This is a genomic window from Acidovorax sp. GW821-FHT10A04 (assembly GCF_059415825.1).
This window is the reverse complement of record NZ_JBWKNZ010000007.1, coordinates 222,639-279,528: the sequence shown is the minus strand read 5'-3', so window position 1 is coordinate 279,528 and position 56,890 is coordinate 222,639. Positions and strand designations below refer to the sequence as shown.

Genomic DNA, 56,890 nt, shown 5'->3' with positions numbered 1-56,890 from the left:
CCTGATCGGAATATCTGAACTCTGACCGCATGCGACCGCTCGACCTGCAAACGCTGAAACTCTTCGTGGCCGTCTGCGAGCACCGCAACATTGCGCGTGCGGCCGAGCAGGAGTCCATCGTCGGCTCGGCCGTGAGCAAGCGGCTGGCGCAACTCGAAGACACGGTGGGCACGCCGCTCTTGGTGCGCAAGCGCCACGGCATGGCGCCCACGCCGGCGGGCGAAACCCTGCTCGAGCATGCGCGCGCCATGCTCGCCAGCGTGGGCCGGATCGAGCGCGACATGGCCGCCTTTGCCACCGGCATCAAGGGCCATGTGCGCGTGCTGGCCACGGCCTCGGTGATGGCCGAATCGCTGGCCGAGGACGTGGCGGCCTTTCTGCAAAACCCGGCGCACCGCGACATCCAGATCAGCATGGAGGAGCGAGTGAGCCCCGACGTGGTGCGCGGCATCCGCGAGGGCAGCGCCTCCATCGGCATCTGCTGGGACGCGGCCGACCTCACGGGCCTGGCCACCTGCAGCTACCGGCATGACCACCTGGCCATCGTGGCCCATGCCAGCCACCCGGTGGCGCAGCAGGCGAGCGTGCGCTTCGCCGACGTGCTGGGGCACGAATTCGTGAGCATGCCGGCGCTGAGCGCCGTGCAGCTGCTGCTGACCCGCGCCGCCGCCGTGGAGGGCAAGGCCCTGGCGCACCGGGTACAGGTCTCCAACTTCGACGCCGCGCTGCGCGTGGTGCGCGCCAACCTGGCCATCAGCGTGGTGCCGCGCGAGGTGGCCGCGCCCTTCGCCGAAACCGCGCCGGTGCGCATCGTCGACCTGTCCGATCCCTGGGCCGACCGGCGCTTTGCCCTTTGCTGGCGCGGGCCGGACGGCCTCACCCCGGCCGCCCGCCTGCTGGTGGACCACCTGGCGGCGCGTGCTTAGGGGCTTTCCGGCCGGCGCGCGACCAGGGAGTACATCAGCGGCATGCGCGCCATGCCCGGCGGCATGCCCCAGCGCCGGCCGCCCAGGTCCTGCATGCCCTCGAAGGCGCACCAGCCGTTCATGTAAGGGTATTCCTCCAGGGCCTCGATCCGCAGGCCCGCGCCCAGCAACGCCGCCACCACGCGGCCGATGCCCCAGGCGAACTCGTGGCAGGGGTGGGGGTTGGAGAAGGCCTCGGGCGCTCCCGACCCCTCCCCTTCGCGCGCCTGCTGGGTCTCGCCCACATAGTCGCCCACGCCGGCCTCGGGCACCGGCGCGTCGTTGAAGTAGTCGTAGCGGGGCCGCCATTGCGGGTCGAACACCAGGGCCGCGGGGTGGAATTCCACAAAGACGAAGCGCCCGCCCGGGCGCAGCGCCCCGGCAATGCCCCGCGCCCAGCGCGCTAGGTCCGACAGCCAGCAGATGGTGCCGTAGGAGCTGAACACGGTGTCGAAAGCCCCGCCCGGCCCTTGCGCAGCCGCCAGCCCGTCGAAGTAGTCGTACACATCCGAGCGCACGAACCCGGCGGCGATGCCGCTGGCCTCGGACAGCGCCCGTGCAAAGGCAATCGCCTCGTCCGAAATGTCCACGCCGGTCACCCGCGCGCCCAGGCGGGCGAGGCCCAGGCTGTCCTGCCCCGCATTGCACTGCAGGTGCAGCACGGCCTGGCCGTGCAGATCGCCCAGCAGCGCGGTCTCCTCAGGGAACAGCGGCGAGCCGCCGGCCCGGAAAAACGCGGCCTGGTCGCCCTTGTGGCGGTTGTGGGCACGGGTGGCTGCGTTCCAGGACAACCGGTTGGCCTCGTGCAGGTGCTTGTATTCCATGGATTCCTCGCGAGGCGACATGCCCGACGGCCGGAATGCTACCCGTTCCGCCCCGCCGTGGCAGTGCCGCAACACTTCGCAAAAAAGGCCCGTGGTTAACGGGGTTTGCTTATATCAGTGCTGCATTCAGAGCTATTAAACTTGTAGCAAAATCGTTTCCAAGCTATATTCGCAGCGTCTTGCGGGCAGTGTCCGGCGGGCCGCCACTGTTTTCCATACACACCGCGCGAGGAGAAGCTTGCATGAGCTCCAAGGAAAATTTCGCCATCAACCAGCTGTTCGAGCGGCTGGAATGCCGCTATGCGCTGCGTGTGCTCTGGGCCCTGCGTGACGGACACCCCCAGACCTTCCGCCTGCTGCAGGACAGCGTGGGCGGCATCACCCCCAACACGCTCAACACCCGCATCAAGGAGCTGCGCGAGGCCGGCCTGGTCGACCACGGCAGCGACGGCTATACCGTCACCCCCTCGGGCACCGACCTGCTCAAGCGCCTGAGCGACGTGCAGGCCTTTGCCACGCGCTGGGTGGCCAGCCGGGTCAAGAAGCCTGCCGCGTAAAATCGGGCGCACCTTTCAACCGGCAGTGACCGATTGCGCCGCAACGGCCCCCTGCTCTCCCTCCACAAGCCAACAAGGATTTTCATGGCGCTCACCACCACCGCATCCGGCCTGCAGTACGAAGACACCACCGTGGGCGACGGCGCAGAAGCCACCAAGGGCCAGAACGTATCTGTGCACTACACCGGCTGGCTCTACAACAACGGCGAACAAGGCGCCAAGTTCGACTCCAGCCGCGACCGCAACGACCCCTTCGAGTTCTCGCTGGGTGCCGGCATGGTCATCAAGGGCTGGGACGAAGGCGTGCAGGGCATGAAGATCGGCGGCCAGCGCACGCTGATCATCCCCGCAGCCCTGGGCTACGGTGCCCGCGGCGCCGGCGGCGTGATCCCGCCGAACGCCACGCTCAAGTTCGACGTGGAACTGCTCAAGGTCGGCCGCTGATTTCAGCGCCCCCTGGCAACAACGACAAAGCGGCCCACGGGCCGCTTTCTTCATGGCCGCCTGCCGCCGGCCTCAGTCAAAAAGCGCCTTGTCCAGCCGTGCGAACTTGGCATCGCCCACGGCCTCGCGGATCTTGGGGGCCAGTGCGGCCAGGTCCGAAAAGCTGCCCACCCCCTCCACCGCCAGGTTCAGGCGAAAGCCCCGAAGGCCGAGGCCGGCCGTGAGCTCCGTCGCGATGGGATAGGCGTCCTTGTAGCGCTGCTGCTCGGAGCGCCCACTGCCCTGGATGGCCTCCATCGCCACCGTGGCCTCGAACGAGGTGCTGGACGCAGCGGCGGCAGCCGCGGCTGCCACGGCCTGCCCGCTCCCCTTGGCGGCGGCTGCAGCAGCCACCGCGGCCCCGGCGCCGCTGCTCGACAGCGGCTCCAGCAGGCCCTGGGCAATCATGGCCTGCACATCGTCCTGCGTGATGCCCATGGCCGCCGTGGCCGCCAGCACCTCGCCCGTGGAGCGCTTGCCATCGAACATGATGAAGGCAGAACGCTGCCGCGAGGTCAACCCACCATGGCGGTCCTTGAGCGCTTCCTGCCCCGCCTGCGTCTTGACCAGAACCATGTATCCCCCCGTTATTGAAATGGCCCACTGTGGGCTGCATGCGGCTGCCGGGCACTCACCAGGCTCGCCGTGCAGCATGGGTTACAGGGTGTCACGTTTGGGGACGCTTGAGAAGTCGGGTTTTTCCATGTCCCTTCAGGCGGTACCGATTTGCACCGCCTCGGGCGCAGCCGGGAGGCCCTGTTACATCTCCGACCGGACGCGCGGCAGCTGCGGCGCGGGCCGCGTGACGCGGCTGACCACCAGCGCCACCAGCAAGCCCATCGGCACCCCGAACACCCCGGCCGAGATCGGCTGGATGCCGAACCACAGCCCGTCGGCCAGCAGCCAGGCCGGCAGCAGCGCCTTCACGGCCACCACGTGCGAGAGCATGTAGTACACCGCCACCCCGAGGCCCGAGAGCATGCTCGCCACGGCGCCCTGGCGCGTGGTGCCGCGCCAGAAGATCCCGAGCACCATCACCGGCACGAAGGCCGATGCCGCGAGCGAGAACGAGGCCGAGACCATGGGCAGGATCTCGGCCGGCTTGAGCGCCGCCACGAAGGCCGCCGACAGCGCCACCGCCAGCAGCGCGAACTTGGTCAGGATCACGCGCTGCTCGGGCGAAGCCTCGCGGTCCGAGCCCTGGAAATACAGATCGCGCACCAGCGCGTTGCTGATGGTCAGCAGCAGCCCGTCCGCCGTGGACAGCGCTGCCGCCAGCCCGCCCGCCGCCACCAGGCCCGAGACCACATAGGGCAGACCACCGAGCTCGGGCGTGGCCAGCATGATGAGGTCGGCCCCCAGGCGGATCTCGCCGAACTGCACGATGCCGTCGCCATTGACGTCCTCGATCGACAGCAGCGAGGCATCCACCCGCGCCCACTGCGCCATCCAGTTGGGCAGCGCCTCGAAGCTGCTGCCCACCAGGTTGTGCATGACCTCGAACTTCACCAGCACCGCGAGCGCGGGCGCACTCAGGTACAGAAGGGCAATGAAGAACAGCGACCAGCCCACCGAGGCCCGCGCCCCCGACACCGTGGGCGAGGTGTAGTAGCGCGTGAGCAGGTGCGGCAGCCCGGCCGTGCCCACCATCAGGCAGAACATCAGCGCCATGAAGTTGCGCCGGCTCAGATCGAACTCACGCTGCTCCTCGGGCGTGCCGTCGGGGTCGCCGGCAAAGGCCTGGCTGTGCTGCGGCAGGCCGCCCAGGGGCCGCGCGCGCTCGTTGTTCTCGTGCATCTCGCGCGTCCAGCGCTCGCGCGCGGCGGCCGGGTCGCGCGGCAGCGCCGCCAGGTCGCGGCTGGCCAGCACGATCAGGCCCACGTCGGCGTTCTGCGCACGCAGCGTGCGGATGCGTTCGCGGCCCTTCTCGCGTTCGCGCTCCAGGGCCGCCTCCACGTCCTTCAGGCGCTCCTCGAACTCCTGCGCGCGCAGGCGGTAGACCTGCACCACCTGCTGCTCGGCGGGCGAGTCGAGCAGTTGCGCCTCCAGGTCGGCGATCTTGGTGATCTGCGTGCCATACACCAGGGGCGCCAGCGGGCTGCCCAGTTGCTTGTAGGCCAGCCAGGACACGGGGATCAGAAAGGCCAGCAGCAGCACCACGTACTGCGCCACCTGCGTCCAGGTGATGGCGCGCATGCCGCCCAGGAACGAGCACAGCAGCACCCCGCCCAGGCCGAGCATGATGCCGATCTCGAACTGCACGCCCGTCAGGCGCGAGGCGATCAGCCCCACGCCGTAGATCTGCGCCACCACGTAAGTGAACGAGCACAGCACCGCGGCCAACGCCGCGATCACGCGCGGCCAGCGGCCGCCAAAGCGCACGTGGAAGAAATCGGGCACAGTGTACAGGCCCATGGCGCGCAGGTGCGGCGCGATCAGCATCGCCACCAGGCAAAAGCCGCCCGTCCAGCCCAGCAGGTAGGCCAGCCCGCCAGGCTGGCCGGGCGTGCCCGCAAAGCCCTGCAGGTACAGCGCGCCCGAGAGGCTGATGAACGAGGCCGCGCTCATCCAGTCGGCCGCGGCCGCCATGCCGTTGTACATGGGCGGGATGCGCCGCCCGGCCACGTAGTACTCCTCGGGATCCGAGGTGCGGCCATAGACGCCGATGCCGGCGTACACCATGACGGTGAGGAACAGGAAGATCGGCCCGATCCAGTGGCGCGACAGCCCCTGGTGCTCGGCCCAGATCATCAGGGCCAGAAAGCCGAACACCCCGGCGATGTACAGCGCCAGGATGCGGTGCAGGCGCCAGGAATAGGCCCTCTCGACGGCACTGGGTCCCATCCCCGGCCCGGCGCCGGAGGGGGATGCGCCCGCAGAGCCGCCTTCTTGCCTGCGCATGGCGTCAGGCCGCGTCCAGTGGTTGGCCGTCCTCGGCAGCCCGGGCGGCCGCGGCCTGCTCCAGCAGGCGGCGCTCCTCGTCCTGGCGCTCGAAGCGGTTCATGGCCCAGGCGTAGGCAACCACGATGGCAATGAACACCAGCACCGCGCCCTGGGCCTCGATCCAGTAGCCCAGCGGCCAGCCGCCAGCCACCAGGAACTGCAGGTCGCGCGCAAAGTAGGTGGCCACGAAGGACACCAGCACCCAGATCAGCAACAACCCGGCCTTGAGCCACAGGTGGCGCACATCGTGCAGGTCGGGCGGAAAAGGGCCTGCGAGCTCGGGCTCGGCAGGCTTGATGGGGGAGCGGGGCAGCACGGGCATCGGGTCAGCCAGGATGGCGCTGAGATGCCCGTGCGCGCAAGGCCTCAGCCTGCGGCCAGTTGCTGCCAGGTGGCCATCACGCTGTCGGGGTTCAGCGAGATGGAGGAGATGCCCTCGGCAGCCAGCCACTGCGCGAAGTCAGGGTGGTCGCTGGGGCCCTGGCCGCAGATACCGATGTACTTGCCCTGGGCCAGGCAGGCCTTGATGGCCTGGTGAATCAGCGCCAGCACGGCAGGGTCGCGCTCGTCGAAGTCGTGCGCCAGCAGTTCCAGGCCCGAGTCGCGGTCCAGGCCCAGGGTGAGCTGGGTCAGGTCGTTGGAGCCGATGGAGAAGCCGTCGAAGAACTCCAGAAAGCGCTCGGCCAGGATGGCGTTGCTCGGCACCTCGCACATCATGATGACCTTGAGGTCGTCCTTGCCGCGCTGCAGGCCGTGCTGGGCCAGCAGTTGCGTCACGCGTTCTGCCTGGCCCAGGGTGCGCACGAAGGGCACCATCACCTGCACATTGGTCAGGCCCATCTCGTTGCGCACGCGCTTCAAGGCTTCGCACTCCATGGCGAAGGCCTCGCCGAAGTCGGCGCTCAGATAGCGCGCTGCACCGCGGAAGCCCAGCATCGGGTTCTCTTCCTCGGGCTCGTAGCGGCTGCCGCCGATGAGCTTGCGGTACTCGTTGCTCTTGAAGTCCGACAGGCGCACGATCACCGGCTTGGGGTAGAACGCCGCAGCGATGGTGGCCACGCCTTCGGCGACCTTGTCCACGTAGAAGGCGCGGGGGCTGGCATGGCCGCGGGCCACCGACTCCACGGCCTTCTTCAGGTCGGCATCGATCTGCGGGTAGTCCAGGATGGCCTTGGGGTGCACGCCGATGTTGTTGTTGATGATGAACTCGAGCCGCGCCAGGCCCACGCCCTCATTGGGCAGCTGGCAGAAGTCGAAGGCCAGCTGGGGGTTGCCCACGTTCATCATGATCTTGGTCTTGATGCTTGGCATCTCGCCGCGCTGCACCTCGGTGATCTCGGTTTCCAGCAGGCCGTCGTAGATGCGGCCGGTGTCGCCTTCGGAGCAGCTCACGGTGACCAGGGTGCCGTCCTTGAGCAGCTCGGTCGCGTCACCGCAGCCCACCACGGCCGGGATGCCCAGCTCGCGCGCGATGATGGCGGCGTGGCAGGTGCGCCCGCCGCGGTTGGTGACGATGGCGCTGGCACGCTTCATCACCGGCTCCCAGTTGGGGTCGGTCATGTCGGTCACCAGCACGTCGCCGGGCTGGACCTTGTCCATCTCGGCAATGTTGTGCACCAGGCGCACGGGGCCGGTGCCGATCTTCTGGCCGATGGCGCGGCCTTCGGCCAGCACGGTGCCCTGGCCCTTGAGCTTGTAGCGCATCTCGGCCTGGCCCTTGGACTGGCTCTTCACCGTCTCGGGGCGGGCCTGCAGGATGTAGAGCAGGCCGTCGGTGCCGTCCTTGCCCCATTCGATGTCCATCGGGCGGCCATAGTGCTGCTCGATCACCAGCGCGTAATGCGCCAGCTGCTGCACGTCGGCGTCGCTCAGCGAGTAGCGGTTGCGCTGCTCGGTGGGCACGTCGGTGGTCTTGACCAGCTTTCCCGACGCGGCCTTTTCCTCGGCGCTGGAGAACACCATCTGCACCAGCTTGCTGCCCAGGTTGCGGCGGATCACGGCCTTCTTGCCGGCCTTGAGGGTGGGCTTGTGCACGTAGAACTCGTCCGGGTTCACGGCGCCCTGCACCACGGTCTCGCCCAGGCCGTAGCTGCTGGTGATGAAAACCACCTCTTCGAAGCCCGACTCGGTGTCGATGGTGAACATCACGCCCGCAGCGCCCAGGTCCGAGCGCACCATGCGCTGCACGCCGGCCGACAGGGCCACCACGTCGTGCGCGAAGCCCTTGTGCACGCGGTAGGAGATGGCGCGGTCGTTGTACAGGGAGGCGAACACCTCCTTCATCTTGTGCAGCACGTCGTCGATGCCCACCACGTTCAGGAAGGTCTCCTGCTGGCCGGCGAACGAGGCGTCGGGCAAATCCTCGGCCGTGGCGGACGAGCGCACGGCAAAGCTGGCCTGCGGGTTGCCCGCGGACAGGGTGGCGAAGGCTTCGCCGATGGCTTTTTGCAGGTCGGCCGGGAAGGGCTGGGCCTCGACCAGGGCACGGATTTCCGCACCCACGCGGGCCAGGGCGCGCACGTCCTCGGTGTCCAGGCTGGCGAGCTTGGCGCTGATCTTGTCGGCTAGGCCGTCGTGGGCCAGGAATTCGCGGAAGGCGTGTGCCGTGGTGGCAAAGCCGGTCGGGACGCGCACGCCCTCGGGCAGTTGGGAGATCATTTCGCCGAGGGAGGCGTTTTTACCGCCCACCGACTCGACATCGGTCATTCTCAGGTTTTCAAACGGTACGACCAGGGCGGTCGGGCTGAAAAGTGCAGACATGGGAAAGCTCCAGAAGTTGAAACCGGGTCGTCTGCGCGCCCGCCCCTACCAAGGGGCACCGTGGGGCGAGCGGCCATGCACAGGCTCATCAGGCTTTGTCGTTGTGGTTGTGTGCCGACGGCGTGCATGGTTGAGAAATTTGGATAATTGACACAATTGTAGGCCTGCCGCGCCGGGAACATGCAGGAACCTGCTTACGATGCCTGTAGTCCCGGCACCACGACTTCCCCACCAACGACCCTGCACCATGCACACGCGCACCGTATTCTTCGTCTCGGACGGCACCGGCATCACCGCGGAAACCTTCGGCAACGCCATCCTGGCCCAGTTCGAGATGAAACCGCGCCATGTGCGCCTGCCCTTCATCGACAGCGTGGACAAGGCGCACCAGACGGTGCGCCAGATCAACCACACGGCCGAGATCGAGGGCAAGAAGCCCATCGTCTTCACCACGCTGGTCAACATGGAGGTGCTGCGCGTCATCCAGGAAGGCTGCAAGGGCATGCTTCTGGACATGTTCGGCACCTTCGTGCACCCGCTGGAAGAGGAGCTGGGCATCAAGTCCCACCACCGCGTGGGCCGCTTCTCGGACGTGAGCCGCAGCAAGGAATACACCGACCGCATCGAGGCCATCAACTTCAGCCTGGCGCACGACGACGGCCAGAGCAACCGTGACCTGGCCGGTGCCGACGTGATCCTGGTGGGCGTGAGCCGCAGCGGCAAGACCCCCACCAGCCTCTACCTGGCCATGCAGTACGGCATGAAAGCCGCCAACTACCCGCTGATCCCCGAGGATTTCGAGCGCCGCCAACTGCCACCCGCGCTGGAGCCGCACCGCAAGAAGATCTTCGGCCTGACCATCCAGCCCGAGCGCCTGTCCGAGATCCGCAACGAGCGCCGGCCCAACTCCAAGTACGCCGACCTGGTCAACTGCCGCCACGAGGTGGCCGAAGCCGAGGCCATGATGCGCCGCGCAGGCATCCGCTGGCTGTCCACCACCACCAAGTCGATCGAGGAGATCGCCACCACCATCCTGCAGGAGATCCGGCCCGAACGGCTGGTGTATTGACAGGGGCGGCGGCAGCCGTCAACCCCAGGAATCGGTCCAGGCCTTGAACCCGGCAGCCAGGGCCGGCGGGTTCAGGCGGGCCACCCACTGGTTCAGGGCCTCGGCAGGCTCGTCGCCATCCGAGACCGCGACCTGCAGCAGCAGGGATTCACGGGCGAAGGCCGGGTCTTCACGGCGCAGGCGTTCCAGCACCTGGACCATGGTTTCGAGCAGTTGCGCGCGAAAGGCGGTGAAGGCGGCATCGCCCCCCTCGTCCGGCAGCGCCAGCACGTGCTCACGCACCAGCGTGCACAGGTCATTGAAGGCGCCGTTGGCGCCCTCGCCCTCCAGGGGCCATTCCGAGGAACTGTAGCGGTAGTAGCCGGCATCGTCCGGATGGCGCTCGGTGAGCTCGCGCACCTGCGATTCGGTGATCAGGGCCGGGCAGACGGTCATGGCGCCGTCATCGGTGTACAGGGTGAAGGCGCACACGGGGTCGTCGGGGCCACAGCGCCCGGAGATATCGGCCAGGGCGGCACGGCTGGCCTGGGCGATGCCCTCGGCCAGCGCGGCGAAATCAAAGTCGGTGGAAGCAGGCATGCCGGCATGGTAGGCCAGGCATGCGCCGCACGCAGTGCATGCCGATGCGCCGGGCGCCACTTCCGTGACGGATTGCGCACCGGCTGGCGTGGGTGTCTGCTTACTTCAGCGCAAAACGCAGGTTCGCGGGCTTCTTGCCCGGCAAGGTCACCAACGCCACCACCTTGGTGCCGGCCGCCACCTTGAACGTGCCCTTGGCTTCGAGCCGGCCCTCGCCGGCCGGCACCAGCACGGCCTCGGACTTTTCGGTGCCGTTGAGCAGCGTGAGCCTGGCGCCCACGCCCTGCGAACTGGCCGGCTTGCCGTGGTCGCGCAGGTGCAGGGTGATCACGTCGGGCCGCGCCACCAGCTCGTAGTCCATGTCGTGGGTGCCGGCCACGATGCCGCCATGCTGCGGCTTGTGGTCGTCGCCATGGCTGTGGTCGCCGGCCGCGAAGGCGGCGCCCGAAACGGCCAGCGCCAGCGCGGCCAGGAGATGCTTGCTTGTCATGGAGGTCCTTTCAAGGGTTGGGGGAACGGAGAGAAAAAAGGTCAGAACGCCTCGGCGCTCCGGTCGTCGAGCAGGCGCTCGGCATCGCGGCGGCCGAACAGCCAGAACAGGGCCGGGGTGAGGAAGGTGTCGAGCAGGGTCGAGCTGATCAGGCCCGAGAAGATCACCACCGCCACCGGGTGCAATATCTCGGTGCCGGGGCGCTCGGCCTCCAGCAGCAGCGGCGCCAGCGCGAAGGCTGTGACCAGAGCCGTCATGAGCACGGGAGAGAGCCGCTCCAGCGAGCCGCGCACGATCATCGCGGTGTCGAAGTTCTCGCCCTCCACGCGCATCAGGTTCAGGTAGTGGCTGACCTTCAGGATGCCGTTGCGCACCGAGATGCCGGCCAGCGTGATGAAACCGATCAGCGCCGCCACCGACAGCGGCTGCCCGGAGATCCACAGCCCCAGCACCGCGCCCACCAGCGCCAGCGGGATGTTGGCCATGATCAGGGCCGACAGCGTGGCCGAGCGGTAGCGCGTGTACAGCACCACGAACATCAGCACCAGCGAGACCACGGCGAGCATGCCCACCAGACGGCTGGCCTCCTCCTGCGCCTGGAACTGGCCGCCCAGGGTGATGAAGTAGCCGTCGGGCAGGCGCGTCTCGCCCACCACCTTGCGGATGTCGGCCACCACGTCGGACAGCGCCCTGCCCTGCGCATTGGCCGAGAGCACGATGCGGCGCTTGCCATCGTCGCGGCTGATCTGGTTGGGGCCGTCGCCGTCCTCGATGCTGGCCAGGCGCGACAGCGGCACGCGCCCGCGCGGCGTCTCAATCATGATCTGCGCCAGGCCTTCAAGCGAGCGCGCACTCTCCGGCAGGCGCACCACCAGCGCAAAGCGGCGGCTGCCCTCCACGATCTGCGTGAGCTTCTCGCCCTCCACCAGGCCCTGCAGCGTGGCCAGCACCTGCGCTGCGGGCACGCCGTACTGGGCGGCCGCGGCGTGGTCCACGCGCACGGTGATCTGCGGTGCCAGCACCTGCTTTTCCACCTCCAGGTCGGCCAGGCCGTCGATGCTGGCCAGGCGCGCGCGCAACGCATCGGCCTGGCCGCGCAGGGTATCGAGGTCCTCGCCGAAGAGCTTGATCGCGATCTGCGAGCGCACGCCCGAGAGCATGTGGTCGATGCGGTGCGAGATCGGCTGGCCGATGGCGATGGCAGCCGGCATCTGCGCCAGCCGGCTGCGGATGTCGGCCTGCACCTCGGCCATGCTGCGTTTCAGCTCGACCGCGGGCAGCAGGCCCACGTCGAGCTCGCTCACGTGCACGCCCTCGGCATGTTCATCGAGCTCGGCCCGGCCGCTGCGCCGGCCCACGTGCGTGACCTCCGGCACCTGGCGCACCAGCACCTCGGCCTGGCTGGCCAGGGCGGTCGACTCGGCCAGCGTCACGCCCGGGTTCAGGCGCATGCCGATGAGCAGCGTGCCCTCGTTGAAGGGCGGCAAAAAGGTGGTCGGAAAGAACGGCACCGCCGCCACCGACAGCACCACCGCCACGGCGCTCACCGCCATGGCGGCACGCGGGCGCGCCAGCACCCGGGTGAGCCCGCCGCGGTAGCGCGCCTTGAGCCAGGCCACCACGCGCGTGTCGCCATGGTCCAGGTTCTTCATGCGCGGCAGCAGGTAGAACGCCAGCACCGGCGTGACCGTGACCGACACCAGCAGCGACGCGATCGTGGAGACGATGAAGGCGATGCCCAGGGGCACGAACAGCCGTCCCTCGATGCCCGGCAGCGCGAACAGCGGCAGGAACACGAGCACGATGATAGCCGTGGCGTAGAGGATGCCCGAGCGCACTTCCATCGATGCGAGCTTGACCACCTCCAGCGGGTGCAGCCGGTGCTGGGGGTGCCGGGCGCGGTCCATCTTCAGGCGGCGCAGCACGTTCTCCACGTCCACCACCGCGTCGTCCACCAGGCCTCCGATGGCAATGGCCAGCCCCCCCAGCGTCATGGTGTTGATCGACAGGCCGAAGTACTTGAACACCAGCGCCGTGATGAAGATCGACACCGGAATGGCCGTGAGCGCGATCACCGTGGGCCTGAGCGTCCCCAGGAACACGAACAGAATCACCGCCACGAACACCGAGGCGCCCATGAGCTTGCCCTGCAGGGTGGTGACCGAGGCCTCGATGAAGCTCGCCTGGCGGAAGGTGACGCGCGGCGTTTCCATGCCCGCGGGCAGCGACTTCTTCAGTTCGCCCAGTGCCGCCTCGATACTGCGCGTGAGCGCGATGGTGTCGGCCGTGGGCTGCTTCTGGATACCGAGGATCACGGCGGGCTTGCCCTCGAAGCCCGCGTCGCCGCGCTTGAGGGCTGCGGCGAAGGTCACCTCGGCCACCTGGCGCAGCAGCACCGGCTGGCCGCTCTTCGCGGTGAGGGCCAGGTTCTGCAGGTCTTCCAGGCGCGAGGTGCGGCCCAGGTGGCGGATCAGGTACTCGCGCCCGTTGAGCTCCAGGAAGCCCCCCGAGGTATTGGCCGAGAATCCCTTGAGCGCGCCTGTGAGCTGGTCGTGCGTGATGCCCAGCTCGGCCATGCGCGCCGTCTGCGGCTGCACCTGGAACTGGCGCACCTCACCGCCGATGGGGATCACCTGCGCCACGCCGGCAATCGCCAGCAGGCGCGGGCGCAGCACCCAGTCGGCATACTCGCGCACGGCCATCGGCGTGGTGCGCTGCACGTCGATGGGGATCGCCACCTGCATGATCTCGCCCATGATGGAGCTGATGGGCCCCATGCGCGGCGTGACGCCCACGGGCAGCCCCTCCTCCATGGACGACAGGCGCTCGGACACCATCTGCCGCGCGCGGAAGATGTCCGTGCTCCAGTCGAAGGTGACGTAGATGAAGGACAGGCCCGCGCTGGAGGTGGAGCGCACGCTCTCCACGCCGGGCAGGCCGTTCATGGTCGTCTCCAGCGGGAAGGTGATGAGCTGCTCCACCTCCTCGGCGGCCATGCCGCCGGCCTCGGTCATCAGCGTGACCGTGGGCTTGTTGAGATCGGGGAACACGTCCACCGGCGTGCGCGAGAGCGTGAAGGCGCCATAGGCCATGAGCACGCCCGCCGCGATGAGCACCAGCAGCCGGTTGGCCAGGCTGCTTTCGAGTAGCCACTTGAACATTGCGGCTCCCTCAGCGGACCTGGTTGATCAGCGTGGCGCCCTGCGTGGCCACGCGGTCCCCGGCCTTGAGGCCCGAGGTCACGGCCACCGAGCTGCCGTCGAGCGGCACGAAGGTGACCACGCGCGGCACGAAGCGCTCGGGCGACTCCTTGATCCAGACGATGGTCTGGTTCGCGGGGTTGCGCAGCAGCGAAGCCACGGGCACCTGCACACCAGCGGCCTGCTCGGTGGACTGCACGAACACGCGCACCGGCTGGCCCAGGGCCAAAGTGCCGAGCACGGCTGAGTCACCGGCAAACTGCAGCGGCAACGCCTGCTCGCGCAGGCTGCGCGCCGCCCCGAGGAAGCGCAGCGGCACGCGCTGCCCGCCCACGGCCAGCGCGGCGCCGGCCACGCTGTGGGCCTGGGCCGTGTCGTAGGCCAGGGCCTCCACGCGCAGGCGCGCCGGGTCCACCACCTCGAACAGCAGCTCGCGCGCATCCACCACCTGGCCCGCCACGGCATTGGCCGAGGCGATCACACCCGAGACCGGTGCCACCAGCGCATCGCGCGTGGACAGGCCGGCACCCACTGCACCCAGGCGCTGGGTGAAGCTGTGCAGCTCGCTCTCGGCCGCCTCGATCTCCTTGCGCGGCACGGTGTCGGCCAGCTCTTTCAGGCGCGCCACGCGCCGTGCCGCCAGGTCGCGCGCCGCGCGCAGCTCGGCCTGCTGGGCCAGCTGGTTGGAGCGCTCGATGGCGCCCGCCGTGGGCACCACATAGGCCAGCACCTCGCCCTTGCGCACCGCCTGGCCCACACCGGGCAGGCCCTTGGGCCCGGCCTCCAGCCGGCCGGCCAGCGCGGCCTGCACCTTGCCGCCGGCATTCGGGTCCATGACCACGGTGCCGGCCAGTTCGAAGGCCTTGGCATGGCGGCCTTCGGCCGCCACCAGGGTGCGCACGCCGAGCTGGCGCTGCGCGGGCTTGGGCAGAAACACGCTGCCATCGGGCTGGCGCTTGGGGCCATTGCCGTCGGCGGCCGCAGGGGCATCGCCATGGTCATGGCCTTCGCCGGCCCCAGCGCCCAGCGGGGCGTACAGGCCGGCGGCCAGCAGCAAGGCCGCCAGGGTGCGCGTTGCAATGCAGTGCTTCATGCTGCACCTCCCACGCGCGCGGTGCGGCCACGCCGCAGGCCCCACACGGCGGCCAGGGCCAGCAGCACGGCGCCTACGCCACCGGCCAGCAGCGCGTTGCTCCGGCCCACGGGCTCGGTATGCGCATGGGCTGCGGCGTGTACATCGATCTCGCCAGCCAGCAGGTCGGTCTCGGAGCCGGCCACCACGGTGGCGGTGACGGGGCTCACGCCCTCTGCGAGCGGTGCCGCCAGCGCAGCCTGGAACTCGCCCTCGGCGACGCGGGTCACGGGCACGCGCGTGCCGGCAATGTCCAGCTCCAGTTGCGCCTCCTTCACGGGGCTGTTGTCGCCCGCATGGTCGAGGTAGAGCGCGAGCTGCTTGCCATCGAGCACGCCAACCAGCTCGAACAGGTCGGAGGTGGCGGCAAAGCGTGGCAGGGACGTGCCGGCCGCAGCGGCGGGCGCTGCGCCATCGTCGCCATGGGCATGGGCCCACAGGGGCGTGAGCCCCAGCACCAGGGCCAGGCCCAGGGTGGTAAAGAAAGAAGGGAATTGCATGGTGGTCACAAAAATGGGTTCGGGGGAGGCGGGGCGCTCACTGCGGCAACAGGCCCAGGGCCTGGCGCAAGGTGGAGACGGCGGCGGCAGCATCGATGCGGGCACGCGCGAGCTGCCGCTCGGCCTGCACGGCTTCGAGTTCCACGCGCAGGCGCGTGGGCCAGTCGGCCTCGCCCAGGCGGAAGGCCTTGTCGATGAAACCGCGCGTGTCACGCGCCAGTGCCGCATGGCGGGCCATGGCCTCGCGCTGGGCCTGGGTGACCTTCACACGCGCCGTGGCAGCGGCCACGTCGGCAGCCAGCCGGTCCTGCTCGACGCGGGCGCGCACTTCGGCGTCGAGTGCGTCGGCGCGTGCGGCGGCCTCCTTGGCGCGCGCACGGTCGCCGCCGCCCAGGGGCACGCGCACGCCGACGGTGAAGCTTTGCAGGTAGCGCTCGCCCGATTGCTCGCGCCCGCGCGTGGCAGCCACGGTCAGCTCGGGATTGGCACGGGTCTGCACGGCGGCCAGGTCGGCGGCGCGGCGCGCCACCTCGGCCTGGTCCTGCCAGTCGGCGACGGCCGGGTGGTCAGCGGGCAGGCCGGCCGCGGGCAAGGCTTCGGCCTCGGGCTCTGCAGCGTCGGGCAGCACCTCCTGGCCGCCCCAGGCCGCCAGGGCCGCCTGCGCGACATCGCGTGCCCCCAGGGCTTCGGCCACGGCGGCCTCGGCCTGGGCCACGGCGCCATCGGCCTGGGTCTGGTCGGCACGGGCCATGTCGCCGGCCTTGAAACGGCGCGCCACGTCGGCTGCGAGCTGCTGCGCGCTCTGCAGCCGGTCCTGCGCCAGGCCCAGCTCGGCCTGCGCACGCTGCAGCGCCCACCAGGCCTCGCGCACGCTCGCGGCCAGCTGCAGCTGGGCGGCCAGGCGGCGGCTCTCCACGGCCTTGATCTCGGCATCGCCCAGCGCGGCCTTGCGTGCGCGCTCACCAGGCAGCCACAGTGGCAGGGCCACGCCCAGCTCGACCTCGCGGCTGCCCTGGTTGCTGCCGGGGCGGTCGCTCTTGGTGGACAACTCCAGTGCCGCGGGTTCGGCCGTCCAGGACGCCGCGCCGCTGCGCGCGGCCTGCGCCGACTCGCGCCGCAGCGCGGCCGACTGCGCCTCGGGCTGGCGCTCCCAGGCCCTGTCGAACAGGGCCTTGAGCGTGAGCGGTGGCGGTGCCGGTGGTGACTGGGCCAGCGCGGCACTGCCGGCCAGCGCCCACGCCAGGGCGACCACGGCCGCCATGCACAGCCGTGGGGTGTGATTCGTTCTTCTCGTTCGTTGCATCCGATTCCTCTGCAGTGGCTACGGGCCACGGGGTTGAAATCGGCAAGGCACGACACCCGGCACGCACGCGCGCGCCGCGGCTGCCCGCCAGGGCAGCGTGGAATCGTCAGGAAGGGGCTACCCGCAGCCCGCCTCGCCGCTCAGGCGAGGACGGACCAGTTGGGGCGTTCGGGGCGGGAAAGCGGGGGGTGCACCCAGGCCGGTGCCATCTGGGGCGCTGGACGGCCCACCGAGACCACGATGGCCTGGACGCTCGCGCTCAAGGCCATGCCGCTGCCCGCGCCGTGGCAGGCATGGCAGTCCATGTCCGCCGTGCCGGAGGTGGCGAGGCCCTTGTGGTCCGGTGTTTCGCTCGCCAGGGAAGGCGCTGCATGCGCGCCATCGGCCTGGTGCTCGTGCACGTGGTGGCCGAAGTGCGATGCCTGCGGCGCTGCCTCGTGCCCGCAGTACGGCGATGCCGCGGCCCAGATGGACTGGAGCGGCATGAACAGCAGCAGAAAGACGAGCAGCAGGCGGCGCATGGTGTGCGCGCATTCTAGTGACAAGATGGCGCGGCGCAGCATGCGCCACTGCGCATATCCCCATGCGCCCAAGGGCAAGGCGCCGGCAGATGACCGAATCGTCATCTGCGCTTCATCCGGCCGCCACCAGGAACTGCGGCGTGCCATCGCTGGCGCGCACCTCGGAGCACTGCACACCCCACACGCGCGCAATGGCGGCGGCGTCCAGCGTCTCGCCTGTGGGCCCCACGTCGCAGCGCCCCGCGCCCATGAGCACCACGTCGTGCGCATAGCGCAGTGCCAGGTTCAAATCGTGCAGCACGGCCACCACGCCGATGCCCTGCTCCACCGCCCAGCGGCGCACCAGGGCCATGGCCTGGTGCTGGTGCGCCAGGTCGAGCGCGGCAGTGGGTTCATCGAGCAGCAGCCAGCGCGTGGCGCCGTCGGGCCGGGGCTCCCAGATCTGGGCCAGGGCCCGGGCCAGGTGGGCGCGTGCGCGCTCGCCGCCCGACAAGGTGTTGACGCCCCGTCCCGCCAGGTGGGCCACGCCCGTGGCCTCCATGGCCTCGTGGGCAATGCGTGCCTCGTGCCGGCTGGGCGACTGGCGGTGGGGAAAGCGCCCCATCTCCACCACCTCCTGCACCGTGAAATCGAAGGCCACCGCCGTCTCCTGCGGCAGCACGGCGCGCAGGCGCGCCAGCTCCAGCGCGGCAATGGCCGAGAGCGCCCGGCCCCCCTGGCTCACCCCCCCCGAGCGCGGCGCGCGCTGGCCCGAGAGCATGGACAGCAGCGTGGACTTGCCCGCACCATTGGGGCCGAGGATCGCGGTGAAACGCCCCGGGGCCAGGCGGGCATGCACGGTGGCCAGCAATGGCCGGCCCGGCAGGCCCACCCCCAACTGATCGCACACCAGTGGATCACCGGCGCAAAGCGGATTGGCGCTCATACCTTGCTCCGGAACTGGCGCAGCATGGCCAGGAACAAGGGCACGCCGATGAAGGCGGTGAGCACGCCCAGCGGCAACTCCGCGGGCTTGACGATGGTACGCGCCACCACGTCGGCCACCAGCACCAGCGTGGCGCCCAGCAGGGCCGAGCACGGCAGCACCACGCGGTGGTCGGGCCCGGCCACCAGGCGCACCCAGTGCGGTGCCACCAGGCCGATGAAGCCGATGATGCCCGTGGCCGCGGTCACCGCGCCCACGGCCAGTGCGGTGACCAGCACGGCCAGGCGCTTGGTGCGCTCCACCGGCACACCCAAAAGCGCAGCCTGTGCCTCGCCCAGGGCAATCGCATTGAGCGGGCGCGCCAGCGCCAGGCCCAGGCCGCAGGCCACCGCGACCACGCTGCCCACCAGGGCCACGGCGCTCCAGTGCGCCCCGCCCAGGCTGCCCAGCAGCCACATCTGGATGTTGCGCAGCTGCTCGTCGGTAGAGATGAAGTTGAGGTAGCCCAGGCCCGCCAGCGCCAGCGCATTGACGGCCACGCCCGCCAGCAGCATGAGCCCCATGCGCGTGCCGCCATCGGCCTGCGCCAACCCGTAGATCAGCGCCGTGACCACCAGTCCACCGCCAAAGGCCGTGATCACCAGCGACCAGCTGCCCAGGGTACGCGGCATGTCGGGAAGGAAGTGGCTGCCCAGCACGATGGTGAGCGCCGCGGCCAGCGCAGCCCCGCTGCTCACGCCGATCAGGCCGGGGTCGGCCAACGGGTTGCGAAACAGCCCCTGCATCAGCGCGCCGGCCAGGCCCAGGCCAGCCCCGGCGGCCACGCCCATCAAGAGGCGCGGCAACCGGATGTTGACGAACACCAGGTACTCGGGCGCCTGCTCGGGCACCGCTGCAGCGCCCACGGCCTGCAGCAGCACCTGCCACAGCTGGGCCGGTGCGATGGCGTAGGCACCCTGGGTGCTGGCCCACACAAAGGCCAGCGCCACCAGCGCCAGGCCCAGCGCCAGCGCGGTGCGCGGCGACAGGCGCCCTGGAGCGCGCCGCGGGACCGGCTGCACGGCGGTTGCCAGCCCGCTCACGCGGTGATCGCCTGCAGGCGCGCCTGGATCTCCCGCACGGTGCCAGGCAGGCGCGGCCCGAAGCCCAGCAGTTGGCTGGCCTCCATGGTCACCAGGGCCTTGCGGCGAAAGGCGGGCGTGAGCGCAAGCTCCGGCCGCTGCCAGAAGGCCGCCTCGCCGCCCAGCGCCTCGATGCCCTGGGTGCTGTTGAGCAGTACATCGGGTGCGGCACTGGCCATGGCCTCGGCCGTGAGCGGCCGGTAGCCCGCGAACTGGGTGATGGCATTGGTGCCGCCGGCAAAGCGGATCAGCGCGTCGGCCGCGGTGCCGGTGCCCGCCACCATGGGGCTGCCGCTGTGCGAGAGGATGAAGATCGCGCGCGGGCGCCGCGCAGCCGCGGCCACGCTCTTTTGCACCGCCGCCCACTGGGCATCGAGATCGGCCTGCAGGGCGGCGGCCTCGCGCTCGCGGCCCGCCACACGGCCCACGGTGGCCACCTTGCGCTGCACCTCGTCCCAGGTGTGGTCGGCCTTGACCAGTTCCACGCGCACGCCGGCGCTGCGCACCTGGTCCAGCACCACGGGCGGGCCGGCCTCGGTGGTGCCCACCACGGCATCGGGCTTGAGGGACAGTAGCCCCTCGGCCGAGAGCTGGCGCATGTAGCCGACCTTGGCGGTCTTGAGCGCGGCCTCGGGGAACAGGCTCGTCGTGTCGGTGCCTACCAGTTGTGCCTGTGCGCCCAGCAGGTAGACCACCTCGGTCAGCGCGCCGCCCAGCGAGACGATGCGCGCAGCCCCTGCGGCATGGGCCTGGCCCAAGGCAAGGGACAAGGGCAACGCCGCAGCACCGCGCAGCAGGTGGCGGCGTTCGATCAACCCGGTATCACGCGGCATGGGCCAGCTCCTGCTGTCGCGGCAAGCCAGCCGCCAGGTCGCGCCAGCCCTGCAGCTCGGCCTGGCCGGGCTTGCGCGCGCCAAAGAACATGGCCATCAGTTCGCCCGCATGGTCGAAGGCCTCGACCGAGGTCACCACGCCGTCGGCGGTGGGCTTTTCCACCAGCCACACGCTGGCCACCATGTCGGAGCGCAGGTGCAGGTTGAAGCCGGGGTCGAGCACATTGATCCACTGCGCACCGCCGGGCGTGTCCAGCGGCTTGATGTTGGCCACGGGGCCAGTGTGGATCTGGATGCAGCCGCCGCTGCCCACGAAGACCATGATGGGCAGGCCGCCCGCCGCTGCCTGCTGCAGCACGGCGGTGACGGATTCCTTCGCCAGGCGCCAGGCGAACTGCCCTTCCACCAGGCGAAAGCCCTGCTGGCGCTCCACGCCGAACTTTTTGGTCAGGCCGAAGAACTCGTGCGTGTCCTGCATCGCGGCCCAGCCTGCGCGCAGGCCGGCGGCGTCGATCTCGGCATCGGGCCGCGGCACCTCGGCCGGCGGCGCTGCGCCGAACACATAGCCCGCGCTGGGCTGCGCAAAGCGCTGCACCACGGCATCGAGGGCGGCCAGGTCGGTGGCCTCGCGCACGAAGACCTTGTGCACCGCACGCCCGTGGGCATTGTAGAACTGCAGGCTGCGCTGGGGCGGGCGTGCCGGGTCGGCGGCGGCCTCGGTCACCGCGAAGCCCGCATGCCACTGTGCGAAGAACAGGCGCAGGTCGATGCCCTCGCTCAAGGCGATGCCCACCGGCCCCGTGGCCGAGATGTTCATATAGACACCGGTCTTCTCGTGCACCACGCCCTCGTTGCGCGTGAGTGCCATCAGCGGGCCGCAGGCTTCGAGCGACTGCAGCAGCTGCAGCCACGAGCCCTGCAGCGGCACGGCCTTGAGCGGATGTTCGTGCTCGCCCGCATGCGCGGCGATGGCCGCGCCTTCGGACAGGCCCAGGGCTTCGGCGGCATCCTTGGCGCGCTTGCCGGTGGCACGCATGGCGGCGAACTGCTCGCGGATGGCGGGGGCCGTCTGCAGGCGCACGCCGTTGGGGTCGGGTTGGTGGGAAGAGGTCATGCTCATTGGACGGTTTCGGGGGCGGGGATCCACAGCGCGCGGCGCTGCTCTGCCGCAGAAAGGGCCGCATTCGCGGCATCGGCCGCCTGCCCGGCGCTCTGCTGGGCCCAGCGGCCCTGCAGGCTCCAGACCACGGTGCGGAAATGCGGCGTGAAGCCTTCGGCGTCGGCCAGCATCTGCAGGTTGGCGGTGATCTTGCGGCCCATCGCATCGCGGTGGCTGTCGCAGCAGGCCTGCACATAGCCCGTCATCAGCGCCAGGGTGCCGGCCAGCAGCGCCTCGGCGCAGGGCAGGCTGTACTCCTCGTCGCAATGGCCGCTGGAGGCGGGGCTGTCGGATGCATGGCTCATGGTCTGTCTCCTTGCGCGATGGATGGGTTCGAACGGTCGATCAGAAGTCCGCCACCAGCGACACGCGCACGGCGCGGCCGGGCTGGCTGTAGGCGTCGATGAAGTTGGCGTTGGCGGCCAGGCCGCGCACGTCGGCCCAGCGCCAGTGCTTCTTGTCGGTCAGGTTGTAGATGCCGGCGTTCAGGCGCAGGTCCTTGCGGATGCGCCACTGGCCCGACAGGTCCAGCACCGTGTACGAGGGCGTGAGGTACTGCGTGCTGCCCGTGGCCAGGGTCACGTCCTCGGCCTTCTTGGCGGCGGCGTGCGTCATGTCCAGGCGCACCATGAAAGCGCTGGTGTCGTAGCGCAGGCCAGCCGTCAGGCGCGAGGGGTCCACGGTGTTGACGGGCTTGCCGGTGGCGGTGTCGCGCCCGCGCGTCTGGCCGTAGGCGAACGGCGTGCTCAACTGGCCGCCGGCGACGTTGCCCCAGCGCACGTCGCCCTTGACCTCGAAGCCATTGAGCTTGACGCGGCCGATGTTGACCGACTGGAACACCAGCGGGTTGCCCGGCGCGCCAGTGCCGCCCACTTGGCGCAGGTCCTCGATGAAGTCCTTGTAGCGGCCGGTGAAGGCGGCGGCTTCGATGGACAGCGCATCCATGCGGCCGCGCACGCCGATCTCGAAGTTCTGGCTCTTCTCGGGCTTGAGGTTGCCGTTGGGCACCGTCTTGTAGTTGCTGACCGGGTTCTCGAAGAAGGCGTTGACCTGGCCGGCGTTGGGCGCACGGAAGCCCGCCGCGTAGTTGCCGAACACGCTCCAGGCGTCGGTGGCGCGGTACAGCAGGCCCAGCTTGGGCGAGGTGGCATTGCCCGAGAGCGAGACCGCCTGCGCGCCGAAACCGCTCTGGTCGGCCTTGATGCGGAAGGTGTCGAAGCGCACGCCGGGCGTCACGCTCCAGGGGCCGTTCACGATCTCGTCCTGCACATACAGCGCGGTGCTGGTTTCGGTGGTGTCGGGGAAGCGCTTGAGCGGGAAGGTCTCGCCCACGGGCGGCGTCACGCCGTCCTGCAGGTTGGTGACCTTGGCGGACGAATGGTCGATGCCGTAGGTGATCTTCTGCACCCAGTTGCCGCCCGTGCGCAGCACCTTGCTGCCCTGCACATTGGCCTGCCAGCTGCGCTCGTCGTAAGTCACGTCGCGCACGCGGTCGGCGGCGGTGTTGCGGTCCTCGAAGGCGTACTCGCGGGAATGTGCGTCCTGGAAGCTCAGCGTGGCCTTCACATCGTCGGCAAAGCCGGCGTTCAGGCGCCAGCTGCCCTCCCAGGTGGCGCGGCTGCGCTGCATGTCGGTGGACGAATTGGAGGACAGCGTGGACGTGGCCGCCAGCGGCGGCTTGGAGCGCGCGGTGAGCAGCTCGTAGTCGGAGGTCTTGTCCACGTGCTCCACCGTGAAGGCGTGGCGCTGGCCGCCGCCGGGGGTGAGCACCACCTTGGCCAGCAGCGCGCCGCCCTGGTCCTTCTGCGGGTTGGGCAGGGTGCGGTCGGCGTTGGCCGCATCGTTGGTGCCCATGTTGTCGAGCTCGCGCGCGCGGTTCACGCTGCCGCTGACCAGCCACTGCACCGTGTCGTTGACGCGGCCCGCCACCGTGGCGCCCAGGCGCTTGCCGTGGTCGTCGCCATCGTAGCCCGCGCTCACCTGGCCGCCCAGCGTCTTGCCGTCCTTGAGGAAGTTCTCGGGTTCCACGGTGATGAAGTTCACCAGGCCGGCCATGCCGTCCGAGCCGTACAGCGCCGAAGTGGCACCGCGCACCACCTCGATGCGCTGCAGCAGGCCCATGTCCAGGTAGTCGCGGCCGAAGGCGTTGGCGCTGAACACATAGCTGCGCGGCAGGCGGATGCCATCCACCATCATCAGCACGCGGTTGCCGTCCAGGCCGCGGATGTTGAAGCCCGCGTTCTGCTCGCGGCCGGTGGAGCCGCTGGCCAGCGAGAAGCGCGCCGGCGAGCGCGTGACGGACACGTTGGGCAGCTCGCGCACCGCATCGCGGATGTCGCGCACCTGGCCCTCTTCGAGCGCACGCGCGTTGATCACGTCGATGCTCATCGGCAGGTCGTCGGGGTTCTGCTCGCTGCGCGAACCGCTGATCACCACCTCCTTGAGCGCAGGGCCCGCGGCCACGATCTGCACGGGTGCGCCCGCGGTCTGCGCCTGGACGCCGGTGAAGGAGGCGCACGCCAAGGCGGCCAGCAAGGCCAGCGGACGGAGTGCGAAACGGGGGGATTGGTTGATTGGTTGCGCCACGGCAGGAAACCCTTTTTTCTCTGAGACGTATGTGGAAACAGAGCTGGCTTCGGACGCCGGAAGCCCCTTCGGAGACGGGCTGGCTGTGGCTGGCTATCGGGTGATTATATGAGAATAATTATCAATACACATTGACCTGTCTCCAACTGTGTCTTCACAAGCGCTGGCGCGCCTGCCGTGGCGTGATGCCGAAGCAGCGGCGAAATGCCGTCGCGAAGTTGGTCGCGCTGGCATAGCCGGCCAGTGCTGCGGCGCCGGCCACGTCGGCCTCACCGCGCTCCAGCGCCTGGCGCGCGCGCAGCAGCCGGCGCTGGCGCAGGTAGTCCACCACCGAGGTGCCGCCCACCTTGGGGAAATGCCGCTGCAGGTGCGATGCGCTCATGCCCGCAAGGCGCGCGATGGCGGCCAGGGGCATGGCGTCGGCGCCGCCGCTGTCCAGGAAGTCGCGCAGCTCGCGCAGGCGGCGGTGGCTGCGCGCGTCGAGCGCGTCCTGGGCATCCAGGGCCTTCAGTTCGCCAGCGGTCGCGCCCGGCTGGCGCGCGATCACGTCCAGCGCTTCGACCACGATGTCCAGGCAGCGGCTCTCCAGCCACAGGCGGCGCAGGCCGGGCGCCATCTCGGGCGGGCGGCCGATCTGGTCGGCCAGGGCCATGGCGCGCGCCGAGGGCCGCCATGGCGCCACGGCCAGGTGCTGGCGGCAGAAGGCGCGCACGGCGCCATTGGCCACGCCGTTGGCCTCCAGCCATTCAGGCATCAGCGTGAGCGAGACCTTGCGCTCGGCACGGCCGCTCTGCCAATGGCGTGTGAAGCGGTCGGGTTCGGCCAGTGCCACCAGGGCGGCGGCGGTGCGCCCGGCCCCCGGGCCGAGCACGAAGCTGCGCCGCCCGTACGACAGCTCGGAACTGCCCTGCACCAGCATGCACAGCTTGAGTCCGGGGTACAGCAGGTTGGAGGTGCGCAGCGTGCACAGGTCCTGCAGCTCGGTGCGGTAGAGCACCAGGCCGGGTCGCAGCTCCAGGGTCTCCATGCTGCCGCGCAGCACCTCGCGCGGTGCCGTCTGCATGCCGCTGACCTGGTAGTCACCGCCCAGCAGGTGCAGGTTGCGCGTGAGCTCGGGCAGCCCGAGGACGGGCATTTCTGGGTACAGCGCAAAGCTTTCTGGGGGAATGTCCAACATGGCAGAGGCCCGTGGGGGCGGAAGCGTGAAATGATAAACAGGTTTCATTCTCATTTAGAACATACAACAGATCCGAGGACTGCATGCATTTCCGTACCAACACCCTCCCCCTGGCACTGACCGCGCTGTGCGCCGCCCTCGCCGCAGCCGGGGTCCATGCGCAGGCGGTCGCCGACGCCCCTGCCACCCCGGCCCTCTCCACCGTCGTGGTCACCGCCTCGGGCAACGAGCAGGAGCTGCGCGAGGCACCGGCCAGCATCTCCGTGATCACCCGCGAGGAGATCGAGCGCCGCCCCGTGCAGGAACTGGCCGAACTGCTGGGCACGGTGGAGGGCGTGACGCTCAGCCGCAGCGGCAACCTGGTGCCCGGCGTGCAGCTGCGCGGCCTGGGCTCGGCCTACACGCTGATGCTGATCGACGGCAAGCGCGTGAACGCCACCTCGGCCATGTTCCGCGGCAACGACTACGACACGGGCTGGGTGGCCAGCGACGAGATCGAGCGCATCGAGATCGTGCGCGGGCCCATGTCCTCGCTCTATGGCTCGGACGCCATCGGCGGCGTGGTCAACATCATCACGCGCCCGGTGGGCAAGCAGTGGCGCGGCTCGGCCCGTGTGGAGACCGTGCTGCAGCAGGACAAGCAGGCTGGCGACAGCCGCCTGGCGGGCTTCTCGCTGGCCGGCCCCATCGCCACCGACCTGCTGGGCCTGAAGCTCACGGGCGCCTACGACCAGCGCGATGCCGACGGCGCGATCAACTCCCTGCCGGCCTCGGGCACACGCCAGACCGGGCTGCAGCACATCCGCAACCGCCTGTTCGGCGCGCAGCTGGCTCTCACGCCCGATACCCGCCAGAGCATCACCGCCGACGTGGACACCAGCCGGCGCGACCACGCGGGCTTCCTCATGGAGCGCGATGCGGTGGCGCTGCGCCACAGGGGCCAATGGGGCTTCGGCAACACCGAGCTGACCTATGCCGCCGACGAGATCCGCAACCTCACCGGCATGGTCACGGGCCAGGTCAACCCCAACAAGGCCAGCACCAGCAACCTGAACGGCAAGCTCAACCTGCCCGTGGCCTGGGGCAACCAGTTCGTCACGGCAGGCTTCGAAGTGCGCCATGAAAAGCTCAACGACCCGGCCAACCTGCGCGGCCTGCCGGGCACGGCGGGCTTCAATGCCAGCCCCGAGACCTCGATCGGCCAGTGGGCGCTGTTCGTGGAGGACGAGATCCGCATCAGCGACAAGCTCGCCATCACCCTGGGCAACCGCTTCGACCACCACGAGAACTTCGGCGGCCACAACAGCCCGCGCGCCTACGCGGTCTACCACCTGAGCGATGCCCTCACCGTCAAGGGCGGCGTGTCGCGCGCCTTCCGCGCGCCCACGCTGCTGCAGGGCAGCCCCAACTGGGGATCGGTGTCCTGCGGCAGCGCCACGGTGGGCTGCTACATCGTGGGCAGCAACGCCATAAAGCCCGAGACCGGTACCAGCCAGGAGCTGGGCCTGCAGTTCGCCCAGGGCATCCACAGCGGCGGCCTCACGTTCTTCAACACCGACCTGAAGAACATGATCGACATCACCAACCGCACGGCCGACCGCGCGCTGGCGCCGAGCTACGACAACTTCGTCGGCTACCTGCCCGATGGCCGCCCAATCTTCCGCTACCAGAACATCGCCAGCGTGCGCTCGCGCGGGCTGGAAGCGAGCTGGGCGGCCCGCCCCTCGGCCGCCTGGAACCTGCGCGCCAACTACACCTACACCGACGCCAAGAACACCAGCGGCGCCATCGCCCTGCCGCTGACCTACCGGCCGCGCCACGTCGTCAACCTGGGTGCCGACTGGCGCGCCACCGGGCAACTCACCGTGAGCGGCAGCCTGCGCTACCACAGCGCCCAGTACATCAGCGTACCCTCCAATGGCCAGAACAAGGTGCAGAAGGCCGGCTACGCCATCGCCGACCTCACTGCGGGCTGGCGCATCACCGACGCACTCACGCTGCGCGGCGGCATCCTGAACCTGACGAACAAGACCTTCGACCGCACGACCTCGGCCGACTTCAACGAAGACGGCCGCCGCTACTACCTGGCCCTGCATGCGAAGTTCTGACCGGCGCCCCGTTGCCCGCACCACCGCCCTGCTGCTGGCCGCCCTGCTGGCCTGCGCGCCCGGGCTGGCACCCGCCCAGTCCGCAACGCCCGCGGTTGCCGAACCACGGGCGGCAGCCCTCGAAAGCCCGCGCCTCGTGCGCCTGCACGCGGCCCTGGCCGCAGGCGAAGGCACCGAGGCCTTCTGGCGCGAGGCAGCCGCCCACGGTGGTCCGCTGGTCGAGCCCGGCGCCCACGCCAGCGAGGCGCTGCTGACCTTCCTGTGGCGCGGCACGCCGGCCACGCGCACGGTCAAGGTCTCCTGGGCCATGCGCTCGGAGAACGGGTTTGCGCTCACGCAGCTCGGGCAGAGCGATGTGTGGTACCTGAGCCTGCGCGTGCCCCGGGGCCTGCGCGCCTCCTACCAGTTGGTGCCCGATGCCGAGGTGCCACCCGGCGCGGACCGCATGGCGCGCGCAAGGGCCGAGGACGCCGTGGCACGGCCCGACCCGCTCAACCAGGCGGCACGCTGGCCCCTGCGGCCCAGCCGCACGCCCGCCAGCGCTGAGCCCATGGCCCCGCGCCCGGTGCTGCGCCTGCCAGGTGCCCTGGCAGAGCCCTGGCGCGATGGCGCAAGCGCCCCACGCGGCACACTGGAGCACCTGCGCCTGGCCAGCACCCGCCTGGCCAACGAGCGCGATGTGAGCCTGTACCTGCCGGCCCCCCCGCCACGGGCCAGCCGCTGCCCTTGCTGGTGCTGTTCGACCGCGATGCCTACCTGGACCGCGCCGATGTGCCCGCCCTGCTCGACGCACTGATCGCCCAGCGCCGCATCCCGCCGCTGGCCGCGGTGTTCGTGGGCCACCCGGCTCCGGCCCTGCGCGGCACCGAGCTGCCGGCCAACCCGGGGTTCGCCGACTTCCTCGCGCACGAGCTCATGCCCTGGCTGCGCGCGCGCCAGCCCGGCATCTCGCACGGCGCGCGCGACGTGGTCGTGGCCGGCTCCAGCTACGGCGGCCTGGCCGCGGCGTTTGCGGGCTACCGCCACCCGGGCGTGTTCGGCAATGTGCTCGCGCTGTCGGGTTCGTTCTGGTGGGGGCCGCGCAATGTGCCGCGCGCGCCCGACTTCGAACGCTTCGGCGAGGGCGAATGGCTCACGCGCGAGTTCGCCGCCAGCGCACGCCTGCCGCTGCGCTTCTTCATCACGGCCGGGCTCATGGAGATCACGCTCACCGGCGATGGCGGCGGCATCCTCGATACCAGCCGCCACCTGCGCACCGTGCTGCAGGCCAAGGGCTACCCGGTGCACTACCAGGAGTTCGCGGGCGGGCACGACTACTACGCCTGGCGCGGCGAGCTGGCACAGGGCCTGGTGCACCTACTGGGCGAGCGCATGGCAGCCCCCTGAAAACACCAAGGGAGCCCGAAGGCTCCCTTGCTTTCACCGCTGGGCGTGCAGGTTCATGCCGCCACGGCTTCCGGCACGGCTTCGGCCGTGGCCTTGGCCAGCACCGGCATGCGGATCAGGTGGTCGAAGGCGCTGAGGGCAGCCTTGGAACCATCGCCTGCGGCGATCACGATCTGCTTGAACGGCACCGTGGTGCAGTCGCCGGCAGCGAACACGCCGGGCAGGTTGGTGCGGCCATGCGAGTCGACGATGACCTCGCCGAACTTGGACAGCTCCACCGTGCCCTTGAGCCATTCGGTGTTGGGCACCAGGCCGATCTGCACGAACACGCCTTCGAGCGCCACCAGGTGCTCCTCGCCCGTCGCGCGGTCCTTGTACTTGAGGCCGTTGACCTTGCCGTCGGAACCGGTGATCTCGGTGGTCTGCGCATTGGTGTGGATGCTCACATTGGGCAGGCTCTTGAGCTTGTTGACCAGCACAGCGTCGGCCTTGAGCTGGTCGGCGAACTCGACCAGCGTGACATGGGCCACCAGGCCGGCCAGGTCGATCGCGGCCTCGACACCCGAGTTGCCGCCGCCGATCACCGCCGTGCGCTTGCCCTTGAACAGCGGGCCGTCGCAGTGCGGGCAGTAGGCCACGCCCTTGTTCTTGTACTCGGCTTCGCCGGGCACGTTGACGTTGCGCCAGCGCGCGCCGGTGGACAGGATCACCGTCTTGGATTGCAAGGTGGCGCCGTTGGCCAGTTGCACGCCGATCAGGCCGCCGGGTTCGCTGGCCGGGATCAGCTTGTCCGCGCGCTGCAGGTTCATGATGTCCACGTCGTAGGCGCGGGTGTGGGCTTCCAGGGCCGCCGCGAACTTGGGACCGTCGGTCTCCAGCACCGAGATGTAGTTCTCGATCGCCAGCGTGTCGTTGACCTGGCCACCGAAGCGCTCGGCCGCCACACCGGTGCGGATGCCCTTGCGGGCGGCATACACCGCGGCTGCGGCACCGGCAGGGCCACCACCGACGATGAGCACGTCGTACGGTGCCTTGGCCGACAGCTTGGCCGCGTCACGGGCGGCGGCGCCGGTATCGAGCTTGGCCACGATCTCTTCGACCGACATGCGGCCCGAGGCGAACACCTTGCCGTTCATGAACACCATGGGCACGGCCATGATCTCGCGGTCGGCCACTTCCTTCTGGAAAGCGCCGCCTTCGACCACGGTGGTCTTGATCTTGGGGTTGACGATGGACATGAGCGACAGCGCCTGCACCACGTCCGGGCAGTTGTGGCAGGTCAGGCTCATGTAGACGTCGAACTCGAAGTCGCCGTCGAGCGCAGCGATCTGCTCGATCACCTCGGGCTCGACCTTGGGTGGGTGGCCGCCGGTCCACAACAGCGCCAGCACCAGCGAGGTGAACTCATGGCCCAGGGGCAGGCCGGCAAAGCGCAGCGAATTCGTGCTGCCCACGCGCTGCAGGCTGAACGAGGGCCTGCGTGCGTCCTGGCCATCGGTGCGCAGGCTGATCTTGTCGCCGCGCAGGGACTGGATGGTGGTCAGCAGCTCCAGCATCTCGCGGGAGGTCTGGCTGTCGTCCAGGGAAGCCACCAGTTCGAACGGCTGCGTCACGCGCTCCAGGTAGGCGGCAAGCTGGGTCTTGAGTTGGTCGTCGAGCATGGTGGTGTCCTTTCGAGTTCTGGCTTGTAGGGTGGGGGCCAAGGCCGCTTGTGGCAAGCCCGGGTCCGCAACAGAGCGTAAAAAATGGGCGAAAAAAAGCCGGACGGCATGGCGCACGCGCGCCATGACGCTGTCCGGCTGGGGAGCGCCCCAAGGGGCGCTCTGCCGATGCAATCAGCCGATCAGATCTTGCCGACCAGGTCCAGCGAAGGAGCCAGGGTCTTGGCGCCGTCGTTCCACTTGGCGGGGCAGACTTCGCCGGGGTGGGCGGCGGTGTACTGGGCAGCCTTGAGCTTGCGCACGGTTTCCTTGACGTCGCGGGCGATTTCGTTGGAGTGCACTTCGGCGGTCTTGATGATGCCGTCGGGGTTGATCACGAAAGTGCCGCGCAGTGCCAGGCCTTCTTCAGGGATGTGCACGCCGAAGGCGTTGGTCAGCTGGTGCGTTGGGTCGCCGACCAGGGGGAACTTGGCCTTGCCCACGGCGGGCGAGGTTTCGTGCCAGACCTTGTGCGAGAAGTGCGTGTCGGTCGTGACGATGTAGACCTCGGTGCCGGCCTTCTGGAACTCGGGGTAGTTGTCGGCAGCGTCTTCGATTTCGGTGGGGCAGTTGAAGGTGAACGCTGCAGGCATGAAGATCAGCACGGACCACTTGCCCTTGAGATCGGCTTCGGTCAGGTCGATGAACTCGCCCTTGCCATTGCGGTTGACGAAAGCGGTGGTCTTGAAGGGTTGAACTTGCGTGTTGATCAGGGACATTGCTGTTTCCTTAAGGGTGGGTTGAACTGACTACGGAATGAAGTTTAGGCCCAGTAAGGCCATCAATCCAATTAATTGATTTGATTGAATCAATTGTCTATGACTATATCAAGACAATGCACCGCCGCGGACCTGGCCGCAAGGCGGCCACAAGCGCGGCCCTTGTGCCATGTCAAACACTCCAAATAAGATTGATTCTCGTTAAGCGCATAATCCGCGGGCCGCAGGCGCTGCCAGTGCCCCGCGGCACCGCCTTGGCCGCTGCTGCCAATTCCCTCCGAACCGGTCACAAGAGCCAGGTTTCGCCCTTGGGCGGACCGGCTCACCATCCATAGCAAAGACCTGCCTCCATGTTCCAGACCCTGCTCATCTGTTTCCGCGAAGGGCTCGAAGCCCTTCTGGTCGTGGCCATCGCCACCTTGTACCTGCGCAAGACCGGGCGCCTGCACCTCCTGACGCCGCTGCGCGCGGGCGTGGTGGTGGCCCTGCTGCTGTCGCTGGGCCTGGGCTGGCTGCTGTCGCGCGTGGGCGCCCTCTCCCCCGTGGCCGAAGGCGTGATGGCCCTGGTGGCCGCCGCCGCCGTGGCCTGGTGCGTGGTGCACATGCGCAGCGCCGGCAAGGGCATGGGGCAGGAGATCGCGGCCCGCATCGATCGCGCCAGCGTGCTCGAAGGCCCACAGGCCTGGCTGGCCGTGTTCCTGTTCGCCCTGTTCATGGTGGGCCGCGAAGGGGTGGAAACCGCCACCATGCTGGCCTCGCTGGCCGGCAGCGCCGAGCTGGGCTACATGGTCTGGGGCGGCCTTGCCGGCCTGGCCCTGGCGGCCGCCATCGCCTGGGCCTGGACGCGCTATGGCCGCGCGGTGAACCTGGGCCGCTTCTTTCGCGTGACCTCGTGGTTCATGGCCGTGTTCGCCGTGCAGCTCGTGGTCTATGCGCTGCACGAGTTCACCGAAGGCAACCTCATCCCCGGCATCGACAATGCCTGGTGGCATGCCAACACCGAGGACCTGGCCGAAGGCACGATTGCACAGATGATCTCGCTGGCCCTGGTGCTGGTGCCCACCGTGTGGCTGGGCGCGGCGCATTGGCGCGACCGCCAGCAGGCCGCAGGCGCAACCACCACCGCCGCGCCCTCCCCGCAGAACGCACGGGCGCAATAACCCCGTCCCCCGCCTTCCGGGATCACGGCCCGCTGCGTGCCAACGCAGCGGGCCGTGCCGCTTGCGGGCACCAAACACGAACACAACTCAGCATCACACGCAGCCAATGCGCCACAAAGGGGTCTTGCCTTGCGCCCGCATTGCGGCCTCACGACAATCGGGAGCGAAACAACATAACAAGGAGTCTCCCCATGCAAGGCGACGCACAGGTCATCGGCCATCTGCAGGCCCAGCTCAAGAACGAACTCACGGCCATCAACCAGTACTTCCTGCACTACCGCATGCTCAAGCACTGGGGCTTCGACAAGCTGGCCAAGAAGGAGTACGAGGAGTCCATCGGCGAGATGAAGCACGCTGACGTGCTCATGGACCGCATCTTCATGCTCGACGGCCTGCCCAACCTGCAGGACCTGGCCAAGCTGCAGGTCGGCGAAGACGTGCCAGAGATCCTCAGCTGCGACCTGGGCTCCGAAAAAGGCGCCCAGGCCACCATCAAGGAAGGCATCGCCCACTGCGAGACGGTGCGCGACTACGTCTCGCGCGACATCCTGCAAAAGATCCTCGACGACACCGAAGAGCACATCGACTTCCTGGAAACCCAGATCGAGCTGATCGCCAAGATCGGCCTGCAGAACTACCTGCAGTCGCAGATGAGCGAAGAGGACTGAGCCAGCGCTCCCATTCACGAGTCGCCCCACGAAGCCAGCGAGCAGGCTCGACAACAAGAAGACCGGAAACTGACAGCGGCAGCACAGAACGACAACCACCCCCACGTTTTTCCAAACGGGCCATCGGCCCGTTTTTTTATGCCTGCACGGTACAGACCGTTGCATTTGCACATCAAGCGTTCACATTTACAAATGCGAATGCTTCTCATAAATTACACTTTCGACCCGAAGGCCTTTTGACCCGCTGCGGGCGCCCTGCGCGCTGCCACGCATGTCCACTGGCCCCAGAGCCGTCAGCCAGCCAGACGGGGCCCCGCGCCCCGCAGCCAGCATCCCGTGGTGGCCTGCCCCGCGCTTCTTGCAGCAGCGCCAGGCCGAGTCCACCGACCGCGTCGCCACGACGCGTCTCCCCGCCCATTCCAACGCCTGATCGCCCATGAAAGCGACCCGCCCCGCCTGGCGCTACCGCCTGGCCATCACCTCGCGCGCCCTGGCCGCCACCGCCGGCGGCTATGCGCTGGCCGCCGCCTTCACGGCCGCGCTGTCCCTCGCCCTGGCCCTGGCCATGCCGCGCGTCGAAGCGGTGCTCACCGCCACCATGCTGCCCTGGCTGGTCTACGCGGGCGCCGCAGGCTGGGCTTTCTACGCGCGCACGGCCTGGGGCGCCTGGGGCGGCACCCTGCTGCCCGCGCTGCTGCTGGGCGCCGGCGCCATGGCGCCGCGCTGGCTGGAGAAACTGCAATGACCGATACCACCCCTGCCTCCCCCGCACCGCGAACAGCGCGCGAACAGGCGCGCGAAGGCTTTCGCCAGGCCATGTCCTGGCTGCACACCTGGGCCGGCCTCGTCCTGGGCTGGCTGCTGTTCGCGATCTTCCTCACGGGCACGCTGTCGTTCTTCAAGACCGAGATCAACCTGTGGATGCGGCCCGAGCTGCATGGCATGCCGCAGCCCACGCGCGATGTGGCAGAGCGTGCCGTGGCGGCGATGAACAGGAAGGTGCCCGACGTCACCCAGTGGATCATGCGCATGCCCGATGAGCGCCAGAACGCCATCACGCTGCTGTGGCGCGACACGGGCAACGGCCGCTTCGAGACCCTGCTCATGAACCCGCAGACCGGCGAGACCGTGGACGCGCGCAAGACCATGGGCGGCGAGTTCTTCTACCGCTTCCACTTCGAGCTGCGCACCGCGCAGAAGGGCCGCTGGGCCATCGAGGGCCGCTGGGTGGTGGGCGTGGCCACCATGCTGATGTTCATCGCCCTGCTCACGGGCGTGGTCACGCACCGGCGCATCTTCAAGGACTTCTTCACCTTCCGCCCGGCCAAGGGCGGGCAGCGCGCCTGGCTCGACGCACACAACGTCACCGGCGTGCTGGTGCTGCCCTTCTACCTGATGATCACCTTCAGCGGGCTGATGATCTTCCACACCCTGTACATGCCTTCAGGCATCGCCGTGGCCTACCAGGGCCCCAAGGGCGTGGACTCGCAGACCTACTTCGCCGACCTGCAGGGTGAGAAGCCCGAGCGCCGTGTGCGCCGCAACCCCGGCGACAAGGTCGAGCCCCTGCCCGCGCTGGCGCTCGGCCCCATCCTGGAGACCGCGCGCACACGCTGGGAGGGCGGGCGCATCGGTGGCATCCAGGCACGGCGCGACGCGCAGGGCACACCAGTGGTGGAGGTCACGCGCCACGAGGGCGACCGCCTGCAGTACCGGCCCGAGCGGATGCTGTTCCACGGCACCACCGGCGCCGTGCTGGAGCAGACCGACGCCACCTCGCCCGCCGCCGTGACCTACGGCGTGCTCTACGGCCTGCACCTGGGCCGCTTTGCCGGCCCGGGCATGCGCTGGGTGCTGGTGGGCTTCGGCCTCTTGGGCAGCCTGATGATCGCCACCGGCATGGTGCTGTGGTCCATCAAGCGCAGCGCCCAGGGCCAGCGCAAGGGCGCTGCGGCCAGCGATGCCCCCGCGCGCCTGCCCTTTGGCCAGCGCCTGGTGGCCAGCCTGAACATCGCTTCGCTGGCCGGCCTGCCGCTGGCCTGCGCCGTGTACATGGCATCCAACCGGCTCATTCCGCTCGATTCGCCCGAGCGGCCCGACACCGAACTCTCGTACTTCTTCGGCGCCTGGGGCGTGGCCCTGCTCTGGGGCGTGCTGTTCCCCAACCGCCGCGGCTGGTCGGTGGTGCTGGCCCTGGCCGGCGCCGCCTGGGCAGCGCTGCCGCTGCTCAATGCGCTGACCACGGCCCCGCACCTGGGCGTCAGCCTGCCCGCAGGCGACTGGCTCTGGGCGGGCATGGACCTCACGTTCCTGGCCACCGGCGTGCTGCTGGGGTGGCTGGCCTGGCGCCTGCGCCCCGGCCGGCCCTTGCCGGGCAAGGCCACGCGCAGGCCCGCAGCCATGGCCGCGCCCGATGCCCGGCCAGCCGCCCAGGCCTGAAGGAGCCATTCGCCATGTCCGCCTTTTTCCTCTGCTTTGCCGCCTGGTCCGCGATCGCCCTGGGCATGGACCGCCACCACGAAGATGCCCTGTGCCGTGAAGCGGCTGCCCCGCGCCTGGCCCAGTGGCGCCGCGCGGGCTGGCTGCTGCTGGCCCTGTCGCTGTGGCTGGCCGCACAGCCCCCTGCGGGCGTGCCGGCATCGCTCGGGGTGACGGCTTGGACCATCGCCCTGTCGGTCGCGGCCGTGGCCGTGACGGCCGTGATGACCTGGCAGCCGCGCCGCGCGCCCCGCCTGGCAGGCGTGGCGCTGGCCGCTGGCCTTGCGGCCTGGGCCGCAGGGTGGTGATGGATGGCCAGCCCCTGCGCTCCACACCAACCTCCTGCCGGCTTCGCATCTTTCCTCATTGCCGTTTCCCATTCAAGGTCTCCCATGCTTCTGCATCCCCTGCTCTCCGCCGCACGCACCCCCTTGACCGCAGCCCTGATCGCCGCTTTCGGCGCTCCCGTGCTGGCCCAGCCCGCCCCCATGCCCCGGACCCTGGGCGAGGTCACCATCCAGTCGGGCGCTGCAGACGACGCGTACTCACCCGCGGCCAGCAGCACGGCCACCAAGGGCAGTGCTCCGCTGCGCGATGTGCCCCAGGCGGTCAACGTGGTGCCTGGCCAGTTGCTGCGCGACCAGGGCGCGCGCTCCATGGAGGATGCGCTGCGCAACGTGCCCGGAGTGGCCATGAGCCATGGCGACGGCCAGCGCGACCAGGTGGTGATCCGCGGCTTCACCGCCATCGCCGATCAGTTTGTGGATGGTGTGCGCGACGACGCGCTGTATTTCCGGGATCTGGCCGACATCGAGCGCATCGAAGTGCTCAAGGGTCCCGCAGCCGTGCTGTATGGCCGTGGCTCGTCCGGCGGCCTGATCAACCGCGTGACCAAGAAGCCGGTGTTCGGCTCGACGCATGGTGAGGCCACGCTGGGCCTGGGCAGCCACGACTATCGCCGTGCCACGGCCGATGTGAACGTGGGCATCAGCGATGCCGCCGCATTCCGGCTCAATGTGGCGGGCGAGGATTCGGGCAGCTACCGCGACCAGCAGTTCGTCAAGCGCCACAACTTCGCGCCCTCGCTGGCGCTCAAGCTCGCCCCCGAGACCCAGTTGCTGCTGCAATACACCGACGCACGTGACCAGCGCCTCACGGACTTCGGCATCCCGGCCCTCAACGGCCGCCCCGTCAACGTGCCGGCCAGCACCTACTACGGCTCGGGCACGGCAGTGCAGGACGACACCAGCACCAGCAACGCGCAGGCGTTCACCGCCACGCTCAACCACCGTGTCAATGACGACTGGTCGGTGCGCAATGTCACGCGCCTGTACGACTACACGCTGGACCGCTACAACACCTTGCCCGGCGGTACCACCGACCCCGTGACCATGACCGTCGGCCGCACCCGCAGCCTGGTCTTTCGCGACGAGAGCGGCGTATTCAACCAGACCGACCTGACCTGGCGCAACAGCCTGGGCGGCCTGCGCCAGGAATGGCTGATGGGCATGGAACTGGGCCGCCAGAAGAAGCGCGCCGAGTCCATCTCGGCCGGCGTGGTGGACCGCGTGAACATCCTGAACCCCGGCAACGTGCCCACGCCGGCTGTTCCCGCCAGTGCCTACGCGGCCACCGGCGCCATCCCGAGCCACACCGAGCAGAGCACCGCCGCGCTGTACCTGCAGGACCAGATCACGCTGGCACCACAGTGGAAGGCCCTGGTGGGCGCACGCTACGACGTGTTCAAGCAGGAGACGCGCTTCGACCGCACCCTGGCCAGCCTGGCGCGCACCGACAAGAAGTTCAGCCCGCGCGCCGGCATCGTCTGGCAGCCCAGCGAGCAGGTGTCGTACTACCTGTCGTACAGCAAGTCGTTCCAGCCCTCGGGCGAGACCTTTGCGCTGGCCGCCAACAACACCGCCAACGACCCTGAGATCACGCAGAACAAGGAAATCGGCGTCAAGCTCGACCTGCTGGACGGCCGCCTCAACTTCACCGGTGCGCTGTTCAACCTCACACGCACCAACATCAAGAACACCGACCCGTCCAACCCCGCGCGCCAGATCAACGTGGGCACGCAGCGCACCAACGGGTTGGAGATCACCGGCAGCGGCCGGCTGTCCGGCTGGGACGTCAGCGCAGGCTATGCCTTCCTCAATGGCCGCATGACCCGGTCCCTGGCCACGGCCGCGAGCAGCCAGCTGCCCACGGTGAACGTGCCCTCGCAAGGCAAGGTGGCCGCGCTCACCCCGCGCAACTCGGCCTTCCTCTGGGCCATGAAGGACATGGGCCACGGCCTGCGCCTGGGCGGCGGCGTGAGCCATGTGGGCGAACGCTACACCTCGCTCACCAACCTGGTCACCTTGCCCGCCTACACCACGCTGGACGCAGCGCTGCAGTACACGCTGGGCCAATGGGGTCTGGACGTGAACGTGAAGAACCTCACCAACCGCAAGTACTACGTGTCGTCCCACGGCAGCAACGACAACCTGATCCTGCCGGGCTCGCCCCGTGCACTGCAGCTCACGCTGCGTACCCGCTTCTGATCGCACCCCAACCCGCCCGACCCTCTCCCTTCGAGCCATGATGCACACCGAATCCCCCACCCGCAGCCGCACCGCGGCCCCGCGTTTTCCCCTGACCACCCTGGCCCTGCTGGCTGGCTGCAGCTGCCTGGTGGCCACAACGGCCGCCCACGCACAGGACGCCGCCCTGCCTGAAGTGAAGGTGACCAACAGCGCCGACACCCCGGCCACCGAAGGCACGGGCCAGTACACGGCGCGCCAGGTCAGCGTGGGCAAGATGGACCAGGCACCGCGCGAGATCCCGCAGTCCATCAGCGTCATCACGCGCCAGCAGCTCGACGACCGCAACGTCACCAAGGTGGAGGACGCCATCAAGTTCAGCACCGGCATCACCGTGACCCGCCTTGACGGCGCGGGCAACTACAACACCTTCCAGTCGCGTGGCTTCGACCTGGGGGCCCTGCAGCTCGATGGCGTGCCCATTCCCCAGGGCAACTACAGCACGCTGGACACGGCCATGTACGACCGCATCGAGGTGCTGCGCGGCCCCGCCGGCCTGCTGCAGGGCGGCAGCGAGCCGGGCGGCACGGTGAACCTGGTGCGCAAGCGCGCACCGGGCAAGCTGATGCTCAACGCCGATGCCGCCGTGGGCTCCTTCCGCCTGCGCCGCGGCACGGTGGACGTGGGCGGCGCGCTCAACGCCAGCGGCACGGTGCGTGCCCGCGCCGTGGCCGTGGCCGAAGACCGCGACAGCCATGTCGCCACCCTGTTCAACAACAAGCGCCTGGGCTACGGCACGCTGGAATGGGACATCGCCCCGTCCACCACGCTGTCCATCGGCGGGGCGCGGCAGCGCGTGCGCGCCTCCATCGACCAGGGCCTGCCCACCTATGCCGATGGCCGCCTGGCCAGCCTGCCGCGCAGTTCCTTCTCGGGCCTGGCCTCCAACCGCCAGGACCTGGAGACCACCGACCTCTTCGCCGAGCTGGAGCACCGCCTGTCGGGCGGCGGCACGGTGCGCCTGTCGGCCCGCGACGTCGACCGAACCGCCTTCTACAGCGCCGCCCGCGCCAACAGCGCGCTCAGTCCCAATGGCAACTTCACCATGGAAATGGTGGACGGCCTGACCCATGTGAAGACACGCAACTACGACCTGTTCGCCAGCCTGCCGGTGGACGTGGCCGGCCGCACACACCGCCTGCTGGTGGGTGCCAGCCGCAGCGAGAACAAGAGCTACGACAACAACTTCGTCTACGGCACGCCGGTCCAGGCCAACCTGCTCACGCCCAACTACGGCGCCCCCTACCCGGCGCTCGTGCTGCCGGGCTACTCCGCCATCACCACGCGCACCGAAAACGCGCTGTATGGCCAGGCCCAGATCAGCCTGGCCAGCCAGGTCAAGCTCCTGGCCGGCGGCCGCCTGAGCTGGGCCGACGCGGTCACGCGCAGCACCAGCAACGGCGCCGCCACCAGCGTCGCCGATCCGGGCCGCCAGTTCGTGCCCTCGTTGGCAGTGCTCTACGACTTCCACCCGCAGTACACGGCCTATGCCGGCTACTCCGAGACCTTTGTCGTGCAAAGCCAGCTCGACATCAACAAGCAGCTGCTCGATCCCCGCACCGGCAAGCAGGTGGAAGTGGGCCTGAAGGGCGAGTTCCTCGACAAGCGCCTGCAGGCGCATGCCGCCATCTTCCGCATCATCGATGAGGACCGCGCCATCGCCGACTCCCGGTTGGCCGGAGCCTTCTTCGCCGGCGGCAAGGTGCGTTCGCAAGGGTTCGAAGCCGAGGTCAGCGGCCAGGTGCAGCCCGGCTGGGACGTGCTGGCCGGCTATGCCTACAACGACACGCTCTACCTGCGCGCACCCGTGGCCCAGCAGGGCCAGGTGTTCAGCCCGGTCACGCCGCGCCACAGCGTGAACGTCTTCACGCGCTATGCCTTCACCTCGCCCGCGCTGCGCGGCTTCAGCGTCGGCGGCGGCCTCTCCTACCGCAGCGACTTCTTTGCCCAGAGCGGCGCGCTGCGCATCACCTCGGGCGACTACGTGCTGGCCAGCGCCCAGGTGGGCTACCAGATCAACGACCAGCTGGCGCTGAACCTCTCGGTGGACAACCTGTTCGACAAGACCTACTACGAGAAGGTCTCGGGCATCGCGCGCCAGAACTTCTACGGCGAGCCACGCCGCGTGACGCTGGCGCTCAAGGCGCGCTACTGAGCGCCTGGCAGTCCCCAGGTCCTTGCATGGCCCGGTTCGCCCAAGGCGCACCGGGCCTTTTTTTGCCATCAAAACAACAACGCAAAAATAACGCAAAAGCAAATCATTCTTACTTGCATCGTAAAATCAACCTGCCAAGCCCCCTCGGCACGCCGCCGTGGGGGCTTCTTCCATCGCCCTGTTTCCACGTTTCCAAGCTTTTCCGGCCCGAGAAACCCTGCACCATGCTGTCACCCACCGCCATCCGCCGCTGGTCCTGGACCCACAAGTGGTCCAGCCTCATCTGCACGGCCTTCATGCTGCTGCTGTGCATCACCGGCCTGCCACTGATCTTCCACCACGAAATCGGCCACCTGCTGGGCACCGAAGTCGAGGCGCCCGCCATGCCCGAGGGCACGCCGCGCGCCAGCCTGGACACCGTGATCGCCGCCGCCAAGGCCGTGCACCCGGCGCGCATCGTGCAGTTCGTCTCGCAGGCCGAGGACGACGACAAGGTCTGGTTCGTCACGCTCACGCACACGCCGGACCCGACCGAGGATTTCAAGTCCGTGGCGGTGGATGCGCGCACGGCCCAGGTGCTGTCCGACATTCCCACCAACCAGGGTTTCATGAACCTCATGTTCCGCCTGCACGTGGACCTGTTCGCGGGCCTGCCGGGCAAGCTGTTCCTGGGCTTCATGGGCCTGCTGCTGCTGGTGGCCATCGTCGCCGGGGTGGTGCTGTACGCGCCCTTCATGCGCAAGCTGCGCTTCGGCGACGTGCGGCGCGACCGCTCCACGCGCGTGAAGTGGCTGGACCTGCACAACCTACTGGGCATCGTGACCCTGGTCTGGGCCCTCGTGGTCGGCGCCACCGGCATGATCAACACCTGGGCCGACCTGATGGTCAAGTACTGGCAGTACGACCAGCTATCCACCCTGCTCGCACCCTACAAGGGCAAGCCCGTGATCGCCATGGACCAGCGCGGCCCGCTGCAGCAGGCAGTGGACGTGGCACGCGCCCATGCGCCAGGCACCAAGCTGTCGTTCATCGCCTTCCCGGGCACGTCGTTCTCGAGCCCGCACCACAACACCGTCTTCGTGCGCGGCGCCGAGCCGCTCACCTCGCGCCTGCTGCAGCCCATCCTGGTCGACGCCCACAGTGGCCAGATCACGGCCGCGCCGCAACTGCCCTGGTACCTCACGGCGCTGCTGGTTTCGCAGCCGCTGCACTTCGGTGACTACGGCGGCATGCCGATGAAGATCATCTGGGCGCTGCTGGACATCGCCACCATCATCGTGCTGGGCAGCGGCCTGTACCTGTGGCTGCGCCGCCGGGCGCCGGCCTCGGCTGCCGCCCCTGCAGCTCCCACCGGCCTGCCCGCCAGCGCCACGGCCTCCCTGGCCGCCCACCCGGAGCGCGCCGCATGACCAGGAACGCATCCACGCCGTTTCGCACCCTCTGGGGCTGGCCCATCGTGCTCGGGCTGCTCACGGCCAGCGGCCTGGCCACCGCCCTCATCTCCGACAGCTGGGGCGACTGGTGGTCCTGGATCGGGCTGGGCTTGCCCGTGGCCGTGATGGCCTGGTTCGCCTGGCGGCCCACTCCGGCTGCGGCTGCGGCCCCTGCAGATTCGAACCCCAGCGATGACCCTGCCACCCCTTTCTGACATCGACCTCACCGTCCACTTCTCCTGACCACCATGCACACGACCCATCGCCCTCCCCTGTTGGCACACACGCCAGCCGCCCTGGCCGCCGCACTGCTGTGCACCTTTGCCCTGCCAGCCGCACTCGCGCAGACCGCTGCCGGCAGCGACAAGACGCTCTCCACCGTCACCGTGAACGCCAGCGCCGATGCTTCTGCGCAAGGCCTGTCGCCTGCCTATGCGGGCGGCCAGGTGGCGCGCGGCGGCCGCGTGGGCATCCTGGGTACGCGCGATGCGATGGAAACACCGTTCTCCACCATCAGCTACACCAATGAACTGATCCAGGACCGCCACGCCCGCAGCGTGGGCGACGTGCTGCAGAACGACCCGACCGTGCGCGTGGCACGCGGCTTCGGCAACTTCCAGGAGTCGTACTTCATCCGCGGCTTCATCCTGGGCTCGGACGACACGGCCTACAACGGCCTGTACGGCTTGCTGCCACGCCAGTACATCGCCACCGAGCTGTTCGAGCGCGTGGAAGTGCTGCGCGGCGCCTCGTCCTTCCTCAACGGTGCCAACCCCGGTGGCGGCGGCCTGGGCGGCGCCATCAACCTGCTGCCCAAACGCGCCCCCAATGAGCCGCTGAACCGCGTGAGCGTGGGCGCGGGCAGCGGCGGCCACAGCGACGTGGCGGCCGACATCGCACGCCGCTTCGGCCCCGATGGCAATACCGGCATCCGCGTCAACGTGGCCTCGCACAACGGTGGCACGGCCGTCGACGACGAGAAGGCCAAGCTCGGCCTGGTCGCCGTGGGCCTGGACTGGCGCAGCCGCGACGTGCGCCTGTCGGGCGACATCGGCTGGCAGGACCACAAGCTCAACCGCACGCGCACCAATGTCACGCTGGGCGCCACGGCGACCGCCGTGCCCACGGCACCCGACGGCAGCTCCAATTTCGCCCAGCCCTGGGCCTTCTCCAACGAGCGCGACACCTTCGGCACGCTGCGCGGCGAGTGGGACATCAATTCCAACATCACCGCCTGGGCTGCCGCCGGTGCGCGCAGCGGCACGGAGTCGAACTCGCTGGCCAACCTCTCGGTGGCCAATGCGGCCACGGGCGCAGGCACGACCTACCGCTTCGACAACAACCGCAAGGACAATGTGAACACCGGCGAGCTGGGCCTGCGCGGCAAGCTGCAGACCGGCAGCATCGGCCACGAGTGGGTGCTCGCCGCGTCCACGTTCAGCCTGGACAAGAAGAACGCCTATGTCATGGACTTCGGCAACACCCAGGCCACCAACCTCTACAACCCGGTCTTCACGGCCCTGCCGGGCTACAGCGCCAATGCCCTGCGCGGCGGCGTGATGGGCAACCCGCTGACCACGGGCCGCATCAAGCTGAGCAGCGTGGCCCTGGGCGACACGCTGTCGGTGCTGGACAACCGCCTGCTCATCACCCTGGGCCTGCGCCACCAGAAGTTCGACATCGCCAACTTCGCCTATGGCACCGGCGCGCAGACCGACCGCTACGACCAGAGCCGCACCAGCCCGCTGCTCGGTGCCCTGTACAAGCTGGACAAGAGCCTGTCGGTCTACGCCAACTATGCCGAGGGCCTGAGCCAGGGCGAAACAGCCCCCTCTACCGCGGCCAACCGGGGCACCATGCTGGCCCCTTATGTCTCCAAGCAAAAGGAGATCGGCGTGAAATACGACGGCGGCCGCGTGGGCGGCAGCCTGGCGCTGTTCTCCACCGACAAGCCACGCTCCGTGGTCGATGCCGCCGGCATCTTCGGCTCCAATGGCAAGGACCGCCACCAGGGCCTGGAACTGGCCGTGCAGGGCGAGGCCGTTGCCGGCCTGCGCGTGCTCGGCGGTGCCACCTGGCTCGAAGCCAAGCAGCAGCGCACCGGCTCGGCCCTCACCGAAGGCCAGCGCGTGATCGGCGTGCCCAAGCTGCAGGCCAACCTGGGGCTGGAATGGGACGTACCCGGCGTGCGCGGCCTGGCCCTCGACGGCCGCCTGGTGCACACCGGATCGAGCTACGCCAACGCCACCAACACCTTGCGCGTGGCCGGCTGGAACCGCCTCGACCTGGGTGCCCGCTACCTGACCGAGATGGGCGGCAAGCTGGTCACGCTGCGCGCGCGCATCGACAACGCGACCAACAAGAATCACTGGGCCTCGGTGGGCGGCTACCCAGGCTCGGGTTACCTGGTGGTGGGTGCCCCGCGCGCCTTCACGTTGAGCGCCAGCGTCGACTTCTGACCCCGGCCTTGCGGCCACCGGGCGACCTGCGGACTGCTGCGCAGGCTGCCCGGTGGTCCGTGCGAATTTCTCCAGCCACCGGCGCGGACCAGCGTGTCCTGCAAAGGCAGCCAATTCTTTGTGATCCACGGCATGCGGCCACCAAGGGCCCGCCTGCCTCTTTCCAAGAGATGACACTGCCATGCCACGCACACTGACACCCATGATGGCCGCGCTGCTCGGCCTGGCCACCACGGCCCAGGCCCAGCAGGCCCTGCCCGAAGTCAAGATCCAGGAAGCCGCCAGCGAACGCGATGGCGCTGCTGCGCAGGGCTACCGCCCCGCCCAGGTGCGCCAGCTCGGCCCCCTGGCCGATCTGCCCCTGCTGGACACGCCGTTCTCGGTCCACGTGACCACCAGCGAGCTGCTGCAGAACCTGCAGGCCAGCAAGCCCGACGATGCCTTCCGCTACAACCCCGTGGTGCAGTTGCAGGGACCGCAGTCGCGCTTCTTCACCAGCGTCGCCATGCGCGGCTTCAGCGTCGGCTCCACCAAGCGCATCGACGGAGTACCCAGCACCACCACCTACGTCAACACAGACCTGGAGGACAAGGAACGCATCGAGGTGCTCACCGGCCTGTCGGGCTTTCTCTATGGCAGCGGCAACGTGGGCGGCACCATCAACTACGTGCTCAAGCGCCCCGTCTACCAGCCGCTGGCGCGCGTAACCGCCGGCATCACCGAAGGCAGCAACCTGCGGGTGCACGGCGACTTCGGCGGTGCGCTGGACGCCGACGGCCGCCTAGCCTACCGCCTCAACGCGGTGGCACAGGACGGCGACCTGCGGCTCGACGGCCAGTCCCTGCGGCGTGGACTGGTGAGCGGTGCGCTGGACTGGAACCTCAGCGACCGCCTGCAGCTCCAGTTCGATGCCTCGCGCAGCACCTACCACATGCAGGGCACCGAGCCCTTCTGGGATGTAGACCCGGGGGCCGCGTTTCCCGCAGCGCCCGACCTGCACCGCGCCTATGGCCAGCCCTTCACGCGCACCGACACCACGCAGACCCAGTGGGGCGCGCGCGTGACCTGGCGCGCCAGCGAGGCGCTGACCGTGCGCACCGGCCTCACGCAGCGCAAGAGCGACATCGACCTCATCGCGGCCAACAACCTCTTCGTTACCGGGGTCCCGGGGCGCTACCGCGTGCAGGCCAGCGCCTGGGACTACCCCGATGTCCAGGCGCTGGGCGGCTTCGCGCTGGTGGACGGCAAGCTGCAGACCGGCAGCCTGCGCCACAAGCTCACCGCGGGCTGGTACGGCGACCACGACGAGCGCACCCCGTTCCTGAGCTCGGCAGGCGGCTGGGCCACGCTGACCTCCGCCCCCATGGACATCGCCGCCCCCACGGCGCTCACCGCACCGCCCTTCAGCATCACGGGCGCCAAGTACATCGCCCAGCGCTCGCGCTACGGCAACTGGGTGCTGGGCGACCATGTGGAGTTCAACGCGCAGTGGTCGGCCCTGGTCGGCCTCACGCACGCGAGCATCACGGACACCAGCTACAACGCCGCGGGTGCCACCACGGCCCGCTATGGCGACAGCCGTACCACGCCCTCGGTGGCGGTGCTGTTCAAGCCGCTGGAGCACATCACGCTGTATGCCAACTACATGGAGAGCCTGGAGAAGGGCGGCACGGCGCCGCTGACTGCGGGTGGACGCGCCGTGGTCAATGCGGGCGCCATCCTGCCGCCCCTGCTATCCAAGCAGGCCGAGCTGGGGGTCAAGGCCGAACTCGGCCACATGCTGCTGACCGGAGCGCTGTTCCAGATCGACAAGGGCCTGCAGTACACCGACACCACCACCAACCCCGCCGCACCGGTGTACGTGCAGGATGGCCGCCAGGTGCACAAGGGCGTCGAATTCACCGCCAGCGGCCGCGCCTTGCCCGGGCTCACGCTGTGGGGCGGCGTCACCCTGCTGGACGCCCAGGTGACCCGGCAGACCTCCAACCCGGCGCTGCAGGGCAAGACGCCAGCCAACGTCGCCGAGGTCCAGGCCAAGCTCTATGCCGAACAGGACATCGCCGCCGTGCCCGGCCTGGCGCTCACGGGCGGTGTGCTCTACACCGGCAAGCAGCAGCGCGATGCCCTCAACACCCAGCAACTGCCCGCCTACACGCTGCTCGATGCCGGGCTGCGCTATGCCGCCAAGGTCTCGGGCAAGCCCGTGGTCTGGCGCCTGTCGATGGCCAACCTCACCGACCGGCAGTACTGGCTCAACGGCACCTACCTGGGCCGCCCGCGCACGGTCTCCCTGTCCGCGCAAGTGGACTTGTAAAGTGCAACGATAATCACCATCGTTCTCATTTACTCTCTTTCTCACTCTCAAAGGCCTTTCACATGACCTTCGCACTTCGCACCGCCGCCGCCCTTGCCCTGGTGGCCGCCGCCACCGCCGCCCAGGCCCACCAGGTCTGGCTCGAAAACGCCGGCGGCCAGGCCCGCCTGCACTTCGGCGAGTTCAACGACAACCTGCGCGAGACCTCGCCCGGCTCCCTGGACAAGTTCAAGGGCGTGCCCGTGCTCGAGCAGCGCGCCGGCACCACCAGCCAGAAGGTCGAAGGCAAGCTCACCAAGGACGCATTCGCCTACACCGTGACCGGCAACGCCGACACGCTGTTCGCCGCCGCCACCTATCCGTTGATCGACCGCAGCAAGCGCAACCTGCCCGCCATGTACTGGCAGCCCTCGGCCCGCTGGGTTGCGAGCCTCGCCCAGCCCGTGGCGCCCGGCCAAGCGCTGGACCTGGTGCCCACCGGCAAGCCCGGCCAGCTCAAGGTCGTGTTCAACGGCAAGCCGCTGCCCAAGGCCAAGGTGCAACTGGTCTCGCCCGCCGGCTGGAGCCGCGAAGCCCAGTCCGCCGATGACGGCACCGTGGAGTTCCTGACCCCCTGGAAGGGCCAGTACGTGGCCGAAGTGCACCACACCGACAAGACCCCCGGCGAAGCCCAGGGCGAAAAATACGGCGAAGCCAGCTACGTGACCACGCTGAGCTTCGTGCAGGCCGAAGGCGCCGTCTCGCCACCACTGCCACCCGCACCCGAAAAGCACTGAGAGCATCCCGCACTGGCGCCCCAGGCCTCGCGCATGGGGTGCCCAAGCCCGCACCGATTCCCATCGGAGCGGGCTTTTTTTTACCCCGCTGCAAAGGCCTGGCGGCCAGCCTGCCCATGGCGGGATCCAGCCACCGGGTGGCGTGCAAAGCAAAGCTTTCAGACGCCGCAGGGAACCGCTAGCATGGTTGTCCGATGAGGATATCCCTGCGTTTCCCACGGGAGGTGTCGATGAGCCTGTGCATGCCTGGAGCCCCGCGCTGGGGCCCGATCCCGGGCCCCTATGCAGGGTAGCCACGACCTGGTGCTGGTGCTGCTGTCGGTCGCGACGGCGGTGGTGGCATCCTTCGTCGCCCTGGACATGGCCTCGCGGGTGGCCGCGGCCATCGGCCATGCGCGCCGCGCGCTGCTGTGGCTGGGCTGCGGCGCCCTGGCCATGGGGACCGGCATTTGGTCCATGCATTTCGTCGGCATGCTGGCCTTTTCGCTGCCGGTGCCGCTGGCCTACGGTGCCGGCACCACGCTGGCGTCCTGGCTGGTCGCCGTGCTGTCCTCGGCACTGGCCCTGCACACGGTCAGCCAGCCGCAGCTGGGCTGGCAGCGCCTGCTGGGGGCGGGGGCGCTCATGGGCCTGGGCATCGCGGCCATGCACTACCTGGGCATGGAAGCGCTGCAGATGCGTCCCCGCATCACCTACGACCCCTGGCTGTTCGCCCTCTCGGTTCTCTTTGCCATCGGCGCTGCGACCGCCGCGCTGCTGATCTGCTTTCGCCTGCGCCACGAAACCGTGCTCACGGGCTTTCGCAAGAAGACGGCCAGCGCCCTGGTCATGGGCATCGCCATTGCCGGCATGCACTACACCGGCATGGCGGCCGCCAGCTTTGCCCCCGGCAGCATCTGTGGCGCCGGTCCGACCGGCATCGGTGGCAGCTGGCTGGGCTTCACCATCAGCGGGCTGGTGGCGCTGTTCCTGGTCACAAGCTTGCTGATCTCGGTCTATGGCGCCATGCCGCCGACCATCCGATCGCGCCTGGTGTTCCTGGTGGTGGCGGCCAGCCTGCCCGTGTCCCTGATGGCCGTGGTGGTGATGGTTTACGACTACCAGCGGCTGCGCGAGCAACAGGCCAGGGCCCTCGTGGTCACCGCGCGCGCCATCATCGCCACCGTGGACAAGGACCTCGCCGGTGTCGAATCGGGGCTCAGGGTGCTGTCGACGTCCCGCCTGCTGCTGGCCGGCAACCTGCCCGCCTTCCAGCTGCAGGCCGAGGACGCGCTGGGCCACCTGCACGTGGCGGCCCTGGTGCTGGAGGACGGCCATGGCAGCGTGCTGATGGACACCCGCCTGCCACCGGGCACCCACGCTGCCACCACACCCTCCCCCCACCCCCGCCCCACCCCCTCCTTCTCGCAAGCGGCCTTCCTGCAGGCCCGTTTCGAGAAGGAAACCGCCGTCACGATCGCGGTGCCCGTGGCGCCGGGGGGCACTGGCAAGGTCCCCACTGCAGACCTGCGGCTCAGGGCCAGCCTGTGGCCCGAACGGCTGACCCAGTTGCTGAACAACCAGCACCTGGCCCGGGACTGGATCGTCTCCATCTACGACACCGAGGGCAGCATCGTCGCGCGCAGCCACGAGATGCGGCGCTTTGTCGGTGCCAAGGGCGCCCCGCTGATACTGCAGCGGCTGGCCCAGGTGGACGAAGACTCGGTGGATGCCGTGACCCTGGAAGGCATCCCCGTGCTCTCGGCCTTCAGCCGCTCACCGGCCACGGGCTGGGCGGTCTCCATCGGCATTCCGAGCAGCAGCCTGAGCACCCCGCTGCTGCGCACAGTCGCCTGGCTGCTCGCGGGACTGGTGCTGATGCTGACCGCCAGCCTGCTCCTGGCCTGGCGCATCGGCGGATCCATCGCCAGCGCCGTGCAGGCCCTGACCGGACCGGCGCTGGCCCTGGGCTCGGGCGCCCCCATCGTGGTGCCGCCCCTGGGCCTGACCGAGGCCGACAAGGTCGGCCACGCACTGAAGCAGGCGGCGCACCTGCTGGACACGGCAAAACACGCGGCCCACCACGACATGCTGACCGGCCTGGCCAACCGCTCGCTGTTCCGGCAGATCGTGCAGCAGCAGCTGGCGCAGGCCCACCGCAACGGGGGCAACGTCTCCATCCTGTTCGTCGATCTCGATGGCTTCAAGGGCATCAACGACGCCCATGGCCACGCGGTGGGCGACGCGCTGCTGCAGCAGGCCGCGCAGCGCCTGCTGCAAGGGGTGCGCGGCGGCGACCTGGTCGCGCGGCTGGGGGGCGACGAATTCGCCGTGGCCCTGGTCCAGCCGGGCCTGCGGGGCACGGCCAAGGTGGCCGCGAAGCTGGTGGAAAGCCTGGCATCCCCGTTCCTGATCGAAGGCCTGGTGCTGCAGATCTCCGCCAGCATCGGCGGCGCCAGCTACGGCCCGCATGCCGCCACCGGCCTGGCCAGCTGCGAGGCCCTGCTGCAGCAGGCCGACAGCGCCATGTACCGCGCCAAGGAGGCCGGCAAACGGCGCTTTGTCATGGCCGAGTCACTGCGCACGCGGTGAGCATCGGCAAGCCCGCCGGACAGGCAGCCTAGCGCGCCAGCACGGCCACCTGCACCTGCGTGCGGGTCTCAAAGCCCAGGCTTTCATAGAGCGCAATGGCCGCGTGGTTGCTGACCCAGGCATGCAGGAAGGCCTGGTCGCCACGCTGCTGGATGGCATGCGCCACCACGGACGACAGCCGGCGCGCGAGGCCGCGCCCCCTGAAGTCGGGATGGGTGCAGACCCCGCTGACCTCGGTGGCGCCGGCAAAGCGCATGCGCTCGCCGGCCATCGCGGCCAGGCGACCCCCAATACGCACGCCGACAAAGCGGCCCATGGTGTGCGTGCGCGGCAGGAAGGGACCGGGCTCGGTCAGTTGCGCCAGCGCCAGCATCTCGGGCGCATCGGCATCGCCAAGCACCACCACGGCCTCTTCGCCTGGCACAGGCGCGACGGGCTGCATGGCCAGCATCTGCACCCCCTGGGCACTGCGCACGAGTTGCAGGCCCGGCGGTACCTGGACCGGGGCAACCTGCGCCAGGTAAACGGATTCTCCCGCCCCCACCAGGCTGGCCAGCGCGGCAAGGCTGGCGCCATCGTCGTCCCGTGCGCAGGCGAACAGGTTCACGTCGCGCCGGTAGCGCCTGGCGAGGTCCCCGCCTTCGGCAAGCTGCGGTGCATGGAGGAGCGAAGCCCACACGGGGCGGTCGAGGGAGCTGTTCATCGGGATGCCTTTCCTTTGGATCGCGCGGGCTGTGCCGCGATGGAGACGGCTGCGCGCTGCAGCAGCGAGGTGTGTTCCAGGCCCGCTTCGAGCGCGGACAGCTGCTCCAGCAGCGGGCCTTCGAGCGGCGCGCAGATCTGGGCCACCGAGGCCTCGATCACCGGCCAGACCTCGCGCCGGGCACGCTCGACCAGCGCCTGCCCGGCCTCGCTGAGCTGCACCTTGCGGATGCGCCGATCCTCCTGCAGCGTGCGCGACTCCACGAGACCGCTTGCCTCCAGCCCGTGCAGGGAGCGCGTGACCACCGGCTGGCTCACGCCGACCGCCGTGCCCAGCTCCCCCACGCCCAGCGGGCCGTGCCGATCGAGCGCCGCGAGCAATGGAAAGTGGGCCGCGGGCAGGTCGATGCCATGCCGGGCCATGAGCGCCTGGGTCTGCGCCTGCAGCGACTCACCGATGCGCCGAAAGCGTGTGCCGAGGGTGAGGAACCCGAGCTCCTTGACCGTGTCCTGGACCATGATTCTCCTTTGATATATATCATGCTATGTATTTTATCGGCGCCTGTCAAGAAGCCGGCCATCCCCCGCGGGGGCAGCGCATGCCTGCAGGGACGCGATCAGAACGGACGCGGCTGGATGAGGCCGAGCAGCAGGGCCCGCGCAATCGCATGCTGGCGGCTGAACACCCCCAGCTTCTGCGCGATGGCGTTGAGGTGGAAATTGGCCGTGCGTTCGGAGATGTGCAACAGGCACGAGATCTCCCACGAGGTCTTGCCGTCGGCGGCCCAACGCAGCACCTGCTGCTCGCGCGGGCTCAGCGCAGGGGGCTGCAGCGGCATGGGGGCCAGGCGGCGCATGGCCTCGTGCACATAGCTGGCCAGCAGGTGCGCATGCGCCTGCACCTGTGCCATGTCGGCCTGGGCGGCGCGGCCCGTGCGCGAGACCGTGCCGCTCAAGATACCAAGCTCCCCGTGGGGCGTGTGCAGCGGCACGCTCAGGCCGGTGCACAGCCCGTGCTCGGCTGCCTCGCCCATCACGCGCCGGGCCTGCGGGCCGGGGCCATCACCGGGCACCTCGTGCCACAGCACCGGCAGGATGTTGCGGCTGCAATAGCGGATGATGGGATCGTGCGCATGGTAGTCGTGGGCCATGTAGTGGCGGGTCCAGCCTGGTGGGTAGCCATCCACCAGCAAAACGCTCGACTGCGCAAAGTGCTCCGGCACCCGCAGCGCATAGATGAAATGCTCGAAGCCGAGCGCCTGCGCCAGTTGCTGCACCTGTGCATGCAGGCTGGGCAGGTCGGCGCTGTGCAGCAGTTGCTCGAGCGATTCGCGAAAGGGCCGTAGCGTCAGATCCATTGCGGTGAAGGGTGGAATGGGGATGGGCCAGAATCCATCCGACGGGAACCAGGGTCTGGAAGGCCCCCATTCCCGGAATGGAGAGGACCCGGGAGAATTCTTGGCGAGACTCCCACCACCGCAAACTCCAACGACTTCCCAGTCCGACGAAGCAATGCACATTTCGACGAACGGACCCCCACCGTCGACGAACGACACCACCGACCTGCCCGGCGATGCCGCCGCCAGCGCCTGGTCCGGCCTGCGCCGCACCACATTGCAGCTGGCCGCGGTGTTCTGGAGTGCCGTGCTGCTCAGCGACAGCATCCTGTGGGGGATCGCTGGCGTCGACCCGCTCGAATCGCTCTCGGGCAAGCTGGTGCTCAACAGCTTCGGCGCCCTGCTCACCATCGGCATGTCGGCACTGCTGTTCCGGCTGCGCCGCCGCGGCATCCTGTTCAAGGCGGCCATGGCGTTTGCGCTGTCCATGGCCTGCGCGCCGCTGTACAGCCTGTTCGACTTCCAGGTCTACCGCTTTTACGTGGCGCCCGAGGTGCCCGACTTCAGCTGGCGCAACTTCGGCTACACCATGGTCTCAAGCATGGCGATGTTCTTCGGCTGGTCCTGCCTGTATGTGTCCATGGTCTATGCCTTCGAGGTGCGGGATCGCGAACGCAGCCTGGCCGCCGCGCGCGAGGAGGCCCTGCACGCCCAGATGCGCGCCCTGCGCTACCAGGCCAACCCGCATTTCCTGTTCAACACCCTCAACTCCATCGCCGGCCTGGTCGAGGAAGGCGCCACCGCGCGTGCCGGCCGCATGCTGCTGTCGCTGTCGATGTTCCTGCGCACCACGCTGACCATCGACCCCCTGCAGGACGTCAGCCTGGCGGATGAGCTGGTGCTGCAGGAGGACTATCTCGCGATCGAGCAGGAGCGCTTCTCCGACCGCATGGGCTTTGCCGTGGAGGCCCCCGAGGAGGTGCGGCGCGCGCTCGTGCCCAGCCTGATCCTGCAGCCGCTGATCGAGAATGCCGTCAAGCATGGTGTGGGCCAGTCCGCGGCGCACACGCAGATCACCATCCGCGCGCTGCGCCAGCAGGACGTTCTGCGGCTGGTGGTCGAGAACGATCTGCCGGCCGGCGGGCGCCCGTCGGCGGACACCGTGGTCGGCTTCGGCATCGGCCTGCGCAATGTCGCGGACCGCCTGCGCATGCGCTTTGGCGAAAGCGGCAGGTTCAGCGCCCGCACCCATGGGGGGCAGTTTCGCGCCGAGATCGAACTGCCCTGGAGGACCGGATGATGGGCCCCATCGACGTGCTGGTCGTGGACGACGAGCCGCTGGCACGGCGCCGGCTCATACGGCACCTGCAGCGCCTGGACTGGGTCGGCGCGGTCGCGGAAGCGGCCACCGTGCAGCAGGCCCTCGCCAGGCTGGCGGAGTTCGACGCGCGCATTGTCCTGCTGGACATCCAGATGCCCGGCGGCAGCGGCTTCGACCTGGTACCCCACCTGCCCGCCCCGGCACCCGCCGTCGTGTTCGTGACCGCCTTCGACGACCAGGCCCGCCGCGCATTCGACGCCCATGCCATCGACTACGTGACCAAGCCCATCGACCCGGGGCGCCTGCACCTGGCCCTGGAGCGTGCGCGCCAGGCCGTGCTGTCGCAAGGCCGCCAGGACCGGATCGCGGAGCTGGAGGAAGTCATTGCCAGCCTACGCAGCGCAGCCGCCGCCGCCGCGCACCGCCATGCCGGCACCAGCGACCTGTGGGTGAAATCGGGCCACAACTACCTGCGCATTCCGTGCAGCAGCATCACCCACATCCAGGCGGAGCGCGACTACGCGCGCATCCACGCGGACGGCAGGGATTACCTGCACGGCGAGAGCCTGTCCGACCTGGAGCGCAGCCTGCCTGGCGGGGAATTCATGCGCATCCACCGCAGCACGCTGGTCCGCCTGGGCGCGATCGCCCATGTGTCGGTCGGCCGGTACTCCTCACTGAGCGTCGTGTTCCCGGGGGGCAAGACCGCCAAGGTCGGACGGACCTACGCGGCCGATGTCCGGGCTCGACTGATGCAGCCGGCACTCTGAGGGGAGGGCCGCCACCACCTGCGCCAGCCAGTCGGGTACAGGGTCCGTGGTGGCCGCACTCCTCGCAAACATGCGTGTGAAGCTGCGAAATTCCGACAAGTCACCCGGGGGGAGCGTGCGCGCCACGGCTTCAAAGCGTGCCAGCAAGCCGACGGCCTCGGGGTGGATCTGCGCCACCTGTTCGAGGTAAGCGATGGCAAACACCAGGTTGGAGAGCGCAGGCTTCTCGGGCTTGCGCTCAAGCTTTCGGATCAGGGGGTCAGACCAGGCCTTCACGGCCGGGTAGGCCCGCGGGTCGGCTACGGCCGCCAGGGCCCAGAGCACATAGCTCTTGAGCGTTCCCTTGCGCACCAGGCATTCGGTGAGCCAGTCCGTCGCCTCGGCCCCACAGAGCCGGGCCACGGCCAGGACCGAGGTGGCCTTGACGTCCTGCATCGAAAAGTCGGCCAGTTCCTTGAGAACCGGCAGGGCCTCCGTGGCATGAAGGTCCGCCAGGCTGTGGCAGGCCAGCGGCATGGCCGACCTGGGCTTGTGGTTGCGCAGCACGCCCAGGAGGCCCTGGACGTCGTAGGGGACGCCGAGCCGGCGGAAATAGGCCCGGTCTTGCAGCATGTCCCCCTCGCCGCGCACCAAGGCCGCGGCGCTGGGGTGCAGCACAGGTGCAGGTGTCGGCATGTCCTAGCTCCTGAACAGGTGAAACAGAGCAGGCCTCTGGAACCCAGGTGCCTGCAGGCAAGGATCACACCGCCATCAGACGTTCATGATCGAGACCAGGCGCGTGTTCAGGTGCGCCTCGACGGCTTCGGAGCCGCCCTCGGAGCCATAGCCCGAATCCTTCAAACCACCGAACGGCAGCTCGGCCGCAGGGGCGGCCGCCTGGTTGATCCACAGCATGCCGACTTCCAGGCGCTGCGACAGCAGGTGGGCGTTCTTGAGCGAGCGCGTGAAGGCGTAGCCGGCCAGGCCGAAGGGCAGGCGGTTGGCCTCGGCGATGGCGTCCTCGATCTTCTCGAAGCCGCGCACGGCGGCCACGGGGCCGAAGGGCTCTTCGTTGAAGATGCGGGCCGACAGCGGCACGTCGTTGAGCACGGTGGGCTGGAAGAAGTTGCCTTCGCTGCCGATGCGCTCGCCACCGGCGGCCAGTTGCGCGCCCTGCTGCACGGCGTCGGCCAGCAGGTCGGCCATGGCGGTGATGCGGCGCGGGTTGGCCAGCGGGCCCATCTGCGTGCCCTGGACCAGGCCGTCGCCGACCTTCAGGCCCTGGGCATGGCTGGTGAGCGCGGCCACGAATTCGGCGCGGATGCTCTCGTGCACCAGGAAGCGCGTGGGCGAGATGCAGACCTGGCCCGCATTGCGGAACTTGGCGCCACCGGCGGCCTTGATGGCCAGCGCCACGTCGGCATCCTCGGCGACGATCACGGGGGCATGGCCGCCCAGTTCCATGGTCACGCGCTTCATGTGCTTGCCGGCCAGGGCCGCGAGCTGCTTGCCCACCGGCGTGGAGCCGGTGAAGGTGACCTTGCGGATGATGGGGTGCGGGATCAGGTAGTTGGAGATCTCGGCCGGGTCGCCGTAGACCAGGCCCACGGTGCCGGCGGGCACGCCGGCATCGGCGAAGGCGCGGATCAGCTCGGCCGGGCTGGCCGGGGTCTCTTCAGGCGCCTTGACGAGGATGGAGCAGCCGGCCGACAGTGCGGCCGCGAGCTTGCGCACCACCTGGTTGATCGGGAAGTTCCAGGGCGTGAAGGCCGCCACGGGGCCCACGGGGTCCTTGATGACCAGTTGCTGGGCCTTGAGGTTGCGCGAGGGCACGATGCGGCCGTAGACGCGCAGCGATTCGTCGGCGAACCATTCGATGATGTCGGCCGAGGCCATGGTCTCCACCTTGGCTTCGGCCAGGGGCTTGCCCTGCTCCTGCACCATGATGGCGGCAATCGCGTCCACACGCTCGCGCATCAGCGCGGCAGCGCGGCGCATGGTCTTGGCGCGGTCGGCCGCGGGGATGTCGCGCCAGGCCTCGAAACCCTTCTGCGCAGCTTCGAGCGCACGGTCCAGGTCGGCCTTGCCGGCATGGGCCACGCGGCCGATTTCCTTGCCGGTGGCGGGGTTGTGCACGGCGATGGTCTTGCCGTCGGCGGCGTCCTGCCACTGGCCGGCGATGAAGAGGCGGGTATCGGGATAACTCATGCGGATGCTCCTGATTAGCAAGGGGGTGTGAAGGGGGCGGCCACGCAACCAACGCATTGGCCGAGCGGCGACACCCGGCACTATAGGCCCCTTGCCGCAGGCCGGGGGGGGCACCCCGGAAAGCCCCTGTCAAGATCCACAGGGACAGCAGCCCCTCAGCGGGCGGGTGCCTGCGCCAGGGTGGCGCCCTTGCCATCGCCCCAGCCGCCGCCCAACGCGCGGATCAGACCCACGGTGGCCGTGTACTGCGCGGTGCGCACCTGCAGCGCCTGGCGCCGGTTGCGCAGCTCGCTGCGGCGTGCGTCCAGCAGTTCGAGCTGGCTCACCAGGCCGTTGCGGTAGCGCGAATCCGACAGCTGCGTGGCGCGCACGGCCGACTGCACGGCACGGCCCTGGGCCTCGGCCTGGCCGGCGAGCAGGCGCAACGCGCTCAGCTGGTCCTCCACCTCGCGGAAGGCGGTGAGCACCTGGCCGCGGTGGGCGGCCATGGCGGCTTCCAGCCGGGCGCGGGCGCCCTCTTCCTGGGCCTTGCGCTGGCCGCCGTCGAAGATCGGCAGCGACAGCAGCGCGCCAATGCCCCAGGAGCGGGCCGACCACTTGAACAGGTCACCGAGCTCGGGCGAGGCCTGGCCGGCATTGCCCGTGAGGGTGATGGCCGGGAACCAGGCCGCCTCGGCCACGCCCACGCGCGCCTGCGCCGCCAGCACCGAAGCCTGCGCCGCCGACACGTCGGGCCGGCGCGCCAGCACCGTGCCGGGCACGCCGGCCGGGATCACGGGCAGGGCCGCATCGCTGGCGGCCGGGGCCACGGCAAAGCCCGTGGCCACGTCGCCCACGAGCACGGCCAGGGCATTGGACAGCAGCGCCTGCTGGCGCTCCAGCGCCAGGGCCTCGGATTCGGTGGCCGCGACCTCGGTCTGCACGCGCGCCACGT

Annotated in this window: 49 protein-coding genes (1 of these 49 running past the window's edge); 22 read left to right on the top strand and 27 right to left on the bottom strand. The window is 69.3% G+C overall.

Annotated elements, in window-relative coordinates; genetic code table 11:
• The first annotated feature begins 29 nt into the window (after positions 1-29).
• Positions 30-926: a LysR family transcriptional regulator gene (locus AC07PF_RS17105; RefSeq protein WP_494612655.1), complete on the top strand. Its 897-nt coding sequence runs from the start codon at positions 30-32 to the stop codon at positions 924-926.
• Here the strand turns inward: AC07PF_RS17105 and AC07PF_RS17100 are convergent.
• The gene (locus tag AC07PF_RS17100) at positions 923-1,789 is read right to left on the bottom strand and encodes a class I SAM-dependent methyltransferase (protein WP_494612654.1); all 867 of its coding nucleotides are present in this window, start codon (positions 1,787-1,789) and stop codon (positions 923-925) included. The two genes, AC07PF_RS17105 and AC07PF_RS17100, sit on opposite strands and share 4 nt — an antisense overlap.
• 242 nt (positions 1,790-2,031) lie before the next feature.
• Between AC07PF_RS17100 and AC07PF_RS17095 the strand changes: the two genes are divergently transcribed.
• Together AC07PF_RS17095 and AC07PF_RS17090 are read left to right on the top strand one after the other, a co-directional pair.
• Complete coding sequence (locus tag AC07PF_RS17095) at positions 2,032-2,346, top strand: winged helix-turn-helix transcriptional regulator (protein WP_007857697.1); 315 nt, start codon at positions 2,032-2,034, stop codon at positions 2,344-2,346.
• Between the two features lie 84 nt (positions 2,347-2,430).
• Positions 2,431-2,790 carry an FKBP-type peptidyl-prolyl cis-trans isomerase gene (locus AC07PF_RS17090; RefSeq protein WP_007857699.1) on the top strand — a complete coding sequence of 120 codons (360 nt, stop codon included), beginning with the start codon at positions 2,431-2,433 and terminating at the stop codon, positions 2,788-2,790.
• 72 nt (positions 2,791-2,862) lie between these two features.
• Here the strand turns inward: AC07PF_RS17090 and AC07PF_RS17085 are convergent, their stop codons facing one another.
• From AC07PF_RS17085 to ppsA, 4 genes are all read right to left on the bottom strand, one after another.
• Complete coding sequence (locus AC07PF_RS17085) at positions 2,863-3,405, bottom strand: hypothetical protein (protein ID WP_108016337.1); 543 nt, start codon at positions 3,403-3,405, stop codon at positions 2,863-2,865.
• 183 nt (positions 3,406-3,588) lie between these two features.
• Positions 3,589-5,673, bottom strand: coding sequence for a VC_2705 family sodium/solute symporter (locus AC07PF_RS17080; RefSeq protein ID WP_494612653.1), 2,085 nt, complete (start codon positions 5,671-5,673; stop codon positions 3,589-3,591).
• A 61-nt stretch (positions 5,674-5,734) separates the two neighbouring features.
• Entirely contained in the window at positions 5,735-6,094 is a 360-nt protein-coding gene (locus AC07PF_RS17075) for a DUF4212 domain-containing protein (protein WP_494612652.1), read from the bottom strand.
• Between the two features lie 44 nt (positions 6,095-6,138).
• On the bottom strand, positions 6,139-8,532 hold the full coding sequence (ppsA, locus tag AC07PF_RS17070; RefSeq protein ID WP_494612651.1) for a phosphoenolpyruvate synthase: 2,394 nt from the start codon (positions 8,530-8,532) through the stop codon (positions 6,139-6,141).
• A gap of 247 nt (positions 8,533-8,779) precedes the next feature.
• Between ppsA and ppsR the strand changes: the two genes are divergently transcribed.
• A complete protein-coding gene (ppsR, locus tag AC07PF_RS17065; RefSeq protein ID WP_494612650.1) occupies positions 8,780-9,601 on the top strand; it encodes a posphoenolpyruvate synthetase regulatory kinase/phosphorylase PpsR in 822 nt (273 codons plus the stop codon).
• Between the two features lie 18 nt (positions 9,602-9,619).
• Here the strand turns inward: ppsR and AC07PF_RS17060 are convergent, their stop codons facing one another.
• From AC07PF_RS17060 to AC07PF_RS16995, 14 genes are all read right to left on the bottom strand, one after another.
• Positions 9,620-10,180, bottom strand: a complete 561-nt coding sequence (locus AC07PF_RS17060) for a DUF4303 domain-containing protein (protein WP_494612649.1) — start codon at positions 10,178-10,180, stop codon at positions 9,620-9,622.
• 100 nt (positions 10,181-10,280) lie between these two features.
• Complete coding sequence (locus AC07PF_RS17055) at positions 10,281-10,670, bottom strand: hypothetical protein (RefSeq protein ID WP_494612648.1); 390 nt, start codon at positions 10,668-10,670, stop codon at positions 10,281-10,283.
• A gap of 41 nt (positions 10,671-10,711) precedes the next feature.
• On the bottom strand, positions 10,712-13,831 hold the full coding sequence (locus tag AC07PF_RS17050) for an efflux RND transporter permease subunit (RefSeq protein ID WP_494612647.1): 3,120 nt from the start codon (positions 13,829-13,831) through the stop codon (positions 10,712-10,714).
• A gap of 10 nt (positions 13,832-13,841) precedes the next feature.
• Positions 13,842-14,963: an efflux RND transporter periplasmic adaptor subunit gene (locus tag AC07PF_RS17045; RefSeq protein ID WP_007854704.1), complete on the bottom strand. Its 1,122-nt coding sequence runs from the start codon at positions 14,961-14,963 to the stop codon at positions 13,842-13,844.
• Positions 14,960-15,502, bottom strand: a complete 543-nt coding sequence (locus AC07PF_RS17040; RefSeq protein ID WP_494612646.1) for a hypothetical protein — start codon at positions 15,500-15,502, stop codon at positions 14,960-14,962. The genes AC07PF_RS17045 and AC07PF_RS17040 overlap by 4 nt, the downstream gene beginning before the upstream one ends.
• Positions 15,503-15,539: 37 nt before the next feature.
• A complete protein-coding gene (locus tag AC07PF_RS17035) occupies positions 15,540-16,763 on the bottom strand; it encodes a TolC family protein (protein ID WP_494612645.1) in 1,224 nt (407 codons plus the stop codon).
• A 182-nt stretch (positions 16,764-16,945) separates the two neighbouring features.
• Positions 16,946-17,326 (bottom strand): hypothetical protein, encoded by a 381-nt coding sequence (locus AC07PF_RS17030; protein WP_494612644.1) that lies wholly within the window; start codon positions 17,324-17,326, stop codon positions 16,946-16,948.
• A 112-nt stretch (positions 17,327-17,438) separates the two neighbouring features.
• On the bottom strand, positions 17,439-18,251 hold the full coding sequence (locus tag AC07PF_RS17025; RefSeq protein ID WP_494612643.1) for a heme ABC transporter ATP-binding protein: 813 nt from the start codon (positions 18,249-18,251) through the stop codon (positions 17,439-17,441).
• Positions 18,248-19,333 (bottom strand): FecCD family ABC transporter permease, encoded by a 1,086-nt coding sequence (locus AC07PF_RS17020; RefSeq protein ID WP_494612642.1) that lies wholly within the window; start codon positions 19,331-19,333, stop codon positions 18,248-18,250. Before AC07PF_RS17020 ends, AC07PF_RS17025 begins: the two co-directional genes overlap by 4 nt.
• Positions 19,330-20,205, bottom strand: coding sequence for a heme/hemin ABC transporter substrate-binding protein (locus AC07PF_RS17015; RefSeq protein ID WP_494612641.1), 876 nt, complete (start codon positions 20,203-20,205; stop codon positions 19,330-19,332). Before AC07PF_RS17015 ends, AC07PF_RS17020 begins: the two co-directional genes overlap by 4 nt.
• Positions 20,195-21,325, bottom strand: a complete 1,131-nt coding sequence (locus AC07PF_RS17010; RefSeq protein ID WP_494612640.1) for a hemin-degrading factor — start codon at positions 21,323-21,325, stop codon at positions 20,195-20,197. The genes AC07PF_RS17015 and AC07PF_RS17010 overlap by 11 nt, the downstream gene beginning before the upstream one ends.
• The gene (locus AC07PF_RS17005) at positions 21,322-21,669 is read right to left on the bottom strand and encodes a hypothetical protein (RefSeq protein ID WP_494609315.1); all 348 of its coding nucleotides are present in this window, start codon (positions 21,667-21,669) and stop codon (positions 21,322-21,324) included. Before AC07PF_RS17005 ends, AC07PF_RS17010 begins: the two co-directional genes overlap by 4 nt.
• Positions 21,670-21,709: 40 nt before the next feature.
• A complete protein-coding gene (locus tag AC07PF_RS17000; protein WP_494612639.1) occupies positions 21,710-23,950 on the bottom strand; it encodes a TonB-dependent hemoglobin/transferrin/lactoferrin family receptor in 2,241 nt (746 codons plus the stop codon).
• Positions 23,951-24,104: 154 nt separating this feature from the next.
• On the bottom strand, positions 24,105-25,127 hold the full coding sequence (locus AC07PF_RS16995) for a helix-turn-helix domain-containing protein (RefSeq protein WP_494612638.1): 1,023 nt from the start codon (positions 25,125-25,127) through the stop codon (positions 24,105-24,107).
• An 83-nt stretch (positions 25,128-25,210) separates the two neighbouring features.
• Here AC07PF_RS16995 and AC07PF_RS16990 point away from each other — a divergent pair, with 83 nt between their 5' ends.
• The 3 genes from AC07PF_RS16990 to AC07PF_RS16980 are packed head-to-tail and all read left to right on the top strand — an operon-like array spanning position 25,211 to position 28,621.
• Positions 25,211-27,235 carry a TonB-dependent receptor domain-containing protein gene (locus AC07PF_RS16990; RefSeq protein ID WP_494612637.1) on the top strand — a complete coding sequence of 675 codons (2,025 nt, stop codon included), beginning with the start codon at positions 25,211-25,213 and terminating at the stop codon, positions 27,233-27,235.
• A complete protein-coding gene (locus tag AC07PF_RS16985; RefSeq protein WP_494612636.1) occupies positions 27,222-28,031 on the top strand; it encodes an enterochelin esterase domain-containing protein in 810 nt (269 codons plus the stop codon). The genes AC07PF_RS16990 and AC07PF_RS16985 overlap by 14 nt, the downstream gene beginning before the upstream one ends.
• A complete protein-coding gene (locus AC07PF_RS16980) occupies positions 27,968-28,621 on the top strand; it encodes an alpha/beta hydrolase (protein ID WP_494612699.1) in 654 nt (217 codons plus the stop codon). Before AC07PF_RS16985 ends, AC07PF_RS16980 begins: the two co-directional genes overlap by 64 nt.
• A gap of 53 nt (positions 28,622-28,674) precedes the next feature.
• Here AC07PF_RS16980 and ahpF read toward each other — a convergent pair whose 3' ends face one another.
• Positions 28,675-30,282, bottom strand: coding sequence for an alkyl hydroperoxide reductase subunit F (gene ahpF, locus AC07PF_RS16975; protein WP_494612635.1), 1,608 nt, complete (start codon positions 30,280-30,282; stop codon positions 28,675-28,677).
• A 182-nt stretch (positions 30,283-30,464) separates the two neighbouring features.
• The gene (ahpC, locus tag AC07PF_RS16970) at positions 30,465-31,040 is read right to left on the bottom strand and encodes an alkyl hydroperoxide reductase subunit C (protein WP_007854684.1); all 576 of its coding nucleotides are present in this window, start codon (positions 31,038-31,040) and stop codon (positions 30,465-30,467) included.
• Positions 31,041-31,390: 350 nt separating this feature from the next.
• Here ahpC and AC07PF_RS16965 point away from each other — a divergent pair, with 350 nt between their 5' ends.
• The 13 genes from AC07PF_RS16965 (at position 31,391) to AC07PF_RS16905 (ending at position 49,639) form a co-directional block, all read left to right on the top strand.
• Complete coding sequence (locus AC07PF_RS16965) at positions 31,391-32,200, top strand: FTR1 family protein (protein ID WP_007854683.1); 810 nt, start codon at positions 31,391-31,393, stop codon at positions 32,198-32,200.
• 191 nt (positions 32,201-32,391) lie between these two features.
• The gene (bfr, locus tag AC07PF_RS16960; RefSeq protein WP_494609308.1) at positions 32,392-32,868 is read left to right on the top strand and encodes a bacterioferritin; all 477 of its coding nucleotides are present in this window, start codon (positions 32,392-32,394) and stop codon (positions 32,866-32,868) included.
• Between the two features lie 436 nt (positions 32,869-33,304).
• A complete protein-coding gene (locus tag AC07PF_RS16955; protein WP_494612634.1) occupies positions 33,305-33,613 on the top strand; it encodes a DUF3649 domain-containing protein in 309 nt (102 codons plus the stop codon).
• A complete protein-coding gene (locus AC07PF_RS16950; protein ID WP_007854680.1) occupies positions 33,610-35,307 on the top strand; it encodes a PepSY-associated TM helix domain-containing protein in 1,698 nt (565 codons plus the stop codon). Before AC07PF_RS16955 ends, AC07PF_RS16950 begins: the two co-directional genes overlap by 4 nt.
• A 14-nt stretch (positions 35,308-35,321) precedes the next feature.
• Positions 35,322-35,654 (top strand): DUF3325 domain-containing protein, encoded by a 333-nt coding sequence (locus AC07PF_RS16945; RefSeq protein WP_145696976.1) that lies wholly within the window; start codon positions 35,322-35,324, stop codon positions 35,652-35,654.
• 84 nt (positions 35,655-35,738) lie between these two features.
• Complete coding sequence (locus tag AC07PF_RS16940) at positions 35,739-37,892, top strand: TonB-dependent receptor (RefSeq protein WP_494612633.1); 2,154 nt, start codon at positions 35,739-35,741, stop codon at positions 37,890-37,892.
• A gap of 37 nt (positions 37,893-37,929) precedes the next feature.
• Positions 37,930-40,086: a TonB-dependent siderophore receptor gene (locus AC07PF_RS16935; protein ID WP_494612632.1), complete on the top strand. Its 2,157-nt coding sequence runs from the start codon at positions 37,930-37,932 to the stop codon at positions 40,084-40,086.
• Between the two features lie 224 nt (positions 40,087-40,310).
• Positions 40,311-41,495 carry a PepSY-associated TM helix domain-containing protein gene (locus AC07PF_RS16930; protein WP_494612631.1) on the top strand — a complete coding sequence of 395 codons (1,185 nt, stop codon included), beginning with the start codon at positions 40,311-40,313 and terminating at the stop codon, positions 41,493-41,495.
• A complete protein-coding gene (locus AC07PF_RS16925) occupies positions 41,492-41,734 on the top strand; it encodes a hypothetical protein (RefSeq protein ID WP_494612630.1) in 243 nt (80 codons plus the stop codon). Before AC07PF_RS16930 ends, AC07PF_RS16925 begins: the two co-directional genes overlap by 4 nt.
• Positions 41,735-41,767: 33 nt before the next feature.
• Positions 41,768-43,978 (top strand): TonB-dependent receptor, encoded by a 2,211-nt coding sequence (locus AC07PF_RS16920; RefSeq protein ID WP_494612629.1) that lies wholly within the window; start codon positions 41,768-41,770, stop codon positions 43,976-43,978.
• A 181-nt stretch (positions 43,979-44,159) separates the two neighbouring features.
• Complete coding sequence (locus AC07PF_RS16915) at positions 44,160-46,292, top strand: TonB-dependent receptor (protein ID WP_494612628.1); 2,133 nt, start codon at positions 44,160-44,162, stop codon at positions 46,290-46,292.
• A 62-nt stretch (positions 46,293-46,354) separates the two neighbouring features.
• Complete coding sequence (locus AC07PF_RS16910) at positions 46,355-47,068, top strand: TonB-dependent receptor (protein ID WP_494609296.1); 714 nt, start codon at positions 46,355-46,357, stop codon at positions 47,066-47,068.
• Positions 47,069-47,350: 282 nt separating this feature from the next.
• On the top strand, positions 47,351-49,639 hold the full coding sequence (locus AC07PF_RS16905; protein ID WP_494612627.1) for a sensor domain-containing diguanylate cyclase: 2,289 nt from the start codon (positions 47,351-47,353) through the stop codon (positions 49,637-49,639).
• A gap of 28 nt (positions 49,640-49,667) precedes the next feature.
• Here the strand turns inward: AC07PF_RS16905 and AC07PF_RS16900 are convergent, their stop codons facing one another.
• The 3 genes from AC07PF_RS16900 to AC07PF_RS16890 form a co-directional block, all read right to left on the bottom strand.
• Positions 49,668-50,342, bottom strand: coding sequence for a GNAT family N-acetyltransferase (locus AC07PF_RS16900; protein WP_007854659.1), 675 nt, complete (start codon positions 50,340-50,342; stop codon positions 49,668-49,670).
• Positions 50,339-50,860 carry a MarR family winged helix-turn-helix transcriptional regulator gene (locus tag AC07PF_RS16895; protein WP_007854649.1) on the bottom strand — a complete coding sequence of 174 codons (522 nt, stop codon included), beginning with the start codon at positions 50,858-50,860 and terminating at the stop codon, positions 50,339-50,341. Before AC07PF_RS16895 ends, AC07PF_RS16900 begins: the two co-directional genes overlap by 4 nt.
• Before the next feature lie 98 nt (positions 50,861-50,958).
• Positions 50,959-51,699 (bottom strand): autoinducer binding domain-containing protein, encoded by a 741-nt coding sequence (locus tag AC07PF_RS16890; RefSeq protein ID WP_494612626.1) that lies wholly within the window; start codon positions 51,697-51,699, stop codon positions 50,959-50,961.
• Positions 51,700-51,853: 154 nt separating this feature from the next.
• Here AC07PF_RS16890 and AC07PF_RS16885 point away from each other — a divergent pair, with 154 nt between their 5' ends.
• Positions 51,854-52,978, top strand: a complete 1,125-nt coding sequence (locus AC07PF_RS16885; RefSeq protein WP_494612625.1) for a sensor histidine kinase — start codon at positions 51,854-51,856, stop codon at positions 52,976-52,978.
• Complete coding sequence (locus AC07PF_RS16880) at positions 52,978-53,769, top strand: LytR/AlgR family response regulator transcription factor (RefSeq protein WP_494612624.1); 792 nt, start codon at positions 52,978-52,980, stop codon at positions 53,767-53,769. Before AC07PF_RS16885 ends, AC07PF_RS16880 begins: the two co-directional genes overlap by 1 nt.
• On the opposite strand, the gene AC07PF_RS16875 is transcribed toward AC07PF_RS16880, so the two are convergent.
• The 3 genes from AC07PF_RS16875 to AC07PF_RS16865 all read right to left on the bottom strand — a co-directional run.
• Positions 53,674-54,444 (bottom strand): hypothetical protein, encoded by a 771-nt coding sequence (locus AC07PF_RS16875; RefSeq protein WP_494612622.1) that lies wholly within the window; start codon positions 54,442-54,444, stop codon positions 53,674-53,676. The two genes, AC07PF_RS16880 and AC07PF_RS16875, sit on opposite strands and share 96 nt — an antisense overlap.
• Before the next feature lie 75 nt (positions 54,445-54,519).
• Positions 54,520-55,956, bottom strand: coding sequence for an NAD-dependent succinate-semialdehyde dehydrogenase (locus AC07PF_RS16870; RefSeq protein ID WP_145696963.1), 1,437 nt, complete (start codon positions 55,954-55,956; stop codon positions 54,520-54,522).
• Between the two features lie 155 nt (positions 55,957-56,111).
• Positions 56,112-56,890, bottom strand: partial view of an efflux transporter outer membrane subunit gene (locus tag AC07PF_RS16865; RefSeq protein WP_494612621.1) — the 3' portion only. 706 nt of this gene lie beyond the right edge of the window; only the last 779 of its 1,485 coding nucleotides appear in the window; its start codon lies off the right edge, out of view; the stop codon is at positions 56,112-56,114.

Excerpts from the sequence above, each read along its gene's own strand:
- AC07PF_RS17005 (WP_494609315.1), bottom strand. The coding sequence starts at position 21,669 with ATGAGCCATGCATCCGACAGCCCCGCCTCCAGCGGCCATTGCGACGAG.
- AC07PF_RS16985 (WP_494612636.1), top strand. The coding sequence starts at position 27,222 with ATGCGAAGTTCTGACCGGCGCCCCGTTGCCCGCACCACCGCCCTGCTG.
- AC07PF_RS16885 (WP_494612625.1), top strand. The coding sequence starts at position 51,854 with ATGCACATTTCGACGAACGGACCCCCACCGTCGACGAACGACACCACC.
- AC07PF_RS16950 (WP_007854680.1), top strand. The coding sequence starts at position 33,610 with ATGACCGATACCACCCCTGCCTCCCCCGCACCGCGAACAGCGCGCGAA.
- AC07PF_RS16990 (WP_494612637.1), top strand. The coding sequence starts at position 25,211 with ATGCATTTCCGTACCAACACCCTCCCCCTGGCACTGACCGCGCTGTGC.
- AC07PF_RS17100 (WP_494612654.1), bottom strand. The coding sequence starts at position 1,789 with ATGGAATACAAGCACCTGCACGAGGCCAACCGGTTGTCCTGGAACGCA.
- AC07PF_RS16935 (WP_494612632.1), top strand. The coding sequence starts at position 37,930 with ATGATGCACACCGAATCCCCCACCCGCAGCCGCACCGCGGCCCCGCGT.
- bfr (WP_494609308.1), top strand. The coding sequence starts at position 32,392 with ATGCAAGGCGACGCACAGGTCATCGGCCATCTGCAGGCCCAGCTCAAG.
- AC07PF_RS16945 (WP_145696976.1), top strand. The coding sequence starts at position 35,322 with ATGTCCGCCTTTTTCCTCTGCTTTGCCGCCTGGTCCGCGATCGCCCTG.
- ppsR (WP_494612650.1), top strand. The coding sequence starts at position 8,780 with ATGCACACGCGCACCGTATTCTTCGTCTCGGACGGCACCGGCATCACC.
- AC07PF_RS16880 (WP_494612624.1), top strand. The coding sequence starts at position 52,978 with ATGGGCCCCATCGACGTGCTGGTCGTGGACGACGAGCCGCTGGCACGG.
- AC07PF_RS17025 (WP_494612643.1), bottom strand. The coding sequence starts at position 18,251 with ATGAGCGCCAATCCGCTTTGCGCCGGTGATCCACTGGTGTGCGATCAG.
- AC07PF_RS17080 (WP_494612653.1), bottom strand. The coding sequence starts at position 5,673 with ATGGGACCCAGTGCCGTCGAGAGGGCCTATTCCTGGCGCCTGCACCGC.
- AC07PF_RS17090 (WP_007857699.1), top strand. The coding sequence starts at position 2,431 with ATGGCGCTCACCACCACCGCATCCGGCCTGCAGTACGAAGACACCACC.
- AC07PF_RS17030 (WP_494612644.1), bottom strand. The coding sequence starts at position 17,326 with ATGCGCCGCCTGCTGCTCGTCTTTCTGCTGCTGTTCATGCCGCTCCAG.
- AC07PF_RS16955 (WP_494612634.1), top strand. The coding sequence starts at position 33,305 with ATGAAAGCGACCCGCCCCGCCTGGCGCTACCGCCTGGCCATCACCTCG.
- AC07PF_RS16900 (WP_007854659.1), bottom strand. The coding sequence starts at position 50,342 with ATGAACAGCTCCCTCGACCGCCCCGTGTGGGCTTCGCTCCTCCATGCA.
- AC07PF_RS16930 (WP_494612631.1), top strand. The coding sequence starts at position 40,311 with ATGCTGTCACCCACCGCCATCCGCCGCTGGTCCTGGACCCACAAGTGG.
- AC07PF_RS17010 (WP_494612640.1), bottom strand. The coding sequence starts at position 21,325 with ATGAGCATGACCTCTTCCCACCAACCCGACCCCAACGGCGTGCGCCTG.
- AC07PF_RS16895 (WP_007854649.1), bottom strand. The coding sequence starts at position 50,860 with ATGGTCCAGGACACGGTCAAGGAGCTCGGGTTCCTCACCCTCGGCACA.
- AC07PF_RS16915 (WP_494612628.1), top strand. The coding sequence starts at position 44,160 with ATGCCACGCACACTGACACCCATGATGGCCGCGCTGCTCGGCCTGGCC.
- AC07PF_RS17035 (WP_494612645.1), bottom strand. The coding sequence starts at position 16,763 with ATGGCGGCCGTGGTCGCCCTGGCGTGGGCGCTGGCCGGCAGTGCCGCG.
- AC07PF_RS16965 (WP_007854683.1), top strand. The coding sequence starts at position 31,391 with ATGTTCCAGACCCTGCTCATCTGTTTCCGCGAAGGGCTCGAAGCCCTT.
- AC07PF_RS17050 (WP_494612647.1), bottom strand. The coding sequence starts at position 13,831 with ATGTTCAAGTGGCTACTCGAAAGCAGCCTGGCCAACCGGCTGCTGGTG.
- AC07PF_RS17040 (WP_494612646.1), bottom strand. The coding sequence starts at position 15,502 with ATGCAATTCCCTTCTTTCTTTACCACCCTGGGCCTGGCCCTGGTGCTG.
- AC07PF_RS17055 (WP_494612648.1), bottom strand. The coding sequence starts at position 10,670 with ATGACAAGCAAGCATCTCCTGGCCGCGCTGGCGCTGGCCGTTTCGGGC.
- AC07PF_RS16905 (WP_494612627.1), top strand. The coding sequence starts at position 47,351 with ATGCAGGGTAGCCACGACCTGGTGCTGGTGCTGCTGTCGGTCGCGACG.
- AC07PF_RS17045 (WP_007854704.1), bottom strand. The coding sequence starts at position 14,963 with ATGAAGCACTGCATTGCAACGCGCACCCTGGCGGCCTTGCTGCTGGCC.
- AC07PF_RS17075 (WP_494612652.1), bottom strand. The coding sequence starts at position 6,094 with ATGCCCGTGCTGCCCCGCTCCCCCATCAAGCCTGCCGAGCCCGAGCTC.
- AC07PF_RS17015 (WP_494612641.1), bottom strand. The coding sequence starts at position 20,205 with ATGCCGCGTGATACCGGGTTGATCGAACGCCGCCACCTGCTGCGCGGT.
- AC07PF_RS16940 (WP_494612633.1), top strand. The coding sequence starts at position 35,739 with ATGCTTCTGCATCCCCTGCTCTCCGCCGCACGCACCCCCTTGACCGCA.
- AC07PF_RS17060 (WP_494612649.1), bottom strand. The coding sequence starts at position 10,180 with ATGCCTGCTTCCACCGACTTTGATTTCGCCGCGCTGGCCGAGGGCATC.
- ppsA (WP_494612651.1), bottom strand. The coding sequence starts at position 8,532 with ATGTCTGCACTTTTCAGCCCGACCGCCCTGGTCGTACCGTTTGAAAAC.
- AC07PF_RS16910 (WP_494609296.1), top strand. The coding sequence starts at position 46,355 with ATGACCTTCGCACTTCGCACCGCCGCCGCCCTTGCCCTGGTGGCCGCC.
- ahpF (WP_494612635.1), bottom strand. The coding sequence starts at position 30,282 with ATGCTCGACGACCAACTCAAGACCCAGCTTGCCGCCTACCTGGAGCGC.
- AC07PF_RS16995 (WP_494612638.1), bottom strand. The coding sequence starts at position 25,127 with ATGTTGGACATTCCCCCAGAAAGCTTTGCGCTGTACCCAGAAATGCCC.
- AC07PF_RS16925 (WP_494612630.1), top strand. The coding sequence starts at position 41,492 with ATGACCAGGAACGCATCCACGCCGTTTCGCACCCTCTGGGGCTGGCCC.
- AC07PF_RS16870 (WP_145696963.1), bottom strand. The coding sequence starts at position 55,956 with ATGAGTTATCCCGATACCCGCCTCTTCATCGCCGGCCAGTGGCAGGAC.
- AC07PF_RS16890 (WP_494612626.1), bottom strand. The coding sequence starts at position 51,699 with ATGGATCTGACGCTACGGCCCTTTCGCGAATCGCTCGAGCAACTGCTG.
- AC07PF_RS17095 (WP_007857697.1), top strand. The coding sequence starts at position 2,032 with ATGAGCTCCAAGGAAAATTTCGCCATCAACCAGCTGTTCGAGCGGCTG.
- AC07PF_RS16875 (WP_494612622.1), bottom strand. The coding sequence starts at position 54,444 with ATGCCGACACCTGCACCTGTGCTGCACCCCAGCGCCGCGGCCTTGGTG.
- ahpC (WP_007854684.1), bottom strand. The coding sequence starts at position 31,040 with ATGTCCCTGATCAACACGCAAGTTCAACCCTTCAAGACCACCGCTTTC.
- AC07PF_RS16920 (WP_494612629.1), top strand. The coding sequence starts at position 41,768 with ATGCACACGACCCATCGCCCTCCCCTGTTGGCACACACGCCAGCCGCC.
- AC07PF_RS17105 (WP_494612655.1), top strand. The coding sequence starts at position 30 with ATGCGACCGCTCGACCTGCAAACGCTGAAACTCTTCGTGGCCGTCTGC.
- AC07PF_RS17085 (WP_108016337.1), bottom strand. The coding sequence starts at position 3,405 with ATGGTTCTGGTCAAGACGCAGGCGGGGCAGGAAGCGCTCAAGGACCGC.